Origin of the sequence: Microcoleus sp. S36a_B3 (assembly GCF_036700745.1) — a bacterium.
Classification (GTDB): Bacteria; Cyanobacteriota; Cyanobacteriia; order Cyanobacteriales; family Microcoleaceae; genus Microcoleus.
The window spans coordinates 1-57,671 of the sequence record NZ_JAUBPN010000009.1 but is presented as its reverse complement, the minus strand read 5'-3'; the positions used below and the strand labels follow the sequence as shown (position 1 = coordinate 57,671).

Genomic DNA, 57,671 nt, shown 5'->3' with positions numbered 1-57,671 from the left:
ATTCTAACATTTTAGAGCGAAGTGCCAGCTCCAAGATTTATCTGTGGAGTCAATCTAAAATCTAAAATTATTCAATTCTTCAATCGATTGACTGGAAGTAGCGGGCTTGCAGCCTGCAACCCATAGTTGAGAGCTGAGGGGAATCGAACCTTTCTGAGAAATGTGATCGGACTGGGTTATTGGCAAAAATTAAAAACCACCGATACCAGTATTTCCTCGCGCAGCTAAATGCGCGATCGTTTCCAGACTTCCGTACTAATTTATGAAGACACAGAATATTGCAAGATGCCAGAACTTTTAGCTCGCATTCTATTTCTATTCCTCCTCTTCTCACTGATCAAATCGTGGTGGGATCAATCAGGAGGCAAAGACAATCCGTTAATAGACAGGCTGCGCGTTTTGCTGCTGATCAGCCTTTTGTTCCTGGCTTTTTTCGCGCCAGACACGCCAGTCGGAGCAGCGATTTTCGGCCTCATAGCCTTCTTCTTTAAGCCGCTTGGTTTTTCGATCACCCTGCTGGTGATTGCATCGGCGCTGATTACTAACGGGGGCATCCGCAACCCGGCACCGAGAATGATCCTGGCAGCACTGCTAGTTTTGATCCTTTCGAGTATGCCAGTTGTCGCTTACTGGTTCGCCGATCAAGCTGAACGGGATGCGGCTGCTCGCACAGTTTGCTGCGACGAAACAGCAGCGGCGATCGTCCTCCTCGGTAAGGGAACGACTAACGGCCACACCGCCAACCAAGAAGCGATTCAAATGGCAGAGACAGGCAATCGCCTGCCCTACGCTGCCGTTTTGTACAAAAAACAATTAGCACCTTTGGTGATTGTTACCGCCGCGCCCAGAGCAGATTTACAGAATTCTACTGGCGAAGCTAAGGATATCAAGACTTTGCTGGCCACCAACATGGGCGTGCCGCGCACCAGTATCGTTCTTGACGATAACGGCCGCAACATACGCACCAGCGCCGAGGAAGTGAGAAAAATCCTCGATAGCCGCGGCGTTGGGCGTAAAGTAATCCTGGTAACATCTGCGATTCAGATGCGCCGTGCCAGCCTAGCTTTTGCAAATATGGGTATCCAGGTGATTCCCAGGGCTACCGACTTCTACACTTACCAGCCCGTGTCAGGAGGGAAATCGAGACTGCGCTTAGACGCGGCAGATTTTCTGCCTAATGCAGAAGCTTTGGTAACTACGACGCGAGTATTCGATGAATATTTCGGGTCTTTTTATTACTATATGCGCGGCTGGCAGGCTCCCAGAGCCTAAATTGGCAAGTTGCTGGTGTTTTTCTTAGGCAACAGCGACTGCTCCCCAGATTGGTTTAACATCTCGTGAGAATGAGGCCTTTGTGGGGAGCTGTAATTTCTGAGTCCTGCGGGGTCGCCGACGGCAAAGTTGGCAGTTAATAAGAACACCGCCCAAAATATAGGTGCCTCCCACTCGGATTTTTTTTGGGGGGGGGCTGGTGGGGTTGTGACAGACTCAACGTTGATTTTGATGTCTAGTTTGCCTTCGATTTCTTTACCTTTGAGAACTCCGTCCTTGCACACACCCTTAAAAATCATGGGAGCGGGTTTTGGTGCTTCTGCTTTCGCTTCATCTGGCATTGTTTTGTCCTGATTTTGGTAGATCCGGTTGGGTAGTCATTCTTAAAGGTTCGGGGGTTTTCCGGGCCGGATTCCACGAACTCTGAAAGAATTAAGTTGAATATGCACCCCGCCCCTGGCTGGGGATTAAACAGAAGAACCTGAAGGCCTTTCAAGTTACTGCTGGTTGGTTGTGGGTCACAGCGCTGTCAGCCAAGCTGCTTATTATATATCTGGGTGAAAGAGAGGTTTTTATGCAAAGACAGATTTTTTCTCAAAAATTGTCAATAAATTTATTATCTCCGCGCCGATGAAAATGTCAACACATTTAAAGCAGAGCTTGGTTGATGTCGTGTCAGAAACCCAGTTTCTTGCAATGTCTCAACTGGCGCAATTATTTTAAGAAGCAGATTTCGGACTCAGATAATTTTCATTTTTATATTTTCCAGTCCCGATGAGGAATGACTTACTGTATAAGGGTTTAACATTTGTCTGCTGTTGCATGGTTTTTTTGACAATGGTATGAAAAGCCCGTCGAGACTGCTCATTTCACTTTTCAAACGCTCTAAATGTAGATGAAGCTTGAAAATACATATAGCCTTTCGAGCTCTCATATGAGGTACGCGAGCGGCATAGGGCATAGGGCATTGGGCATGAGGCTATGGGCATTGGGCTATCCTCACCACGTTTGAGAACCGCTATATTTGCGCCTACGGACTTAATCGACAGTGAAAAAATCCACTAGCAAACTATCTTCCCTGCAACCAGAACAACTGGCAGCTTGGGCAAAAGAGGCAATTAATCGCAGTAAATCCGGTCAAGTCCCCGCATACGTACCTCTGCTTGCGGAAGCCGAAAAAGAATGGTTGGCCGTGCAAATTCGGGCAATTGACGGTAACATTTTGAGCTGGGGCAGCATTGCTCAAACATTCCCGCTGATGAGCGCAGTCAAGCCCTTGGTGCTGCTTTATTTGCTGTGCGAATTGGGCGAAAAAACGGTTTTTGACTGCGTGGGGTGCGATCCTTCGGCAATGCCTTTCAATTCGCTGACTCAACTGGAAATAGATGGAGGAAAGCCGAGAAATCCGATGATTAATAGCGGGGCGATCGCCCTAGCGTCTCTGATTCCCGGTAACAATGCTGTGGCGCGCTGTCAAAACTTGCAAACTTGGCTGAACCAACAAGCAAACAGTCAGTTATTTGTTGAGGAGTTAATGCTGGATTCAGTCAATCAAAAGCGGAATCAAAATAATCGGGATCTCGCCTTAGCAATGCTCAAATTTGGTTATCTGCAAAACGCCGAAATTGCCTTAGAAACCTACAATCGAGTTTGTTGTTTGTCGGGAAATGTGGAGGATTTGGCTAAGCTGGGAATGGTGCTGGTAAAGAGTGACGAAGCACTTTGGGAAAACTGCCGCACTGTCAAAGCACTGATGGCTACTTGCGGTTTGTATGAAGCATCCGGTCGTTTTGCGCTGCGGGTGGGACTGCCGGCCAAGTCGGGAGTTAGCGGGGCAATGCTTTCGGTAATTCCGGGCGAGGGTGCGATCGGCTGTTACAGTCCGCCCCTAGATCGAGAGGGAAATTCTGTCGGGGGCTTATTTCTATTGGAACACATAGCTAAAGCTTTGCGACTGAGCGTATTTGATTAAATAAAATTTCTGTTTAATTGCTCTTAATTTCCTTGAGTTATTGGGGGGAAATATTTGGCTATCTGGGATTTGGGATTTGCAAGGTCGATCGACCTTTTCATATCATATCCGATCGATTACCATCACAAAAACAGTTCGCAGTGCGGCGGGCAAATTACCCGCCCCACAACAAGATTGAGCTTAATATTGAGGAACAGACGAATCTACTTCTTGACTCCAAGCATTAATCCCGCCCTTAACATTAATCCCCTCAATTCCGGCTTCCTTCAAAATGCCCAAGGCCTTCGCAGAACGCCCGCCCATTTTGCAATGTGCAATCAAGCGATGCCCGTTCAACAATTCCTTGACTTTTGCAACACCTTCGCCGTGTTCGATATCCGGTAAAGGCACCAAAACTGACCCAGGAATTTGACCAATTTGATACTCGTTAGGATTGCGAACATCTAACAGTACAAAATCCTTCGCACCGCTATCGATTAACTTTTTAAGTTCGGTGACAGTCATCTCAGGAATTTGCTGTTGTTCTTGCGCTTCCTGGTCTTTAGCTTGAGGAATGCCGCAGAATTGTTCGTAATCGATTAACTTTTCAATTACGGGGCGCACTGGATTCGGCCGCAGTTTCAATTCGCGGAATGTCATTTCTAGGGCATTGTAAAGCAACAATCTGCCGCTCAAGGTTGTGCCTTGACCCAAGATAATTTTGATAGCTTCCGTTGCTTGGATAGAACCGATAATGCCGCACAAAACGCCTAAAACGCCACCTTCGGCACAGGAAGGAACCATCCCTGGAGGGGGGGGTTCAGGGTACAAATCGCGGTAATTCGGGCCACCTTGGTAGTTAAAAACTGTGGCTTGTCCTTCAAATCGGAAGATGGAACCGTAGATGTTGGGTTTGTTTAACAGGACTGCAACGTCGTTCATCAAATAGCGAGTCGGGAAGTTGTCCGTGCCGTCGATGATGATATCGTAGGGAGTGGCAATGCCGATCGCATTTTCGGAACTAACGTGAGTATTGTACAAATCAACTTGACAAAAAGGATTAATTTCTAAAATCCGATTTTTTGCCGAATCAATCTTCGGCTTCCCAACCCAAGAAGTGCCGTGGATTACTTGGCGCTGCAAGTTGGAATGGTCTACAACATCAAAGTCTACAATCCCAATGCGGCCAACACCGGCTGCTGCTAAATACAGCAACAGCGGCGAACCGAGTCCTCCCGTACCGATGCAGAGTATGCTGGCTGCTTTGAGGCGCTTCTGCCCTTCCAATCCAACTTCTGGGAGGATGAGGTGGCGAGAGTAGCGTTCGTATTCTTGTTTGTTGAGCTGGATCTCGTCCAGATTAGGATTTAGCATGATATTCTGTTATAGGCCGATTTTGAATTATATCCTATCTAAATTTTTCGCATTTTTGCGTGTTTGTTATTTTTACTAACTATTTCTTAATCTGAGTCGGTTCGACTGCGACAATTTCCTCTGCTTGAAAGTAGCCCTCGGAGTCGAGAACCCAACTGCGGAGGTCTTGTGAACTGCCTTGTCGGACGGACACTATGATGTATGAGTATTGGGCCCATGCCAATGTGCGATCGCACTCCGAGGGCACTGCCGGACAATCTGTGTGAGAATGGTATATGCCGATGATGTCTAAATTGCGATCGCGCGCGTGTTTCATAGCCCGCAACATATCTTCAGGTCTAATAGCATATCTGCGTTGTTCTGTCAATTCTTTTTGTTCTGGCCGATTCTCTTCAGCTTCGGCACTCCAAGCGTTGTCAGTCGGCACAACTTCTACTACAGTTTTCACACTTTCTGCGATCGTACCTAACAATAAACCGCAGCATTCTTCTGGATAAGCGCTTTTGCCGTGGGTGCGGATTGATAACAGGTGTGCGGGGGTAAGTGCGATTTTTTGCATTTTATTTTAGGCTTTTTTTAAATGAACCGCGAAGACGCTAAGGACGCGAAGGAAGAGAGGAGAAGGGAAGAGAAGAAGTTGATGTAAGTGTGTGTATAATTCGTGAATCTATGGTGGGCCGCGCACACCCTACTGGTTGATCTATGTGTACAATGTACGCATAATTTGTAACTGTAGGGTGTGCAATCCACGCCTTATATCAAATCCGGTAGCATCGGAATTATTCATATCTCTATTCTCTCTCTCTGTGTCCTCTGTGTTCTAGCGCCGGTTAAATCATTCCGATGCAACCGGAAACGACATTACGGGTGATTGGTATCAAGTTGGTGTTTGCTGCAATTCGGGCCGTTCGTCTGGGACGATCGCATTTTCGACTGGACAGACTTGCAGACAAATGCCGCAGTCTATGCAGGTATCAAAATCAATCCAATACCAATCGGTGCCTTTGACGTTTTTGCCAGGGCCTGGGTGAATGCAAGCCACCGGACAAGCGCCGACACAATCAGCAACTCCTTCGCAGATATTTGTAACGATAGTGTGCGCCATGTTTCTATTTTAGTTTTTAGTTTTTAGTTTTTAGATTTGACATTATATCATGTCTGTCTAATTACAACAATACAATTGGTTCGTTGTGATGACTTTGGTCAAGATGGTTTTTGGCTGACTAAAGTCCTCACTACGAACCAATTTTTTGCGGATTTAATTCCGCACTATGAACCTGTTTTTTGCGGACTTAATTCCGCCCTACGAACCGTCTTTGTTATAACTAATTGGGGGGACGTGATGTTAGGAGTTAGCTTGACAATCGAGCTTAATTTACTGTTTCAATTGTTGCAGCGCCTTCGGCATTTACCCAGGCAATTTGACCAATTCTACGATCGCGCGCATATTCCCGCGCCGCCTCTTCGTTTTCCCTATTCTCTAAATCTATCTCTACCCGGATTGGGGGACTGGACTCTCTGAGTTTGCGGGCATAATCAAAGGCTGCTGCGGCTGCTTCAGGAGTTTGAGGCACAACCAACCATTCGCTGGCTGCCGTCTCTGCGGGCAATTGACCTTCTGTCAACAAAACTTGGTGCAAATCTTCGATATTTAGACAAAACCCGATGCCGGGGGAGTTTTGGCCTTGGGGGTCGAACAGTCCCAACAGTCGATCGTACCGCCCGCCTTGTCCTAAAACTCGCTGTCCGCTTTTGCTGCTGCTGACAACTTCAAACACTATTCCAGTGTAGTAGTCAAAGGTTTGAATTAAACTCAAATCGAGGTGGATGTGAGATTTTAAATTGGGGATTTTTGCTTGACATTTTTCCAGCAGTTCGATCGCACTTTTGAGTTCATTTAATGCGGCTTGCTGTGGTACATCCAAATCCAGCTTCGCCACAATCTCTAATACATCTTCTGGGCGGCCGCGCAAGTCAAATAACAGCAGAGCTCTTTCTCGCAATTCGTCAGAAAGCGGCAAGGTTTCCAAGGCTATTCGATCGAGATTGGCGATCGCGTGGCGCACTTTTTGCCGCACGTTTGGCGCAAACGGTTCTAGCAATGTTGCTGTCAAGCCCGCTTCTCCCAGCACCAAATGCCAGTCATCAATTTCTAGGTTTTGCAAGCACTCAGACAGCAGCAGCAGCACTTCTGCATCCGCAACGCTTCCCCCCGCGCCGAGGAGTTCTACCCCGGCTTGATAGAACTCCTGTTGCCCGCCGGAACCCGTATCTGTTCCTTTGCGGAAGACGTTGGCGTTGTAGTAGAGGCGCTGGGGCTGCCAGCGCGTCCCGGACATCCGCATCGCAGCCGCCCTGGCGATGGATGCTGTCAATTCTGGCCGCAAGCCGAGTTCTCCATCTTCGGCATCTTGGAGTTGAATTAAGGTCGATCGGTCGATCGCGCCCCCAGCCATCAATGTCTCCAGCCTTTCTAGAGTAGAGGTAATAATCCGGTGATAGCCCCAGCGGTGAAACACCTGCTGCAAGCGCCGTTCGATCGAAATTTTTTGAGCAACGTCAAGGGGCAATAAATCTCTTGCACCCGATGGGGGTTGGTGAACCATATCAATTTTAGAGTTTAGACTTTAGATTTTAGATTGGGCTTAGAAGCTTAGCTTGAGGGACGGTGTTAAAGTCGAACGTGGCAAGCCTAACATTCGACTTTAACAAATTAAGGTGTCATATCGATTTTAGATTTTAGATTTTAGATTGGGCTTAGAAGCTTAGCTTGAGGGACGGTGTTAAAGTCGAAGCAGGCAAGCTTAACCTTCGACTTTAACAAATTAAGGCGTGATCGCGTTTTGGTTTGCATGGGAATAATCATTTTCCCCGTCAGTGCGATCGGATGTGATATCACCAACTCTTGATGCTTTTGAGCAAGATCGCTTCACTGCTGAGCAGTTTACCAATTTCTAAATATTCCTGACTCACAACTCACAACTTCTCACTTCTTCTTCCCGCTAAACAAACTTGCAAAAAATCCTGGTTTCTCTTCACCTTTTTTGGCTTTTGAGGCAGCTTGTTCGAGCTTTTTCTTAACCTCCAAAGCCGTCGGTTCTTCAGGATTTGATGCCAAAGCTTTGTTCATCTCAAGTTTCGCCATTGTCGCTTGATTTTGCTCAAAGTAACACATTGCTAACATAGCGTGAGCCTTGCTGTGTTTTGGAGCGCGCTTCAGGGCTTCCCTCAACTCCAAACTTGCTTTAGCGTAATTTTTGCTGTCCATAAATCCTTGAGCTCGGCGGCAATAGGGCTCGATATGCGTGTCTATTACTGGAGTTGGGGTTGGAGTTGGGGTTGGGGTTGGAGTTGGGGTTGGGGTTGGGGTTGGGGTTGGGGTTGGGGTTGGGGTTGTGACTTTTTCAGATGAACCGGTTCCAACCGCACCGCCCAAGCGCTCTTTTCGCAGCAAATAAACCATGTTTAGTTCGCTAATTTGAGCGATCGCATCTTGCGTTTCCTCAACAGATTCGTACTGCTTGAGAGCGAGTTTGCTAACTGCTGTTTTGTAAGCTTCTTCCAAATTTTTAGCGGTAGTTAACTCTTTAGCTGCTGCACTTTCGATGTGCATTTTTCCTTGTTCTTTAAGGACACGCTTACTAATGGCTGCTAACAGCAAGCTGTATTCTTTGCGATCGCTTTCTTTGGAGAATTTATTGTAGGCCGGATTGACCACTTTTGACAAAAATTGGTTGGCCCAATCTTTATCGGCTTGGCTTTCAAAAGAGCAAGTATCCGAATGCAAGCGTCGGGCAATTTTCATGTAGCGCTTGCGGATGTCGTTAAACTCGGCGTCTAAAGGAACTCCCAAAATTGCGTGCTGATCCGTAAAATCGTACTTGAACAACCCTTTTGTCATTTCAAAAGACATAACTTTTACTCTCGCTTTCCTGGCTTTTCACTATCCTTTAATGTAGCTTGACTTAAGGGGTTGTGACCCCCGTATTACCCCCGATCCCTTGCTGTCGAAACGCTACTTCCATGAAGATAAGGGAGGAACTGACAGCAGTGCACCGCTTAGTTCGGCGTGTATTTTGCCGTTGGTGGCCAAAACTCGACCAGAGTTCATCTCAAAGGCACCGCCATCATAGGCTGTAACTTGACCTCCGGCTTCGGAGACGATGAGTACGCCGGCTGCTACGTCCCAAGGGGAGAGTCCCCGTTCCCAGTATCCGTCCAATCGCCCGCAGGCTGTATGTGCTAGGTCTAGGGCTGCGGAACCGCTGCGCCGCACGCCTTGGGTGAGGTGGGTGAGGTGACAGAATTCGGCATAGTTATTATCTGCTGTGGAGCGCCGATCGTAGGCAAAGCCGGTCACTAGCAAGCTATTTCTCAATTCTGAGCTTTGCGAAACTGCGATCGCCGAACGGTTACAGGTTGCGCCCAATCCTTTAGCTGCGCGAAACAATTCGTTATGAGAAGGGTCGTAAATTACGCCAATTTGTGGTATACCGTCGATTAAAAGTCCGATCGACACGGCGTAAAAAGGATATTGGTGAGCATAATTGGTTGTACCGTCCAAAGGGTCGATCGCCCACAGGTATTTGCTAGCTGCATTCCCTAATGAACCCGATTCTTCCGCGAGGATGGCGTGTTCGGGTACGTGGCGGCCGAGAATTTCTAAGATGACGGCTTCTGAGGCTTTGTCGGCTTCTGTGACTAAATCGCCCGATCGACCTTTTTCTTGAATATTTTCTAATTTACCGCAGAAAGATTGCAGGACGGCACCGGCGGCCAGGGCTGCTTCGGTTGCTATTTCTAAGTAGTTTTGCAGTTGATTGTCTGTCATTGGGAAGAAGGAAGAAGGAAGAGGGAAGAAGGAAGAAGGAAGAGGAAAGAAGGAAGAGGGAAGAACGAACCGCGAAGACGCGAAGGACGCTAAGAAAGAGGGAAGAATAATCCTAATGCCAACTGTCAACTGTCAACTGTCAACTGTCAACTGTCAACTGTCAACTGACTATTTCTGCTGATTTTGTTGGCGAAATTCTGCGGGTGTTTGGCGCAAAGCTCGTTCTGGATTCCACAGGCCTTTACCCATGAGTCTCGCCCATTCTTGAGCGTTTAGGAGTCGCTGTTGATATTTCGTGTTGCGCGATCGCCCTGATGCCAAAACATAACCTTCTTTGACTAGCTGTTCGTTGAGCAAAATTCCATTTTGCCACAAATAAGCTAATTTGCGATCGAACTGGTCTTTTTCTGCGATGTCGGATTCTAACAATACTTGTTTCCCCCCAATTAGTTGTTCTAATCTTTGTTTGGCTGCTTCTCCCCAAGGTTGCTGTTGAAAATCTGGTGCATCAATACCAATCAGTCTGATTTGTTCTAATAAGGCGATTTTGTCGGCTGTGCTGATAACTTCGATTGTTTGCCCGCTGAGGATTCTTTCTACTTTGGCGATCGTACCTTGGGGCATTTCTGGTTTTTGGCAGCTAGCTAACAACACGCAAAGGGCGATCGCAAATAACCGATAAAGCAGCATTATTAATTGGGAATGGGGAATTGGCAATTGGCAATTGAGGGAAGCTATACTTTGGCAGGGAAAATAAAAGTTTTCTGTTTCGTAATAAATTTTCCCTTGTAGTGATGTCTCGCCCGCGATCGGCTCGCTCTGGTATAATTCCGCTACCGGATTTGAGATCATTCTTCATCCAAGGGCAAACCAACTCTAACCTTACCTTTACCGAAATAGCGACCAAATTGCAATTCATAAACTTCGTCTTCGTCTTGCGTCTCTACCTCAATGTTAGAACGGGGATAGCAGACGCACAGCAAAGCATAACCTTCTTTTTGCAGTTCCACAGAAAGCCCCATTGCTTCAGGCTGGTGCAGTTCCCCCGACTTGACGCGCACCGCACAGGCGGTACAAGCGCCGTTGCGACAGGAAAAAGGCAATTCTACTCCTTGGTTTTCCGCGCTTTGGAGGATGTAGCGGTCTTCGGGTACTCGCACTGTGTGGCGATCGCCTGTCTGTCTGTTATGAATTTTAATGGTGTAAGAACGAGTCATGGAATTTTAGATTTTAGATTTTAGATTTTAGATTCGGGTTTGGCAGGCAAAATCCTTGATATCAATGGGTTTGCGCTACGGCGAGGAGAATTCTATCCGCCCCGCGTGACACCCTACCCACATTAAACAACAAATTTATGCCCTTACCCCTTCCCAAATCTGATTTGTTCTGCTAATATAGTTTAGCTGTGGCTAAATGAATAAATTTAGTCCTGGAGAGGTGGCCGAGCGGTTGAAGGCGCACGCCTGGAAAGTGTGTTTAGGGCAACTTAACGAGGGTTCGAATCCCTCCCTCTCCGTTTATAGCCTTTGTCAAAAAGGTAAGTTACAAGTTGAAATTACAGATTGGGGGATTGATGGATTGAGCGATCGATCGGTCAATCCCTTATCTTTTGCCAGAAATGTTATAAACCCGCCCCTCGAAAAAGCTTAAAAGTTAAGCCAGAGACCTAAAATCCCTGGCTTAACTCAACCTGAAATATCAACCATTCTACTGCTTCATATCGGCCGGAAAAGCACCAGCTTTCACCGCCACAGTCACCGGTTGCCCGCCGCGACTCAACTCAAGCTGCATATCAGTGCCTACTTTACTTTTTTCGACAATTTGCTGTACGCTGCCAGCATCAGTTACTTCTGAACCGTTAATTTTCTTAATCACGTCGGCAACGCGAACTCCCGCTTGTGAGGCCGGAGAATCTTTCGCAACTCCCAGAACTAACACGCCTTTATCGTCAGTCAGCTTCAATTTAGGGTTGGGATTTTTATTGAATTCTGCCTTGATTTGGGGGGTAATGCTCAACATCCGAACGCCGAGATAAGGATGTTCGGCTTTTCCGGTGCTTACTAATTGGTCGGCAATTTGTTGCGCCCGATCGATCGGAATCGCAAAACCCAATCCTTGGGCACCTTGAATAATCGCCGTATTCATGCCAATAACTTGACCGCGCTGGTTCAGCAACGGGCCACCGGAGTTGCCGGGATTGATGGCGGCATCGGTTTGAATAAAGCTGACGCGCTTGTCGGGAACGCCGACATCGGCGCTAGAACGGCCTGTAGCGCTAATAATCCCCACAGTCACGGTATTGTCCAAACCGAGGGGATTGCCGATCGCGATCGCCCATTCTCCCGGCAGTAACTCTTCAGATTTGCCCAAACTCACCACAGGCAAATTGTTAGCTTCAATTTTCACAACAGCCACATCAGTAACTGTATCTACCCCTAAAACTTTGCCCACAAATTCGCGACCGTCCTTCAGTTTTACCGTCACCGTATCGGCACCGTCAACAACGTGAGCATTAGTCAAAATGCGACCGTCGGAACCAAAAACAAAACCCGAACCGGAGCCTCGTTCTACCCGATTTCCCTGCGGTACCTGAGAGTCCGGCCCGAAAAAGCGGCGGAAAAACGGATCGTTCAAAACATCAGGCTGTTGGGTTTTCACCGTGCGAGAAGAATCGATTCGCACCACTGCAGGCCCGACCTCCTGCACCACTTTACTCACAAAATTTGAGTCTTGAGAAGGCAGTATATTTGCCGGGAATCCTGAGATTGGCGATGCAGCATTTGCAGGTTCAGCTTTGATGGCGTTAGAAGAGCCGGGAAGTGAAGAAGTTAGGGCATTGCAGCCGACAGTTGCGGTGGAGCCGATCAAAATTAGAGATAAAAAAGCAAGTTTTTTGGGCATAGAAAACTTGCGAGAAAGCTGAGTTTGATTAGGCATATTTTTGCTTGACATAGTATTGATATGGTTGGAAAATGGGCGAGACTTATAATTATCGTTTTGCATTTTTAGCACTACCGTGTAACTAACTTACAACTCAATGCTCTATAATTTTAATTCAAGCATTTGTTAGATCTACTTGCCTGGTAGGGTTTACCCTACAGGGTGGGGTAGAAACCGGACTGTACCCGGCTAATGGCTGATTGCTGTTTGCAAGGGCGATCTTTTGTCAGCACTGGCCAATTGCCACCTAAATGCGATAATACATACTACGGTAGCCGACCCGCATATTCCGTATTTTCTCGGAAGAAATCTTCATCGAATCAGTTTTGTCAACTTAGCGGTCGCGACTGCAATTAAATTAGTTTGCAGTCAAAACCTGAGTCTTGACTGCAAAGGCGATCGGGGTTATTTTACGGGCTGCGAGATCGTTCCCAATTTTAAAATCTCAAATCTAAAATAGTATTATTGCTCCATAGGTTCAATAGCATTAACCTCATCAATTTCCATCGATTTGTGCCTAGAAATTTCCCAAGCATCAACAGCATTCTTAATAAAACCGGCCATCGGCACCGCAACTATCAAACCTGCTAATCCCGCAACTTTCACCCCTATTAGCAGCGACACTAAAATCCACACGGGATTCAAGCCGATAAAACCGCCTAATAACCGAGGAGCTACCCCGCTTTCAATGACTTGATCGATTATGGTAGCAACAGCTAAAACTGTGACACCAAGCCAAAAGTTGTTTAATGTAATCAGCAAACTGACAACGCAAATACTAAAAGGTGCCCCGAAGGGAATCATCGTCATTACACCCACACCCAAACCGAACAGCAAGCCGAAGGGAACTCGTAAAATTAAAAAAGCCACAGTCATCGATAGTCCCATCAAACCCGCCAAAGTTGCTTGGCCGACGAAGTAGTTGTGGAAACTTCGCGCCAGCAACAGTCGCAATTGCAAGCTCAGTTTGGAAGGTAGCCACTTAAATAATCCTTCCCACAGGCGATCGCCGTGCAAGAGCAAGTAAAATGTCAGGACTATTGTCAGGAGAAAATTCACGGCACTGTCTGCCGCACCCAAACCAAATTTGAGGATTTCGCCCGTGAGAAACTGCAATTGAGCTGAAAGTCGATCGTTCAATTGAGCAGTTAAACTGGTAATATCAATGCGGAGATTTCGATTTTCCACCCACTTGTTAAATGCTTCAATCTGTTGCGTCCCAGAAACTATCCAAGTTGGCAGCCTCGTGGCGAGTTCAGTGACTTGATTGAGCAAAATAGGAGCCAGAGTGATAGTTAAAACCACTAATATCAGTAAAGTCAAAAACAATACCGACAAAACTGCCCGATCGCGCTTCAAACCATATCTGCGGAGAAAGCGCACCGGATAATCTAGCAAAAAAGAGAACACTGTAGCGACTACCAAAACGGTAATCAGGGCCCGAAAATATTCAAAAACCAGCAGCGCTAACCAGCAGTTGAGTACCGTTAGCGGAAAGAACAATCCGTAAGTCCACCAATGCGACAGTTGAGTGAAACGTCTCATCTAAGTTAACCCAGTTAAAATTGGAGATGCCTGATGCGAGATTGACACTGCTATTCGCGGTTCTGGGTCAACCATTTTATGTTGAATTTATTTATACCAGCCTGCAGAAAATCATCAGTTGCTCGACCAGCCGCAGAAATTGAGCTGCTGGCAGGCATTGCCTGCCAGAACCATCTTATATCGTTTCCGCCAGTATAAATATATTACCTGCGGAATAACTTACTTTTTGCTGTTGCTACCAAAACAGGATAGCGACTCGCGATTCAACCTTTTTTCCCGTGCCGTTCGAGAGCTAATTGAATTAAACAATCTACTAATTCTGGAAAAGGAATGCCGTCCGCCGCCCACATTTGAGGATACATACTGGTAGCTGTAAAACCTGGGAAAGTATTAATTTCATTAATCAAAACTTCTCCCGTCGATTCAATGTAGAAAAAATCTACTCGCGCTAAACCGGCTGCGTCTACAGCCAAAAACGCTTGAACTGCCATTTCTTGAATTTGCGAGGCGATCGCATCGCTAACTTTTGCCGGGATTGAGCAATCGGATTGTCCCTCAGCATATTTAGTTTCATAGTCGTAGAAATCGCTTTTAAAAGTAATTTCTCCCACCGTAGAAGCTTTTGGGTTGTCATTGCCCAAAACCGCACATTCTAACTCTCTAGCCACCACACCCGCTTCCACAATTATCCGCCTGTCGTAGCTGGCAGCGCTGTCGAGGGCCGCTTCTAATTCAGCGCGCGATCGAGCCTTAGAAATTCCCACAGACGAACCCAAATTCGCGGGTTTTACAAAGCAAGGATAACCCAAACTTTCCTCAATTTTGTCGCACAGTTTGGGGAAAACGCAAGGATTAGACCAAATATCGGAACGGTTGACAGCGACATATTTTACCTGCGGCAAACCAACTTGAGCAAAAGCCATTTTCATCGCAATTTTATCCATTCCCAGCGCCGATCCCAAAACCCCGGAACCGACAAAAGGAATTTGCAATAATTTAAGCAACCCTTGCACCGTACCGTCTTCGCCGTTGGGCCCGTGCAAAACCGGGAACCAAACATCTACGGAATTAAAATTAGGAAATTGCGGCAGTGGAGAAGACAAAGTAGAGTTTTCGGGTTCTCCTTGTGCTGTTTGCGACTCTATTTCCAGAAATTTTCCTGTTTCTAAAACTTGTTGGGGTGTCGCGCCCGACAGCCAGCGGCCGTCTTTTTGGATGTAAAAGGGCAGAACTTCGTATTTAGAGGCATTTGCATCAGCAGCGAGGGCACGGGCGATCGCCCGCGCCGAACTAATCGAGACTTCATGTTCGCCCGATCGCCCGCCGAAGAGTAACCCGATCCGCATCTTCGTCATTTTTCAATACTCCCGGTACTTTTTGACAAATATACACGCACTTAGCGCAGCTAGGCCAGGAAGTATGAGACAGCAAGTGAGAATCGAGGGTAAGGAAACTTGGGCTACTATCAGCTATAGCTACTCCGGCTGTATAGGTTTCACAAAACTGCTGCGAGCCCGAACAAAACAATTACTCGGCCCGCCGACGCCCTCACTTTTTGCCACAAAAAACCAAGGTTTATGTCGATCGTCATACAAAACCCCCAATCCGCTAGGGCCGAGATAGATTTCAAAATTCTGCCCTTGTTTCAAAGTACCAACAACAGGCCAACTGCCAATATTTAAATCTATCTTGCTCCCCGGATCTTCGATTTCCCGAATCGAATGAGAACCCATGCGGCAGTTGAGGCCGTTCGGGTCAGAATCTACCACTTCCCAATATTGGTGCGAAGTTCTTGTATATTCTCCGTCTTCGTTTGGCTGCGGCAAATCTGCTTGTGAAGCAGACTGTTGTTCGTCAAATTCTGAACTTTGTGTCATGAACTTAAACCCTCTTTTCTTAATATAAATTAACTCAATTTAACCCTCCGCCACCAAACAAGGTTCGTAGTGAGGACTTTAGTCTGCATCCATAACAAGGACTCGCATTCCGAGCGATCGAACTAATCTTTCTGTAAGGTGCTTGCGGGCGCACCCTACAACATAATAGAGGTTTTTGGGAAGTTTTGTCAAAGCCCTTATAACATTTCCCCAGTCAAACTAAAAGCGCGAATATCTGTAATTTTAACCCCCACAATTTTACCAGCCAACTGTGCAATATCGCCTTTAAAAAAAGTGAGGCGATTGCCGCGAGTGCGTCCCATCACCTGACTTGAATCCTTAAGATTCTGAACTTCCACCAAAACCTCCTCAGTGCGTCCGAAATAGCGCTGCGATCGTTCCATCGCCGTTGTTGTGACTACATGATTGATCCGTTGCAGGCGATCGGCCTTCACCTCCTCACTCAACTGATTTTCCCACAAAGCAGCAGGCGTTCCCGGGCGAGGCGAATAAGCCGCCGTATTCACCAAATCAAAACCAACATCTTCGATCAACTTCAGAGTCTTCTCAAACTGCGCCTCCGTCTCCCCCGGAAAACCCACAATCGCATCAGCAGTAATCGAAGCATCCGGCATATAACCGCGAATCATATCAACAATCCGGCGGTACTTCTCCTGAGTATAACCCCGCGACATCGCCTTCAAAATATCATTATCTCCCGACTGAAAAGGCACATGAAAATGTTCGCAAACCTGCGGCAACTCCGCACAAGCCTTAATCAATCTTTCATTAAAATAGCGCGGGTGGCTAGTAGCAAATCTGAGGCGATCGACCCCAGGAACATCCTGCACAAAATAAAGCAAATCCGTCAAAGTATGCTGGTTGCTACCGTCCGGTTTCGTCCCCGGCAAATCGCGTCCGTAAGCATCAATATTTTGCCCCAACAAAGTTACTTCCTTGTAACCTTGACGGCCCAACTCCTCCATTTCTGCCCGAATAGCCTCCGGCATTCGCGACTGTTCAACCCCGCGAACATTCGGCACAACACAATAAGTGCAGCGTTCGTTGCAGCCATAAATTACATTCACCCAAGCAGTCACCTTACTGTCGCGGCGAGGCTTAGTAATATCCTCCATAATCTCAACAGCTTCAGTCGCCACAACTTGATTTCCCTGAAAAACTTCTTCCAGCAAATCTTCGAGTCGGTTAGCGTGTTGCGGCCCCATTACTAAATCCAATTCCGGCACTCTGCGAAGCAGCGCTTCACCTTCCTGCTGCGCCACGCATCCAGCCACAACTAAAGTCAAACCAGGTTCTTTGCGCTTGCGATGAGCTTGCCTTCCCAGGTTAGAATAAACTCTTTGTTCAGCATTATCGCGAATCGTGCAAGTATTGTAGAGAATCAAGCTAGCGTCGTTCGGGTCTTCCGAGAACTCAAAGCCCATATTTTCCAGAATGCCGGCCATCCGTTCCGAGTCGGCTTTATTCATCTGGCATCCGAAAGTAGTGATGTGATAGCGGCGGGGTTTAACAGTCATGGCGAATTGCAGGCAAATAAAAAATCTAGGTTTTCAAGCTCAACAAACTATTATAACACTTTTGTGGATAATATCATCTCCAGTTAATTTACCGTTTGTAGGGAAAACTTTAGTCCTCTCTTTTTCTGAGGACTAAAGTTTTCACTACAAACCGAATTAGCGAGGATCATTTTGATAAGCGACTATCTATTTATTTGGAATATAAAAAATGTAAAATTGTTTTAGCAATTCCTTGGGAAGCTAAGTAAGGAACTCCATTCCCCACCGTTTTAAACATATTAGTTAAGGTCATATTTTCTGGTAGCGCAAACTCTTTTGGCAGCGACTGAATAGCCAGTGTTTCAGCAACCGAAAGCCTGCGTATTTTGTATGGGTGCAAGTGAACTTCGTTATTGCCGTAACAAGCAGTAGGCGAATAACGCCACCGGTGCAAACGCTTGTAAGATTTTTTAGAATCATCTCCCTCATCGACAGCAGCAAATCTTTTAATTCCCGCTCTTGGTTGAAAATAGTGTTGGGCATTAGGATGGTTGGCAACATCATTTTTTTGCAACCAAAACTGTACTGTTAAATCTTTGGGAATCCCATCAGGGCAAGGCAAAAAACTATCACCGACAAAGGCATTTATTTCAGGCCAAGGACAAGCAAAAACTTCAGATTTTGGATATAATATCTGATTCGACCAAGGAAATAAATTTTCAGGCAACATCGGGCTATTTTTATCTAAATAAATACCCATATTTTTAACAATATCTTTTTGGAAACCGATTAAAATAATTCTGTCTCTATCTTGCGGGACACCGTATTCGATCGCATTTATTAACCTTTCCACAAAAACATATCCAGAATCAGCCAACTTAAGCTTGAGTTCGTCGTAAAAAGCCTTATGTTTTTTAGTTCTCCACAAACCTTTGACATTTTCAAACAAAAAGAAATCCGGCTGCTGCTGACAAATTAATTCAATGTACGAAGCTGAAAGTTGACCTTTATCTCCTTCCCCACCTCGGTTTTTGCCACCAATAGAAAAATCAGGACAAGGTGGCCCAGCAATAAATCCAATAATATCGTGATGCTTGCGGGCATCCTGCATCAATTCTCGCAAGTGAAGTGCTGGTTTTCCCTCTATAAGTCGAGTCACATCTGCTTCCTCTGCTTCGCAGTATCCGTATTCTGGTAGCGGCAAATTCAGACACTGGCGAGAGTAGCGGTATGCTTGCATAAAAGGTGGGAAAATTTCATTGACATACACTACATTAAAGCCGCTCAAGTCAAAACCGAGGTCAAGGAATCCCGAACCGGAAAAAAACGAAAATATACAAGGAAGAGAGTGCATTAAATCATCCCATTTATTTAATAAAAAGCTTACTATAAATCCGGCTTTGTTATCCCTTTTATCGCTGGGCGGTTGAAACCGCTACTATACACACAAAGTCGGCCTGCGCCGACTCAAAAATCAACAGTGTCTCAAACCCTGATTTCGTATTACTATAAATTCAGTTGAGCGTGTACCTTCGGCTGACCCAAAATAGACTTTTCCTTGCCGGTATGCGCTACCAAATTCTGCCTGATATGGAAAAGCATCTGCGTTTATCTGTGTTTATCTGTGTTTATCTGCCTGATATCTGCGGTTTTACTTCAAATTACAAAAATACGCAACTAAAATCTATGCTTAAAACCACTGGCCGCCTCGAAAACGCCAGTAGGGAAAAAAAATCCGCATTAGTGTTTGGGATGCCAGATAAATAGCCAGCCACACTAAACTATAATGCAGTGCAAAAGCTCCCAAGTCAAAATCTTGGGCAGGTATTCCCGGCAAACCAATAATCTTGATTAAAAATAACACAAAAAGCGCTTCCCAAATCCCGGCAAGCAATTGAAATACGCCGGGCCAATCTCGATCCCAGCGAAACTGCTGGATATAGATATATAAGGCATCCCAGCCGAGACCAAAAATTGCTAGATAGCCTAAAATCAAGAAAAAGATTGAGCCGGATTTGGTTGTCATTAAACCCATAAAAAAGGGCAGTGTTACTAAAACGCCTACGGTTGCAAATAGTAGTAACCGGGTTTGCCAGCGGCCGAATAAGGTGGGGGTCATTCGATTTTAGATTTTGGGTTTTAGATTTTAGATTGAAGGCGAAGATTATTCGATGCTGGATTTTGAATTTTGAATCCCACATTCCGCACGTCAACTTGTAGTATACCAAGTAATACGAAAATTCTGAGTTATTTGACGTTTTATTTGTTTTGTTTGCGTATAAATATTTAGCTTTTTCTGTTTTGGTGTTTGCCAAACTACCAAACAGGTGTAATAATTACATATTACATTTTGAAGTGCGGAATGTGGGTTGAATTATAGATTGAAGACGAAGCTTTTTTAAATCCGTTAAATCCGTTAAAAAATCCGTGGCCGAACTTCTTTTTCAAATTATCCTGGAGATTTATTTAAAATCCACTTTAACCATTGTAGGAACGATCGCCAAACGCTCAATTTGCCGACACCCGGAACTCTGTCAACCGCGAGACTTTCAACGGAACGCAGGGCGGCGTATTGCAAGCCCAAAAAGCTGTCTACCGGCGCGTAAGGCCCCCCCAAAGTAATCGCGCCGGCTGTGTACACCCGGCCTTCTGGGTTGCTAGCAGAAGTGTTTCGCAATTCGGGCACTTCAAAATCGTTGTTAACGCTCAGTCGCCCTAAATTGTTGAGGGGAAGATTGTATTGAGCTACCAAATCGTTTAACAGGGGACTGGTTTTTACCTTAGCGTCCAAACCCGTAGCGTCAATAATAAAATCAGCTTCTAACTTAATTTGCCCCTTGAGTTCTTTTTCCTGAATGTACGTCACTGTGCGGTTTTGACTGTCGCGCTCGACTCGCTCGACTTCGCCGAAGGTAATTTGATACCATCCTTGACTTAAACCCTCTTTGACTATCCGCCGCCAGTCGCTGCGGTTGGCTGTAGTGGTGCCGCCCCAGTCTGCGAGCAACTGCGGGCGCAATTCTGGTTGAGCTTTTTCTAACATTACTCGCAATTCCCCGCCCCAGGAGGCTTTGGGCCAGTTGAAAGGTTGAAATTCGTAGTGATTTTCGACTTGTCGCACGGCGAGGTTAAATTTGTTGCCTTGGGGTTTGGCCGATCGCATCAAATGCAATACTTGAATGTTGTGGTTGCGCTGCCGCGCTTCGTAAATTCGCTGCACCACCCGCGAAGCTACAATTCCCCGCCCTCGAATTAACACGCTGCCGCCCCTCGCCTCCAATTTTTCGTAAACGCCGTCGTGACTTTCGTAAGCGTTGACAACCGACTCAAAATCCTGGGTTTTTTCGCGGTATTCCTGCAAGTCTGGCAAAAATTGAATCGCGGGATAGCCGGTGGCTAAGTGTACGTATTTCGCGATCAAAAAAGCACGATCTCGTTGGTTGGCATTCGATCGAGAATAAGCGATCGCGTACCTGCCGTCATCTGTTTTGCGAATGGCCCGCACTCTCCCGTAGCGAAACATCTGACTCCACCCAATTCGCAGAGTTTCCCTGTCAATCGCATCAAACACATTTCCGGCGCGAGGCGTATAAGTTTCGGCAAAAGTCGGTTCGGCAAACACCCGCCACATCAACTTCAGCGATACAATCAACCGCCCTTTGAGCAATTCCTGCCAAGCTTCCCGCAAAGCATAGGGAGGCCAGCCCCAAATGTTGTCTGGGCAAGCGTCAGAATTCGATCGCAGCCTTTCCTGCAGCGGAATTTGAGAATTTAGGCATAACCGGCGGTAGCGAGCGTAAGGCTGCTCTTCCATGCCCAAAACCGCAATTCGATCGACTTTCACGCCGCAAATTCTCAGCAAATCCACCCAAATAAAGCTGCCCAAGCCGCCCCCAACGGCGGCCCAATCAACTTCGACTAGAGGGAGTCCCATCGATTGGAGCGATCGCACGGTTATTTGATTCGCCTGCAAAAATGCGATCGGCGGAAATTCTCCGCTAGTAGCTGTTTGAGGATGTGGCGAAACCATTGGCGGCGCGATCGACGGGTCTGGCCGATTGGTCTGCGGGTTAAAGAAAATGTGAGAATTGACAGAGTGGATTTCTGCGGAATTCACAGCAAAGGAAATGCCGATCGCGTAGGGCCCGATTTGCAGCATATCGCCGTTGGCCAGCACGCACCGGTTTTGGCGGGTACCGTTGACAAAAGTACCGTTGCGGCTGCCGATGTCAGTAATTACGATACTGTCGCCTTCGGTGGCAATGACTCCGTGAAAGCGAGAAATTTGACTGCTGCTGAGGGCAATTCGAGAAACTCGTTTCCCGTTGATTGTGGCGGGCATAGCTTCAAAAATTCGTCCCAAGGCGATCGGCAAGTCGAGTATCGGAGAGTGACAATCCCCGGTAGTTGTGTCTTTCCAAGTCAGTCGCAGGCGCAAGGGTTGAGGATTCATTATGATGATTTTTTAAACATTAGCCGTCGGCTTTGAGCTTTCTTTGACCAAATATTTTTGAATTTGAGGGTTATGGTTTGATATCAAATCCTCTCTTCATCGGAATAGTAAATTCACTCTTGACTGTTGACTGTTGACTGTTAACCGTTAACAGTTAACATCATGTATGAGTGCAACCGGAATTGATTTGAGATGAGAGCTGATATCACAAACTTTAGTATTTTTAGGCGCACGGGGAGTTAGAAACTACGCAGTTCGGTAGACTTATGCAGGAATTACGCATTAAAACCAAAGAAACCTGGTTTTTTGCCCTTACTCGGGGTGAAAACGCGCTTTTTGGTAAAAAAAAAACCGGTTTATGACCCCCCGTCCGTCTAGAAATATTCTGGTTGCTGGGCCCGACATTTCCCTAGAAACCGGGTTTATACCATTTATAAAAAATGTTGCAACAATAAAATTGTTGGACGCAGTGAAACGGAGGGTTGTTTAGTTCACCCAATGTATTAAGGTGCGTCGCTATTAGATTGTCACTTTTTTTTAGAGATTGTCGATGTATCCACATCCTACATATACTGTTGCATTAATTTGGAAAATTGGTATGAGTCAGGTAAATGCGCGGATATATTTAAGTGTGGGCGGCTTCGGTTCACTTTACCCGCGAGATTTTGAAGGGAAAATGAGCTGGGGGAAACGCTAGGATTTTAGCGAGAGCATCTGGGACATGGCAAAAAGGATGTTTTTTTGAGAGCGATCGCACCTCAAATGCAAAGCACAGATGTACCAGATCCTAGCATCGGCGATCGCCCTAGCCTCTGTCTCAAATCAAAAATTAAAAATCTAGCTACAATCAAAAATCAAAAATCATCAAGGAGAAAGCACCACACTCATCGCCGCAGCCAGAGAAGTACCGCACCACGGACACCCCGCACTCAACTGCGCGTAAGGCGAAACGCGGCTGCACTTGGGACACTGCAAACCATATTTTGAAGGCCCTGTCGGCGGGGAAGAACTTGGAACCGCCGGGCCGAGTAAAACTGTCTGCGGCGCGGCTACTTGTACCGCAGGCGCAGATACCACATCGATTTGCACTTGGCCTAAATGGATCCGGCTGTCGGATCTCAATGTTGCTTCGCCGGAGGCGAGAATTTTTCCGTCTACCAGCGGGGGATTGGTGGGGCGCAAATTCCGCACTGCATATTCTTGCAATTCTCGATCAAAAAATATTTCGATGTGGAGTCCCGATACGCTGCGATCGTCCAATACTAGATCGCATTTTGCCCGATCGCGCCCCAGTCTTACGGTTCCCGGATTTTTGCTCGGCTGTCCGTGTTGAATCGTGTGAGTTTGACGCACCCCAGCCTCTATCCATGTTAAAGTTAGCTGGTTTATCATAATTTTATTGTTCCCTGAACATATAAAATATTTTACCTATTTATATCAAGACTTCGGCTTGTTTTTGGGCTTGCGCGATCGGGCATAAAAGCCAGGTTTCTACGACGAGTTTTGGGTTTTGTAATCAGAATGTCTGCAAAGAAACCGGGTTTCTGACGTCACAAGGGTGATCGCCCAAGCTATACCTCTGATATCATTTTCGGCAGATTAACCGCAATTAGTAAGGTTCGTAGTACGGTTTTTGTTATGGTAATAGATCGGACTTGATGTGAAAAAATATTTTGTTAACTTCAACAAAAAAGCCCCTACTTTGGGGCTTTTCGTATTCCTATCGGCTTTGTTTGAGAAATCGAATCGCGCAGTTTGCAAGCTTTTTTTTCCTGAAAAATTCTGCACCCGACTTGCGCTTTGTTATTGATTTGCCGGCGATTGCTTGCTAATCACTAATGGCTGCGGGGTTTTTGCAGTTGTCAAGCGGGGCGCTGTTTGCGATTTTTTGATGTGGCGATCAAACTCGCTGATTGCGGGAATTCGATCGCCCTACTTCCTCAAACGCGAGCGTTTGCTCGTTTCGTTGCAGCCAAAGGTTTAAGAGAATTAACTTTCGCTCTTGCGGCTTTTCTTACCACCTTCTCGACCAATTTGAGCCATGTGTTCCCGATTTCTACTGACAGCTTCACCACCTTTTTGACCAGCTTGTCTGGCTTCTTCCGAAGTAAATTCGTGGGCTGTTCCTTTCGCGTGTGCAGCTTTTCCACCTTTGCTAGCAATTGCGCGCTGTTTTTCGGCATCCATAGAAGCGAATCCGCGTTTGCTTTTCTCAGCCATGACTGTCTCCTTGTGTTTTTTCTGATTTTTTAGCTCGATCGCGCCTTCGCCTCCCACTGTAATTGGTATTTCCAGTCAGTGGTGAGATATCAGACGGTAAATTATCAAACACCATCGCGCGAATTTAAACTGTTGGTTTAAGTCGCAGAATGACTGTTTTGTAATTTACAAATGTGAACTAAAAATAGTTCACGCCCGGGCACTGTAATTAGAGCCGCCCATGTTTAAGCAGTTTACCGTCTTTCAATCATTCTATAAATTCCTCAACTTTTATACCTCTTTCTCAGGTATAGTCATTCTTTAGTTCGCTAGAAGGATGGAACCGAAAGCCTATTGGCGGTAAACTCAGAGGATTTTTCGACAAGGGGGCGACACTTCAAAAATTTCAAGTCTAAAGACGGATACTTTTTTGGTCTTTTTACTTTTCTTTTTTTGTGTTCCCACCCAAAAATCGATACTTGCTTTCCGACTTCACCCCGGTCGAGATCGAAATTTTAGACAAGAGTTCAATCTCCGGTGATTCACGGCGCTGCAAGTCAAATCCCCAATCGAAAATGCTAGAAATGCGAAAATTCACCTAGTCCTTCCGGGCTTGTCAGTTATTCCGCTGTTAGTCGATCGGCCGATCGAGTTGTTTCAGGCAAGCGATATCTTGGGGTGCAGCGCAGGACGTACTCGATCGCACTTATCAAGTTTATTCTGTGACCGATCGATACATAAATCGGTTTTACCCCTGTTTGCGTCCTCAGCGCTGCCCCTACGATCGATCCATCCTCCAGCAAGGGCTGCCAACTGCCCCGTTCGAGTCCTACTTCTGAATGTTCTCCAATAAATCGAGTTTTGGCAACTCCGATCGTCGCAATTCCCGTCAAAACTCCCAAATGGCAGGCAAGACCGAACCTGCGGGGGTGAGCGAGTCCTTGACCATCGCACAATATCAAATCTGGTTTCAAACTGATATTTTCTAAAGCGTCCAGGACTGCAGGCACTTCTCGAAAAGACAGGAAACCGGGAATGTAAGGAAAAGCTGTAGGACTGCGAACCACAGACTGCTGCTGCAATTGCAAGTCGGGAAAGCTCAGAACTGTGACAGCGGCTAGCGATACGCTGTCTGCACTGTTGTAGCCGACATCTACGCCTGCGACATACCGAACTGTCTCAAGTTGATTTTCGGTAATTACCAATGGCCGGAGGTGTTCTTGAATGGCGATCGCCTCTTCAATTGTTTCGGGCCAAGGGTGTCGCTGCCACATTAGATATCTTGATTCAACCGTTCTCATCTAAGTTTAACTTATTTTCTGCCATTTTTCATCTCGGATTTTGATCCTTGGTCGCTATAAATTCACTACTGATATACGGAGTCTTTTTTATACCCGCAAGGCTTGAGTAAGGCGGGCCCAGACCCATTCTACAAATAGAGTCCGATCTTCACAAAAATTACCTGTTCGAGCCGGATTTTTGAGCTTTCTCAAAAGCTTTTGAGCTTCCAGCGCCCTTTGATAGCTTGCTAAAGGGCGATCGAGCTATCTATTCAATTCTGGATCTAAAATCATCACCATTGTCAAGATATTGAAACATTTATTTATCAATAAATTCAACCTGGCACAAGTCCCATAATTAATATCACAACATTAAGCTAACGGAAATATTATGCTTTTGCATTTTAGAGGCTCTCCGATCGGAAAATTCCTAGGACTTTTATGAATCAAATAAATGAATTTATGAGTTGTTGCATCATTAATATAAAGTTATCATCTTAGATAGCGAAGAGAAAACTAACATCCAGTAAAACAACCTAGCTGAATTAACCTATGAAAACCGTGCAAAGTGTTAAGTACAACCTAGCTCTCTACATCGTCGGTGGCATCGTCTTCATCATCGCCGCCTTAATTTTAAAACCTTTTACCATCGTCGGCCCAGGGGAACGGGGCGTAATGATGCGCTTCGGCAAAGTTCAAGACGCGATTTTAGATGAAGGCATCCACCCGATTTTACCGATATTCACCTCTGTAAAAACTCTCAGCGTACGGGTACAAAAAACTGATTTGAAAGCAGATGCAGCCTCCAAAGATTTGCAAAGCATTACTACAGATTTGGCAGTTAACTGGAATGTTGACCCTGCCAAAGTTAATCAAGTTTTCCAACAAGTGGGAGACGAAGAACAAATTGTTACCAGCATTCTGAGCCCGGCAATTTCGGAAGTTCTCAAAGCAGCAACTTCTAAAAAAACAGCCGAAGAAATTATCACTAAACGGACGGAACTAAAAACAGAAATCGACAACAGCCTCAAAAAGCGTTTGGAACCTTACGGTGTCATCGTCAGAGATGTTTCGTTAATAAATTTTGGCTTTTCGCCAGAATTTAGCAAGGCCATCGAAGCCAAACAGATAGCAGAACAAGAAGCCAAACAAGCAGAATTTACAGTTAAAAAAGCAACCCAAGATGCTCAAGCCCAAATTAACCGCGCTAAGGGGCAAGCCGAAGCTCAACGCTTGCAGCGGCAAACTTTAACTTCAGAAATTTTGCAGCAGCAAGCGATTGAAAAGTGGAACGGCCAGTTTCCGACAGTAATGGGAGGAGGCGGAACTTTGCCGTTAATTAATATTGCGCCGCCGAGTTCTCAAGCTGCAACTAATGTTAAATAAACTGCTGCGGATTGTGATAGCCGGAGCGCGGGGAGAAGGAGAGAAGAGAAAAGGGGGAGAAGGAGTGAGGGTCTGAGGGCATGAGGGGGGAGGAATTCAGGGTTATTTGCTGCGTTCGCGAAAATGTGCTTTTTTTTAAAGGCGCAACACCAATAGTAGAAAATACAGCGAACAACGCTGGGTGAAATCCTGCGTATTTTAACGCCAAGATACAATTTACGTGGCGGACACCCAGAAAAACGCTAAAGTAAGAAACAACTCGGAAATTGTAAAGGTTTGCTTGAAAGTTCGGCTGATGGGAGATCGGGAGAACCAGTCAATTTCTAATTTAGATGAAGTCGGGGATGTCGGCGATCGCCATACGGCCTCAGATCCTCTGTGGCTGCGCGATCGAGCTTTGGCAGTTACTAGCAACGCTATTATCATTGCTGATGCCATTGCACCAGACTGTCCCATACTTTATTGCAATCCTGCCTTTGAGCGGATCACGGGTTACTGCGCCGATGAAGTGTTGGGGCGCAACTGCCGATTTTTGCAAGGTTCCGATACGGATCGCACTACGGTAGCTAAGATCCGCGAAGCCTTGCGCCAAGGTCGAGAAATCCAGACAACAATCAAAAATTATCGCAAAGACGGCACTCCTTTTTGGAGCAAATTGTCTCTATATCCCCTGCGAGACGACAGCGGTAAATTGACTCACTTCGTAGGCGTTCAGTCGGACTTGTCGGAACGCATAGAAGTACAGGAAGCTTTGCAGCAAGCTAACGACCAACTGCAAACGATTTTGGAAGCAGTTCCGGGAACAGTGTCTTGGATTAGCTCGGATTTTCGCTATTTGGGGGTTAACCAGCACTTAGCCAAACTGCACGGTTTGCCGCCGTCGGCTTTTGTCGGTCAAGATATCGGTTTTCTGGGCGCGAGCGAGGATTTTCATTCTTTTGTGGTGGAGTTTTTTGCCGGCGACGCTACGGAAGCGATTAAAGAACTCAGTGCTAAGGTGAAAAATGAGGGCGGACAGTCGGCGGGACATTATTTGATTGTGGCTCAAAAGTACGATCGGGGGAACGCCGCTTGTCTGGTAGGGATTGACATTACCGAACGCAAGCGGGCAGAAGAAGCTTTGGTGCTGACTCGCAAGGCGGTGGAAAGTTCGAGCGACGCGATCGGCATGAGTGATGCCAACGGCACTCACATTTATCAAAATCAAGCGTTTTCTCAGCTATTTGAATGGGACACCGCAGAGGAATTGAAACTCGCTGGAGGTATACCGACAGTTTTTGCAGACTCCGCCGTCGCTACGGAGGTACTGGACACGATCGCCCTAGGCTATTCTTGGTCTGGTGAAGTTACCAACCGCACAAAAAGTGGCGAAATTGTGCAAGTGCTGCTGCGGGCCGATGCTATTAAAGACCCCACCGGGAAAATTGTCGGTCTGATTTACATGAATACCGACATTACCGATCGCAAGCGCACGGAACAAGAACTGCGACAAAGCGAGAAGCGTTTTCGATCGCTGATTGAAAATGCTAGAGACATTATTGTAATTCTGGATGAGAAAGGCTTTTGCCGCTATGTCTCTCCTTCCGCCGAGCGGATTTTGGGCTACCCGACGGCGGAAGTGCTCGGCCGCTCTGTATTTGATTTGATTCACCCTGACGAATTGCCGATGGTGGCTCAAGTTTTCCAAGGTGTCATGGAAATGCCGAAAGTTGGCATAGGATTGGCGGAATACCGAGTGCGGCACAAGGACGGTTTCTGGTGCGTTTTGGAAGCGGTGGCGACGAATTTGCTCGCGGAACCTTCGGTGCGGGGAATTGTCGTCAACTGTCACGACGTGACTGAGCGCAAGGTGGCTGAAGACCAATTGTTGCACGATGCTTTTCACGACGCGCTGACAGAGTTGCCGAACCGCGCTTTGTTGACTGACAGGTTGGGGCAAGCTTTTGCCCGCGTCAAACGGCATCCGAGCTATCAGTTTGCGGTGCTGTTTCTGGATTTGGACAGGTTTAAGGTGATTAATGACAGCCAGGGGCACGGGACTGGCGATCGGCTGTTGGTGGCTGTGGCCCGCCGTCTCTTGACTTGTTTGCGGCCTGGGGATACGGCGGCTCGTCTGGGGGGAGATGAGTTTGTGATTTTGCTGGAAGAAATTCAAGGTGTTGATGAAGCCATCACCCAAGCAAAGGGAATTCTTAAGGCGATCGAACGACCGCTCTATTTGGAAGGTCATAAAGTTTTAATTACTGCTAGTATCGGCATTGCTTTGAGTACCGACAAATATCAGTTACCTGGAGATATTTTGCGCGATGCTGATATTGCGATGTACCGGGCAAAAGCTCTCGGTAAAGCTCGCTACGAAGTGTTTACCAGTGCGATGCACGCTCAGGCTGTGGCTTTGATGCACTTGGAACACGATTTGCGGGAGTCGGTTGAAGAACTGAATTTGACATATTCAATTGTGAATTTCGGAGGTGGGCTGGTGGGGGAAAACTCTCCTTTATCCGAAATAGATCGCCTGCGGGAGCGTCTGAAATCACAATTGGCTACTCCTCTTAAATTGGAATGTCCTTTTACTGTTTATTATCAGCCGATCGTTTGTTTAAAAAGCGGTTCAGTTATTGGATTTGAGGCGCTGGTGCGCTGGCTGCACCCGGAAAGGGGTTTGGTTTCCCCGATGGAATTTATTGCGATGGCTGAGGAAACAGGCTTAATTATGCCTTTGGGTTTGTGGGTTTTGAATGAAAGCTGCCACCAAATTATTCAGTGGCAAAGTTTGAATTTACCTGTGGGAAATTCGCGTCTGACAGTAGCAGTAAATCTTTCCGGGAGACAGTTTTCGGCAACTGATTCGATCGAGCAAATTAAGCAAGTTTTGCTGAAAACGGGTGTTGATGCTCGCTGTTTGAAGTTGGAGATTACTGAGAGTGTGGTGATGGAAGATGGGGAAGCGGCGGCGGCGATGCTTTCGCAGTTGAGAGACTTGGGGATCGGGCTGTGTATTGATGATTTCGGTACTGGTTATTCATCTCTGAGTTATTTGCACAAGTTCCCGATTAATATTTTGAAGGTCGATCGCTCTTTTGTCAGTCGCATCGGGGAAATGGGCGAAAATTTGGAAATCGTGCGGGCGATCGTCATGCTGGCGCGCAGTTTGGGGATGGAGGTAGTGGCAGAAGGTGTCGAAACCGCCGTCCAATTGGCTCAAATGCGGGCGATCGGCTGCGAGTACGGTCAAGGGTACTTTTTCTCTAAACCTCTCGATAGTGAGGCAGCTACAGCCTTGTTGAGGCGATCGCCCAAATGGTGAACTGAACTAAATATTTAACCGGATCAAATTGCTTGATTGTCAATAAGGGCGATCGAGCTTTTCGTACTCAATGCCTTGAGTGTTCAAATCAAAATTGAGTATAATAGAAAACTATCGAGATAGGTAAAAATATATGTCTCAATCTATTGTGCCAGTAGCAGAAGAAAAACAGCTCGATACTTCGCCGACCTTAACTTTTGAAGAATACCGATTTTATCAAGGAGAATCTGATGTAAAATATGAACTGTACAAAGGCAAATTAATCCCGATGCCAACAGCAACAGTTTTACACATCAAAATTTGCGAATATTTAGTTTACCAATTGCAGCGTTACCTAGCTGAACACAATCTCGACTTAGTAGTAAAAACTGGTTTGGGAGTGAGAACAGATGAAGATAAATCTCGGATTCCCGATGTAGTTGTCTGCACTCAAAGTCTTTTGGAACAAGCTGCTGCTAGACCCGGTGCAGGTATCCTCGAATTTGATGAAAAGCCGCTGTTAGTGGTAGAAGTAGTCAGCGAAAATCGCCGCGAAGATTACGTAATCAAACGCGGAGAGTACGAATTAGCGAATGTGCCAGAATATTGCATTGTTGACCCTAAAACTGGCAAGCAAAAAATCCGGCTTTTTGCATTGATTGAAGGTGAAGATGGTTACACGTATACAGATTTCTTGCCGGGTGATGAAATGGAATCTGTAGTATTTCCCAATCTGAGATTATCAGTCAATGAAATTTTAGATCCGCCATTGGTGGAAGGGTTAATTAAGGCAGAACAAGCTCAATTGCAGAAAGCTGAAAGGTTGGCGGCGAGGTTGCGGGAGTTGGGGGTAGATCCTGATGCTGTGTAGGAAATTGGATGAAGTACGTGAAGCGAATTTATCCCGCAGGGAATCGCCCTTGAGGTATCTCAATCATCTAGCGGCAAGTCGCGCAGGAAATAAAAGCGATCGCTTTGCCAATTTTCTCCTTTAATTCGCCCCACATAATTTGTCAAAGGAGAGGAAAGCTCAACTAGAATTTCGTGCAAGTCTTTGGGTGATAACGGTCTAAGTGCATTAGACATTGAATAAGCACCACTAACAGCCTCGACACTTGCTCGTTCAAAACCACTCTTTTCCTGATACTTTTTCAAACTATGCAGAACATCTGATCGCACTTTAATTTCTTGTTCAACTTGCTCAATATATTTAGCAACTTCATCATCAGATTGTCCCGGTTTTAAGTATTCTTTCAGTTTAAATAAATCCACCGAGTTAGGATAGTTGCTTTGAAGTTTAACCAGTTTTTCCAGCGTTTCAGGGTTCATAATTGCCATACCGTGTTTTTTTGCTGCATCCATAAGTTGAGTAGTTGGAACGCCAGGGCCAATAATCAACTTAGTTGCTTTTGCGAGGGTTTCTTTATCTGGGAGGCGTAGCGTTCCTAAATTCAGCAATTGAACTGCTGTATCGTTAGGGATTTTTTTACCGGCTTTGCACTCGCCAACTAAGGGGTAAGGTTTTGAGCATAATAAATCTAAGCCACCAGCACCACCTTTGTGAGCATAATCTATGGTAAATCCCAAAAACTCAAGGCTATCGCGCACTACAATTTCAAAGTCTGTTCCTGCTTGATAGTTGCTTTTGTTTGTATCTAGTTCTTTGGTGCGATTTCCCAAAGCTGCTATGGTATTTATCCAAGCTAAATCCGGTTTGATTGGTTTTACAGGCTTATCGCTACTCCAACCTAGAAACATTTTGATTTCTGCCTCTAGTTGTTTGGCTTTTGGGTTGGTGGTGGATAAATGCACTAATGCACTTTGCAAATCTTCCCATTCTGGATGTTCAGGAGGCTCTAATTTTTCCAGCTTTTGACGGCGTTTGGCAAAGATAGACTCACTCAACACTGGCGTTGCATCAGTAACGTTTAGAGACTTTGGCAAAGATACAAAATTGCCGCTGGGATGCACTGGCATTTCCAGCGGCTGAGGTAGCAGATAAACGCGAAGATGAGTTAGAAAAATATTACGTCGTTGCAGGAGAGTTTGCTGTAATGCCTCTGTTGTCCAGACTGTTAACTGCGACAAAGCCTCTAATGATTCGGAATCGTTTAGTATTTGACACCATTCGCATTTAGCCCAAGCTTTTATCAAAATCGTCTCAGAAGTTAACTGAGAAAATGAGGTTTTAGCAACTGGTAAAAAACTCGATCGGTAGTATTGCTCATGGGGGAGCAAATTAATCGAGATATTGGCTGGATATAGGGCAAATGACCTACCAGGCTCGATGAAAATTCGAGGCATGGCTGCAATCACTCGCCCTTCGATTAAAGCTTCCACATCTGGCGCAGGTAACTGCAAAGCCGTATCAAGAAAAACAGAATAACTCATCCACTTATTGACCTAATAATTTATCAAGTGCTTCGTCGAGGTTGTTAATTTCCGTTGTATCAGGTATGAAGGTACTTTCAACTATCTCATTTTCATCAACCAACCCATCAGGAATTTGACCTGACGGATCGCTAAGAATTTCACAAATTAGATAATTTTCAGTTGCGAGCTTTTTCTGAACAATAAACTGCTGTATTTGGTCTTCGGTTAGCTCGTAATCTGTGTGAGCCTTGTTGACCAAATAAATGGCTAATAGAGGCTTGATATCTTCACTTGCAAGCTTGACAAATTCTCCACCTAGTTCTTGAGAAAGAAGTTTGTCTAAACACTGTTTCCCTACAGTATTCGGTTTAACATCTTTAGAACGAACTAAACAACCGCGAGTCATATCAAACTTTTGATAATCAATTAATCGCTTTAATGCGGCACTTACAAATCTTGCCCCAGATTCTTGAACAACTGCTACTACTATCTTAACAGATTTTCCATTTTCTTTGCCTCGAATTCTAAAGTGGAGATAACCTCTGTCTGCTGCTTTAGTTTGTACCTTTTCAATCTCCTCAACTTGCACTTTTTCCACACTCTTGCCTTTTAGTGCCAGCAAGCCAAAATATAGAGCTTCCGCTAAAATACTGCTATCCTCAAAATATTTCTCGATTGTTTCCTCAAGTGCATTCAGTTCATTGTTAAAAGCAAGTTCAACTTGATGGAGTGGATCTGGTGCGGTTTGCGGTGGAGGATCACCAGGCACTTTCCAATTCTTAGCACACTCCTCTAAAACCTTTCTGACAATTAACTTTTCTTTTCCCAGTTCTCTCAGTTCACCTTCATCAAAAGGATAAACAGGATCAGGTGGAATTAAATCTTTACTGTCATAAAATTGTTCGAGCCATTGAGAAACTAGAGTCACTACATCATCAGCATTGAGATACTTTAAATCAAAAATCTTTTCACCCATTCTAGCTGTGACTGACTCTGCCTGCGGTAATGATCTAATGTTAAACCAAGTTTCATCAAACATAGCTGTCATTAAGACACCTCGTTTAATTTTACTGTACAAGTCTTTTACTAAGAGTGCGACGACCTGCGCCCTGTTGAAACCAGCTTCATTCCGATCTACACTCTCTAACTCATCAAAGCCAATTACTAGAGTTCTATAATCACCGATTAAGTCTAAAATTTGGCAAACAGTCTGCAATGCTTCGCCTTCTTTATCCTCTTCTGTAGAATTTGGCAAACCCATTGCATCAGCTTGTGCCTGTGCCAAGGCTCTTCCAGATAGCCAGTTGGTTGCAAAACTCACTTTATCTAAAGAAAGTGTCCACAGAATAGCCTGGATCAAATATGGATTTTCGATGTTTGGCTTAAGTCGAAGCACTTTGGCAGTTAAGGCATCAACTAATTTAGGCTTTTCAGCTAATTCCCCAGAAAATTGCTTGACTAGCTGCTGAGGTATGTAAGTTTCCCCTAATGCCTCATTGATCAAAGCAGTTGCTAATTCTTGCCACTGCATTACGCCTTCGTTACCCATCTGTTTCAGGCTTGAGGACAAAGTATTTAGAAAGTTAGCGTTGACTCGGTTTAAGTTTCCATAGTCTACGTCGCTCATATAAACAAAGAAAGAGCCACCTTCATCTAGAAGCCGGCCGCGAATCCGACTGATTAGGTGGCTTTTTCCTAGACCTTTTTCAGCTCTGATCGTGATGCCACTAACTGTGCGATACCCGGCACGAATTTGCTCAATTGCCTGAAAAATACCATCAGAGGCGTGAGCATTGATAGAGGGAACGTCAGGAAAACTTGGCTTCCAAATATCATTGCTCCTGACTATTAACGATCTGTCAAAAGGGTTTTGACTTGCAATAGCTTTACTGAGATATGCGATTGAGGAGTGAAAGTCATTCATCGTTTTGTGTGCGTGTGAAGATAAAGGAGCGAATGCACTACGAACTCAAGTTAATTAGGTTAAACGCTTGACATAGCAGCGCAAACCGTTCACTTTTGTGGTGATAGAATCTTCGATTTTGTCGGGGGCGCTGTCTTCTACACTGCCACCTATTAGCTGCAAAATATCTTGAGCCTGCATTTCCAACAGCCACTGATTGAACTCCGATCGCCCTACCCTTTCTCCGATCGCCCGACGCATCCGATAAATCGGCACTAAATCGTCTAAGTTATAATCCCGGTTCAAGCTGTCATACACATCCAGCGCCACAGCCTTAAAATCCTCATAGGATGCGATCGCCCCTGCATCCCCTTTCCCCGCCTCAACCCCAACACCCGCCGCACCATCCTGATGCCGAATCCACTTCAACAAAGCATTTCCCAGCCGAGTACCAATTTGAGAACCATCAAACTCAAACAGAGAATCAGCACTTTTCAAGCCATCCGCCAAAACTTCTTTCCCCTTGGCGCTCAACTCCACCAGCGTCACCCGATTTACCAGCGAATACTCGATCGCCCCAGTCGCCTGCAACTCGCCGAGCACTTCCACATATCTCTGACTCGTCTCATTAGTCCGCACAATCCGCTTAGTCAACTCCCCCTTTTTCACCTTCATCTTCCCGCCGCTCAAATCCCACAAATTCAGCAGTACCCGAACTTTCGCCTTCGCATCCCACACCGCTTGCTCTTCGGGTGTCAAAGTTTTAGACACTGCAATTTCACTGTTTTCAGACATATCCATACCTTTAAATACCTATTGTTAGTATCAAATCTTACCAGAAATTTTGCAGAAAAACCTCTCAATTTTTCAGCAAAATAGCGCACCATACCGCCCACAGCATCCAGCAATTTTCATTTTAAAATAATTAGGATTGACCAAAGTGTCATCATTTGATACAATGCTCAACCGAACGAGCGATCGCACTTCAAAACATCCGCTGCAAACAATACCAATTTTCAAAATTCATACCAGAGAATTCCCAGGCTGCAGATACCGCAATAAATCCCCACAGTCGATCGACTTTTCGAGTACATCCGCACCTCAACAACAAAGTAAAAAAAAACAAAATTTCTTTTTTGGCATTGTTTTAAACAACTGGTATAAAATCGCACTTTTCAATCAAAACAATCCGCAGCCGGGGCATGAACAGGTTAACAAACTCAACAAATAGAGCGTTCCCAACAGCAGTCAACCACCAGCAATTCAACTCAACTGCGACTTTAGTTAAATACCCGATTATGCCTTTAGAAAGACGCATTCAACTTACACATCTCGTTACATTGCTATCAAAGCATTCAATACAAATGTAGCCATGAAAACTATTCCCGACCAAATTTCCGACATCAAAGAAAAACTTCCCGACATTACTCCCACCCCTCCCGCTTTAAGATCCCAAGTATCCAGCCATGACCTCAAAGCCCGTTTAGATTGGGGCGAACCAGGACTTACAATCATCGACGTGCGCGATTTTGAAAGCTTCAACAAAAGTCGCATTACCGGCGCAGTACCGATGCCAATGGACGAATTAGTAGAGCGCGCAAAATCTAGTTTAGAAACCGTTCGCGACATCTACATCTACGGCGAAAGCGACGCACAAACAGCAGAAGCCGCCAATCTTCTCCGCGCAGCAGGCTTTAGAAAAGTAGCCGAACTAAAAGGCGGAATTCCAGCTTGGAAAGCCATCGACGGCCCCATCGACGGCGCAGTCGAACACGGCAATCCAGGCCCCGATGCCTACAACGTTTTCGCTCGCCTAGAACATCACGCCAAAATCCAGAAAACCCACAAATAATCTCACATAATACCTAGATACCCGACTTCTTCAAGAAGTCGGGTATCTAACAGAACAATTTGTTTGCAGTCAGGACTTCAGTCCTTAGCGAATTAAAGTTTTAATAGAGAACTAAAGTCCTGACTGTAAACTTAATTATGATTAGATAAGCGGATTTGATATTAACTATTTTTTTTATCGTCCAAAAATGCTTTAACTTCCCTCAAAATCTGCCGATTCCCATCAAAAGTAATCAGCTTAACTGCATCCTCAAAGGAACTCCAGGCCGAATTTTGAACTTCCTCCACTTGCAACTGAACTTCCATTGAATTTACAAAAGCCAAAAAGTAAGTAACAGTCTTTTCAATTGATTCTCCTTCCTTCGCAGAGGAATAATGTTGCACAGAACTAGGCTTCCCTTCCTTAACAAAGGAATAACGTTCCACAAAACTAGGCTCCTCAAGCACTTCACAATCGCGGATGCCAGTTTCCTCCTCAAACTCCCGCTTCGCCGTTTCTAGCGCTGATTCCCCCAGATTTGCGTGACCTTTAGGAAAAGCCCAATGTCCGGCTTGATGTTGAATCAACAAAAACAAACTATCAGTTTCTGTCGCAAAAACTGGCACAATGCCAAAAGCTTCATCTTTCATATTTCTTCTCTTTGCTATTAATAACTAATCGGAATCTTCTCTTAGTCCACGCAGGTAGACTTCGTTTGTGTAGACGCGATTTCCAATCGCCGGGAATTTGTGGTTTAAACTACAATTCCCACCCCAACCGAGTTGGCTGCTGATAAACCCGCTTCAAAGTATTAACATCCCTCGCAGAAATAGGGGGAGGATTGCGTACCTGAGAAAAATAAAGCACATCAGTCTCCATCGAACTGTGGCCCCAAATTCCCAAGGCGTGGCCTAACTCGTGCCGCGCCGTCGCCGCAACATACTTACCCACTTGATTGGGATTCAAATAAACCGAAAACCGATGAGATAAAACAGTTTTATCGTCATCTCGACGGGCGTACAATTTATAGGTAGATTCCCCAGAGCGCGATCGCAAAACCCCTTGACGCAAAGGCGGAGCCCGACGTAAAATTCTAATATCAGCCACCTCCGAACTATTCACCACTTCCAAAGGCAAATAAACCCCCCATTCCCGCACAACATCCAACACAGCCGCCATCCATTCTTCAGACTTATTAGCATCAGCGGGACGCTCAACATAAACCTGAATCGGGAACTTCGACCACAGCAAATGACCAACATTCGGTGGCTTAACCCGATCGAAATAATCACCGCTATTTGTTGAATCCTGCCAATTTTCCAGCATTGGCGGCAAAGGGTGAACCTGTGGAGGCGGCCAACTATTCTCCAGAAGAGAAACACTAGCAGCAGGAGTATTAACCTGACTAAAAAATATCAGGATAAAACAACATAAAGCCAATCCCAAACCAGCCAGCAATCGATTTTTGATCCTAACTTTCCACAACCGCATTGTTCCGCCCGCAAGTCAACACAAATAAACGCAGATTAATGCAAACTATCTCAAATTTATATCTGCGTCAATCTGCGTTTATTTGCGGTTAAAAATCCTCATCTTACGACGCAGGAGTCAACCAACCAGCACTCAAAATTACAGTCAAACCCATAAAAACAATACACAAACCCCAAGTAATGCGATTCAGAGTCGTTTCCGCACTCTTAGCGCTAGTAAACAATTGAGCTTGTCCGCCAATCCCTCCAATACCATCGCCTTTAGGGCTGTGCAGCAACACCAAAACCACAAGTCCTAGAGCCGACAAAGACCAGATCATTTGTAACAGAGAAACAATATTCATAATCGGGGGGTAATTGGTAATTAGTAATCAGTAATTTATTATGATATCAAATTCGGTCGATCGCGCACAACCTCGGTTAGACACGGCACTGCCTTTCATCGTGCCAATTTAACCCTGAAAACCTTGAGAAATCTCGCTTTTACCCGAAGCCCGATCTCCCCTTAGCTTGCCCCCTACTCCCCCTTAATAAGGGGGGGACAGGATTCTTCTCAAAGTCCCCCGACCTGAGGATTTAGGGGGATCTCCGAGGATTTTGGTTCTACACAGAGATGTGTGTACACCGTAGCTTAAGAAGGGGGGGGACAGGATTCTTCTCAAAGTCCCCCGACTATCCGGGGGATTTAGGGGGATCGGGCTTCGGGTAAAAGCGAGACTTATCAAGGGTTTTCAGCCTTAACCTGACACTTGCTACAGTCGCACCCGCACCGGAGTGCGATTGGCGCGAACTTCAAAATCAGCCGGTTCAATCATAGAACGTCCCGTCATTTCCGGCGGCTGAGGCAACCTCAACAGATCCAGAATAGTCGGCGCAATATCAGCCAAACAACCGTCCTCCCTCAGAGGAACATCAGTGCCGTGAGCCGGAATTTGCACACCTTCGCCTTCTACCAGAATAAACGGCACCGGGTTAGTAGTGTGAGCCGTCCAAGGATTGCCATTCTCATCGAACATCAACTCAGCATTGCCGTGGTCAGCAATAATAATTGCCGTACCCCCAGCCTTATTAATGCCAGTCAACAGCCGCCCCAAACATTTATCCACAGTTTCGATCGCAATTATCGTCGCATCCATCATCCCCGTATGACCAACCATATCCGGGTTAGCATAGTTAAGCACCACAAACGAATAAATCCGCTTAGCCAAAGCAGCCAGCGCCACATCAGTCACCAGGGCCGCCGACATCTCCGGTGCCGTATCGTAAGTCGCCACCATCGGGCTCTGCACCAACTCGCGGTCTTCCCCCGGAAAAGGGTCTTCCAGACCCCCATTAAAAAAATAAGTTACGTGAGCGTACTTTTCAGTTTCCGCCGTCCGCAACTGCCGCAAACCGTGTCGAGAAATCACCTCGCCCAGAATATTGTCCAAATTCTGCGGTTCAAAAGCCACCAACACCGACAACTTCGGGTCGTACTGAGTAAAAGTTGCAAAACTGAGCGGCTCAATTAAATGCCGTTCAAACCCCTTAAAATCCGGCGCTACAAAGGCCTGAGTCAATTCTCTAGCCCTGTCCGGGCGAAAATTGAAAAAAATCATCCCATCGCCGGATGCCACCGCGCCCGGAGCAATCCGAGTCGGAAGTGCAAACTCGTCGGTGACTCCTTCAGCATAGGATGCTTGCAACACATCAACTGCCGATCGACCATCAGGCGCGCCCTCAATCGTCATCACCTCATAGGCACGCTGCACCCGATCCCAGCGTTTGTCCCTGTCCATCGCGTAATAGCGGCCGCTGATGGTAGCAATCCGACCAATTCCCACCTGTTCGATATAACCTTGAATCTTGCGGAGAGCTGCCACGCCCTCTTTTGGAGTAGTATCGCGGCCGTCAGTAATGGCGTGAATGCAAACTTCAGAAATTCCCTGGGCCTTTGCTAGCTTTAGTAAACCCAAAATGTGACTCAGGTGCGAGTGAACCCCGCCCTCGGAACAAAGACCAGTCAGGTGCAATTTGCCGCCCCGACTGCGGACTTCGGAGCAGAGTTGAAGTAGGGCGCGGTTGTCTAGCAAAGAATTATCTTCGACAGCATCCGAGATCCGCACCAACTCTTGAGGAACCACGCGGCCCGCGCCCAGATTCAAGTGACCGACTTCGGAGTTGCCCATTTGCCCGTCAGGAAGCCCTACTGCGCGGCCCGATGTTCTAATCAGAGTTCTGGGATAAGCGGCCCAGAGACTGTCCATTACGGGCGTGTTCGCGGAGGCGATCGCATTTCCGTCTTTTTGTTCGCGATAACCCCAGCCATCTAGAATAATCAGCACTACAGGAGATACAGACGTTTGTGCCATGCGAATACCTTATTTACAATAACTAATTTCTCGATCGTCATGAGTTCCGAGTTTGGGGAACATCTTCCGCAAATCAGTTTACATACTTTCTACGCTTTGGCCCAACAAAGCCAACCTAAATTCCCTCAGATGCAGCATTTTGGGAACTGATTTCGACCTGATTGGCGAATTGTCTAATTGATTGCCTTGCCTTCAACAATTTTGAATCCAAAGTCTGAGACTGTTACGGATCTCACCAACAGCCGCCGTCCTTTTGCGGCCGGATTTTCAGAAATAGTTCAACGGTCTACGGCTCTGCAAACAGTCAATAAAGTACCACACTTGGCGGCGTTTGACTACTACCTCAAGAAATAAATAGAGCTTTTATAGGGTTCTAGCGATGAGGTACTATCGGGCATCGGCCAAACAGGGCAAACAGGCCAAACAGGGCATCGGGAATTGGGCAATCCTCACCACGCGATCGAACCGCTATATCAACAAAATGAGAAGCCCGTCTATTTTAGATTTTAGATTGATGGATTGGGGAATTGATCGATCGATACCTCAATCTAATTGCTATAAAACAGCTTTGAGGGGGCTGCGAATAATTTTACAGGAGTCGATCGACTATCGGTTTCCGCATCGGCTCGCTCTCAGCGGACATAAAATTCTACAACATCTTTTTTAATTTTCACATCGTAATTGCCAAAGAAATCGTGACCGAGTAGACCAATTGGCATTTGTTTGGCGATCGCCACTTCGACATTTTGGATCGCAGCACCTCCAACCCGAATCGATCGCACTAAGCCGATCGGAAACTCGACAACGCTACCGTCAGCGATCCCCGCCCTCACGGTGCGTACCGGCCTCACTCCCAGTACAGCAGCCATCCGCTGAGTAATCAAGGTGCCGCTCGCCCCCGTATCGACAATCATCTCAAAAGTCTTGTCACCGTTAAATACCACGTCAATCACCGGCGTTCCACCAGCGCGGCGCTTGATTTTAGCTTGAAATACCTTTGAATTGCCAGATGGAGAGGCCGGCGGTTGGACGCGATTTGACGGGCCTCGGCGAAACTGAGTGTACACATTGCCAGTTGTGGCGATCGAGCTTGCTGTGAAACCAATGCGATCGATCTGCTGGAAACTCCGATCCGACACCAATGCGATCGCATTGGTTTCACGCTGCGGGAGCGCCCGATATTCTAGGTTTTTCATCAATAAACCCGGTTTCTCAAGTTTTGTTGAAAATGCCGCCCGATGTGAAGGAGAATGTAGTTCGCCACCTCCTACTAAGCCAACTGTGGCCAAAACAGCAGCAGAAACAATGCCCGATCGCCAAATCCCCTTGGAAAAAACTTTTGCCACCATAAAATGCCTTTAGTAATTTCAGTATGTCGAAAGAAGACCGCCATTGATATCCTAACCCGCTCCCGAAAACCTAGCGCCCGCTGCAACATCAGATCGTCGGGAAAACTTGGCAATTTAAAAGCGATCGCATACCATCAAACACAGGTAAACTTAAAACCGCAAATGGCAGCAACTTCGCTAGTCATTTGGATCACTTAAAAGTCAGGCGTTTAGGGCGATCGGCAATGCGTAAACTTTTATATTTTGCAACTATAGGAATGTTGGCTTTCTGGACTGCAGGATGCGGCGGCGACGGCGGTGGCAACACTCCCAGTCCAACTCCCACTCCCGGTGCAGCATCTCCGTCACCGGCCACCAACGCTCCCGGAACTCCCGGCGCCTCCGCCAGTCCCAGTCCTGGAGCTCAGACATTTCCTTCTCCCGTAGTCGCGGCCCAGCCCCCCGGCTTGATCCGATCTACAAACCCCGACGAACGGGCCAGACAAGCTCAAGCAGACATCAAAGGCAAAAAGACAGCATCTGGAGCTATTGTAAACGGGACGGGAATTCCACAGACCACAATCCCCGGCTTAGGAAACGACCCCTTCTCAGTCCTTCCCCCTCAACCGCTCAAAATAGACGGTGGCGTGGGCGGCAACGAACTTCCAACCCTGCCAGCCAGACAAGTGCCAAGTCTGCCCAAGCTGCCAGACGAGAGAAATCCGCCTCAGTGGACACCAGCACAGCGCAATAGCACACCGGGCGGCGGTGAAATTGCCCAACTTCCCCAATCTCAAACCCCCGTACAGGTGTCGAGTGTTCCCAACCTGCCGTTAACCTCCTTACCCCAATGGAGACCGCCAATTTCAGCGCGTCCCCAAGCAGCCCCCGCACGCCCCGGAGCCAGACCGGGACGCCCTGGAGCCAGACCGGCAGGCTCCCCAGGCATAGCAGGAGATCCGGCATCTATACCCGGACTGCCATCTATACCGGGCTTCCCAACAGGTAGCACCGGACGGCAGCCAGCGGGCCCCGGACGCCCCGGAACTAGACCGGCAGGCTCCCCAGACATAGCAGGAGTTCCCGCCTCATCTATACCCGGACTGCCATCTATACCGGGCTTCCCAACAGGCACTACCGGACGACCGGGAACCTCACCTGGACGACCGGGAGCCTCACCGGGACGACCGGGAACCTCACCTGGACGACCGGGAACATCACCGGGACGATCGCCAGCGATCGCGGCTCGCCCGCCCAGCCCTCCCACAATTCCTAACATCGCTACCAGAGAACTGCCCGGTCTGCCCCAGTTGCCAGGATTAACGCCGCCGCCCTCTTGGCAAGACCCAAACCCACCACCGCCCCCACCGACTCCAGCACCCCCACCGCCTCCGCCTTCGACAGACAATGCCAGAGGAGTTGAAGTTAGTGGCGTAGTCAGAGTTGGTAATGACATACTGGTAATTGTGAAAGCACCTAACGAGCCAACCAGTCGATATATCAAAGTAGGACAGCGGATTGCCAGCGGGCAGGTGCTGATCAAACGAGTTGATTTCAAATCTGGAATCGAGCCTGTTGTGGTTTTAGAAGAAAACGGTGTAGAGGTGTCCAAAATTGTGGGAGAAAAATCTCCCCAAGTTGCCCAGAACTCTGTGAAATGAAAAATTTACCTCAATCCTTGGAACGAAAATTGAGAACATTGATGCTTCGCTCAATTCAAAAACTTGGAATCCTGATGTTGGTTAGTTCGGGGGTAGGATACCTCTCGTTTGTAGCCAGCACTCAGCCCTCATTGGCGGAGCCAGCATCAGACCAAACCCGCCCTCCCGTTTGCGAAGGCTCTCCCCCGAACGGTCAAGTCAAGTGCAACTACTCGAATGGTGATAATTATCAAGGAAATTTCGTCAGCGGCAGACCCCAGGGACAAGGAATATACGTCTACTCGAATGGCGATCGCTATGAAGGACAGTTTCGTAACGGCGTGCCCAACGGTCAAGGCGTGTTTCTGTTCGCCAGCGATGCCCGCATGGTGGGAGAGTTCCGCAACGGTCTAATCGTTAGGGGAGAAGCTATTTTTGCCAATGGCGATCGCTACCGGGGAACATTTCAAATTGTCGAACAAATTGGCGGGGGGACTGCTAGCAGTCAGCCACACGGCCAAGGGCAATTTATCTTTGCTAACGGCGATCGCTACGCCGGACAGTTTTTCGCAGGAAACCCGTTTGGTCGGGGAGTCTTCACCCGCACTGACGGCACCCGCTGCGACGGTCAGTTTTTTAACGAACAGCTAGACGGCAAAGGTAGTTGCAGTTTCCCAAACGGCATTCGCTACCAAGGCGAACTGCGTAAGGGACTCCCTCACGGTAGAGGAGTAATTACAGATGCTAAAGGCAGACGGTTTTCAGGAGAGTTTCGCGCAGGCAAGCGCGTTCAACCCTAAAATTGAATCTCTGATATTAGTGGAGCTGTTTTGAAATGACGACAAATACTGCTTCTGCTTCCGATCGCGCTAACGAGTTTCCTTTCGACTTTGCCCCGCAGCCGACTCAAGATGCTGACTTGTTGCGGCAACTCGATTTCGTGCCCGGTTTGAAGCAAATCTTGACTGTGCGTCAGGTTCATGCTTTAGAACACGCTACCGTTTGGGTACTCAGTCAATCTGGCCCTGCAGCGACAGCAAAAGCCGACAATCAGTTATTGGGCGGGATGTCCACAGACGAAGGATTTTATCTTTACGGTCACGTTGACATCGCACAGTTGCGCCGCGCAGTGGACGAAGCTTTGCACCGAATTGCTGGCGGAGAGTGGGATTTAGCCGTACATCCCCGCTGTGGCACAAATTTGTCCGTGGCAATGCTACTGACTGCTGGACTTGCTGTCAGCATCAATTTAGCCCTGCCGAAAGGGCCCATCCTGCAACTTTTAGGTTTGGGTGCTGCAGCTGCGGCTGCGGCTCAGTTAGCTCCTGACGCGGGTTCTCTGGCTCAGCGCTACGTGACAACTGCTATTCCGTTTAATTTGAGTGTAGTTGATATTTCTGTAAGTCAGGACTTCTGGGGACGCGAAGCTCATTTTGTGCGAGTGCATTGGGTAGAATAGCTGCACAGTATTAAGCCCGATCGATCGCAGTCACGGACACAAAAAAGTGTCAACAATCACGGACTGTGCAACCGGAATATATCTAACTCATCTGCGTTAATCTGTGTTAATCTGCCTGTATCTGCGGTCAAAAAAAATAATTTCTTCACCCCAGATGACAAACGATTGACGCGGATTCACGCAGATGAATAGAATAGATATCTGAATAATTCTGTCCAGCGCGGATTTGATATAACTAATAACAATTAACTCATGATTTAGGGGTCATCGAAGCTCCTAAATGCGATCGGGATCTACTCCTAATTCTCGCAACTTCGCCGCCAATCTTTCAGCCCGTTGGCGCTCAACCGCAGCTTGCTGCTCAAGTTCCTGGAACCGAGCTTGTTCTGCTTTAATCAACCCTTCAACCAAAGGCGGAGACAGTATTTCATTCACTGATAATGTCAGATTGGGAAATACTACAGATACCATTTGTTGCTCCGCCCTAAAATCAGTCTGGGTATAGATGTCTTCCCCTTCAGGAAAGGCTAAGACTCGCACCAATTCTTTGTTAGGTGTAGGGTCAACAATGATATATTCGGGCACGTTAGCTAGTTCGTACTCAGCTCGTTTAATCACGTAATCGGCGCGCCGATTTTGACTCACTACCTCTATCACTAACAGGGGCTTTTCCTCAAAACCGAGGATACCAGAACCTGGTCTAGCAGCAGCTTGTTCCAAAAGACTTTGAGTGCAAACAACTACATCAGGAATCCGAGAAGTATCTTCTTCTGTTCTTACTCCTAAACCTGTTTTTGCTACTAAATCAAGATTGTGTTCAGCTAGGTAACGCTGCAATTTGTAAACTAAATATTCGCAAATTTTGATATGTAAAACTGTTGCGGTTGGCATCTGAATTAATTTGCCTTTGTACAGTTCATATTGTAGATCGGAATCAGTTTGATAAAATCGGTATTCTTCAAAGGTAAAGGTGGGTGAAGTATCAATTTGCTTTGATTCAACAACTGGCACTACAGATTGAGACATATCTTTTCACCGATGTCGATATAATTCTATTATATTCAATCTGCCTCGATCTGCGTGCATTTACGGTTAAAAATTCCCAATTATCGATCGCACTCGCCACCAGAATTGTCAGAGAATAGTTGAATAGTGTAAAATCAATTTTGCGATCGCCCCGATAACTCGATTTCACGCTTCAGTACACCATCCGAGTTCTTATGTCAATCAAAAAAATTCTTTCCATAGCCCTGTTAGTTTTCATCCCCATTTCCATCGCCGCTGAGTATTTACACTGGGGTTCCCTCACAGTTTTCATCACATCCGCTTTAGGTATTATACCTTTGGCGATTTGGTTGAGCACAGCAACAGAAGAAGTGGCGATCGTCACAGGGCCATCCATAGGCGGCTTATTAAATGCAGTTTTCGGCAATGCTACGGAATTAATTATTGCCATAGTTGCCCTCAAAGCAGGCTTGATTGACATTGTAAAAGCCAGCATCACCGGCACAATTATCAGCAACTTGCTATTAGTTATGGGATTGTCCATGCTGCTAGGAGGACTCAAGTACAAAGAACAAGAATTTAAGCCAGTCATCGCGCGGGTGAACGGTTCCACAATGACTCTAGCGGTGATTGCAATTCTGCTGCCGGCGATGGTGATTTACACCTCAAACGGAGTGGAACCAGCAGCCATTCAGAATCTTTCGTTAATAACGGCGATCGTCCTAATTGCAGTTTACGGTCTAACTCTGCTATTTTCCTTAAAAACTCACAGCTATCTTTACGATGTTGGGTTAGTCGAACTAGAGTCAGAAAATCCTCAAAATACCGATGAAACTACAGCGCACAAACCGAATTTGTGGCTGTGGGTAGGGGTGTTAGTTGCCTCAACTGTTGCCGTTGCTTTTGAATCAGAAATTTTCGTGGGCGTTGTCGAAGAAACTACCAAAGGATTGGGATTAACACCGCTGTTTACAGGAGTTATCCTGTTGCCGATTGTGGGCGGCGCGGCCGAATATGTAACTGCGGTGGGAGTTGCGATGAAAAACAATATGGATTTGTCAGTTTCTGTCGCGATGGGTTCGAGTTTGCTAGTGGCTTTGCTGGTGGCGCCGATATTGGTGATTATTGGATTAGTGATTCATCAGCCGATGGATTTAAACTTTAGTCCGTTTGAAGTAGTCGCAGTTGCGATCGCGGTGACAATAGCTAATCTAATCAGTCTCGACGGGCGCTCTAATTGGCTGGAAGGAGTGCTGCTTTTAGCAACGTATATTGTGTTAGCATCGGCATTTTACTTTCACCCCATTACTTGAATCAATCATTGTCGGTAGATCTTGAAGATGCGACTAAATCGTTTTAAAATGTGACTAAATCGCGCCATTTGTCTGCAGTCTTTCTTCCGACTCCTTGCAACCTTTCGACATCCTCCCAAGACTGAAAAGGCTGCCTTTCTCGCGCTGCAATAATTTTTTCCGCTAACTTCGGGCCTACTCCCGGTAAGGTTTCTAATTCTTGCTTAGTGGCTGCATTCAAATTAACTAATTTTTTCCCTGCAATTTGAGGTTTAGCATTCGCAGATTTTGAGGCTGCTTGTAGTGAATCGCATTCTTGTTTCTTAGCGTCGATTTTCTTTTTGATGCGGTGGGGAATTCCCAAGATTGCACCTTTGTAAAGCCGATCGAACTCCCGCTCAAAATGGGCCGCAACTGTCAGACTCTCGATCGCCAGCAACGTCTCATCATTCCCGTGATTTGCAGCCTCACTCCAGTTGTGAGAACCTGTAAGTACCGTATTTCCGTCGATAACGCCGAACTTGTGGTGCAGGCGATCGCCCATTGGTAACAGCGGCACCCCCACCGTAGTCAGCGGCTTTCTCCACGGGCGATTGTCAGCTTCCCAGCGGCAATCTTGCATCAAAGTCGCCCCCATCATGTCTAAACCTTCGCTGTAAGGGCGATAAATGAAATTTGAGTCAATCAAACCTCGCACCGCAACACCCCGCCTAGCGGTAATTTCCAGAGTATTTGACAACCGTTGAGCCGAAAATACAAACAGTGCCAAATCCACTGACTTTTTCGCACTGCCCAAGTTTTTGTTAATCAAACTGTTGACGCTATTTTCCCAAGGCAAAGTCGTAGTTGTCGGCGAGAATTGTACCGCAACAGTGGCATTCCCTACTATTACTTTTTGGACAGAGCGAAACGGTTTTTTGATGCCAAATTTGCTGTCCGGTTTACCTCCCGGCCCGTCGCCCCACATGATGTTAAATTCTTGAGTAAATATTTTTGCTAATTCAGGGCTGGCAATTTTTAATAAATTGTTGGCATTGCCGCGACTTGCTGCTGTTTTGAAATCGCCGTGGATATCGCTGGTTGTAAAATTAGCAGAAGTTACGATTACTGTTTTGTTATCAATGACTACAAATTTGTGGTGCATCAAACCGCTGCCTTTACTGCCGTCAGCAGTATCGTCAATGACAGGAATTCCCGCATTTTTGACAATTACTAAAGCATCGTTTTGTTTGATTTCTTCGGGGCTTAATTTGCCGTCTTTATTGGTATCGGCAAGTTGGACGAATTCGTTGTAACGATCGCGATCTCGTTCGGGTAATTTCGCTAATTCTAGGGTTGTATAATCGCTCCAAGGGCGTGTATACAGATGTTCGACTATTAATCTGACTTTAATGCCCGATCGCGCGCGATCGGCCATTTGTCGCGCAACACCGGGCAATCGAAACTCTTGAACCGCTACATCTACCGTCGATCCAGCACTAGCTACTGCCTCGGCGACCAACTTTTCTAAATCATCCCCAGGTCTAGTTTGCGCGCGATAAGGCTCTGTATAATTAGAAGTGAGGGACTGATTGAAGTATACTTGCAACAAGGCGTCTTGAGGCAGCGGAGGCAGACTCGGAGGCAAATTCTGCACCTCTTGCTTTGGTTGTCCGCAACCCGCCAGAGCGATCGCCAGCAGTCCAGCACAACACAAACCGAGCAAATTATCATAAAATACAGTCACAAAATTTAAAATTTTATTGAGGTTATAGGCTTACCCACAATTCAAACATATTCGATAAAGTCAACTTAGAACCTATAAATTTTATGAAAGGGAATAGATTTTACGTCTTGTAGAACTGCCTCGATGCCGGAAGCATCACTGGTAGGGTAGCAGCATTCAGGGGCGTGGGTCAAACCCGATACTGCTGCTTTATGGCTAAAAGAAAAACAATTTTTGATTGCGGTCACAAAGGATATGGTAAAGCGTGCCATCGCTGCACGCAAGAGTTGGCAGCGCAGCAGCAATATGTTGAAATGCTGGCAGAAAAACAAACCAAAAAACAAGAGAGGGAAGCATCATTTGCTAAAGATGCGATCGATCTCAGAGGTCTACCCGACCATGTAGTTACTAAAGCTCGCGCAATTATAGCAGCTTTGGGGGAAAATAAGAATTACAGAGATTTCGGCGGCAAACGCCTGCGTCACAACCGATGGATTGTGAGCATTCCTGTAACACGCAACTACAGAATGCTTTGTGAAGATTGCGGGACTTTCTTAATCCCCCAAAAAGTTTTGTCCCACGAAGACTACAACGTCTGCAAACCAGGAAGTTAGTTAGTTGTTAGTTGTTGTTATTGGTTATTGGTTATTGGTTATTGGTTAATTCTTATTGGTTGGTTGTTAGTTGTTATTAGTTAGTTATTAGTTATGCTTTTTTTTGGTAGATGTTATAATTGTTCAATGTTCAACTTGTAAATATATGGCTAGGTTTCAAGAGTTGCAGGTTTATCAATTAGCAGAGCAAATTTCTCATAAAGTTTGGCTGATTGTTCAATCCTGGGATTTATTTGCTAAAAATACAGTGGGGCAACAATTGGTTAGGTCAGTCGATAGTATTGGTGCTAATATTGCCGAGGGGAATGGGCGGTATAACTACAATGATAATCAACGTTTTATCAAAATAGCCAGGGGTCACTGCATGAAACAAGGCACTGGTTAAGATTAGCTTGGGCCCGACACCTGTTAACCACCGAGCAAATAGAGCGCATAAAACCTTTAATAGACGAACTATCTCCCAAACTCAACGCTTACCTAAACTCAATTCAAAGCAAAGCAAATACTCAAGCGTTGAAAATCAAAAAAATACCCAAAAGCAAACTACCCACAGACTGTTGACAAATAACAAGTAACAAATAACAAGTAACAACTAACAACCAACAACCAACAACTAACAACCAACAACTAACTCCTTAAAACCATGCAAATTTACCTTGACTATAGCGCCACAACCCCGACACGCCCAGAAGCAATTGAAGCCATGCAAAAAGCTCTCACTCAGCAGTGGGGAAATCCTTCCAGCTTGCACGAATGGGGACAAAGAGCGGCCACTACTTTAGAATTAGCTAGAATGCAGGTTGCTAGCTTAATTAACGCACTACCAGAATCGATAATTTTTACCAGCGGGGGAACTGAAGCGGACAATTTGGCAATTATGGGAATTGCCCGTCTTTATACAAAGCCGCAGCATATCATTATTTCCAGCGTAGAACATTCCGCAGTCGCAGAACCGGCGCGACAACTCGAACAGTGGGGATGGGAAGTAACGCGATTACCGGTGGATAAATTGGGGCGAATTTACCCCTTGGATTTGCAAGAAGCATTGCGATCGAATACAGTGTTAATTTCGATTGTTTACGGGCAAAGTGAAGTTGGCACGCTGCAACCAATTGAAGCATTATCACAAATTGCCCGATCGCGCAATATCATATTTCATACCGATGCAGTTCAAGTAGCCGGGAAACTGCCAATAGACGTGCAGAAATTCCCCGTAGACTTGCTTTCGCTTTCGAGTCACAAACTTTACGGGCCGCAAGGTGCAGGCGCGCTTTACGTGCGTCCGGGACTGGAATTAGCGCCAATGTTGGGGGGGGGCGGACAAGAGTTGAAACTGCGTTCAGGGACGCAAGCGCTGCCCGCAATCGTGGGTTTTGGAGTGGCGGCGGAGTTGGCTTTGCAGGAAATAGATACAGAAACAGCGAGATTGATTGAATTGCGCGATCGCCTTTTTGAGAAATTAGCCCACATACCCAGTTTAGTACCAACGGGCGATCGATATAACCGACTGCCGCACCACACCAGTTTTTGCATTGTCTCCCCCCAATGTAGCCCTTACCAAGGAATAGATACAGGGCGACTCACAGGAAAAACTCTCGTGAGACAGCTAAACTTAGCAGGAATTGGCATAAGTTCCGGTTCCGCTTGCAACAGCGGTAAACTAACAGCAAGCCCAGTTTTGTTAGCAATGGGATATAGCGAAAATGATGCTGTTTGTGGAATTCGCTTGACACTGGGACACCAAACAACCGAAGCTGATATTGATTGGACAGTAATTGCGATCGGGCAAATATTAGATAGATTAATGCCCAAAGTAGCATTGTGCAGGCATTAGAAACAATCTCAGAAACTGGGTTTTTTCCAATATCTTCGCCACTAATCAAATATCTTCGCAAAAACCCGGTTTCTCGCTACGACGCACAATCTCAGAAACTGGGTTTTTTCCAATATCTTCGCATCAAATCGAAATCCCAGAAATCATTTTCGGCTCCCCTCTCGTATTTTTGCCCGTATCATACCCTGATTCAGCAACGCCACAGAGCCAATCTCCGAAGGCTGGTGCTACGAAGCAGAAACCCGATCAGTGATGATTGGGAATCGCCACTCCTTCAGGACGAGGTGGATGTCAAGGCTGCTGTTGCGGGCGAAGCGGAGGCGATAGATCTATTTCTACTGTAGCCTGGGATGGGGTTGTGGGGGCGATCCAACTTTGGGCGATGGAAATTTTTTAGAAATATGTTGAAATAATCAGGATTTGGTGTATTATCGTATAACGTCAATTTTCAGACGTAACGGCGGCATAGCCAAGTGGTAAGGCAGAGGTCTGCAAAACCTCCACCCCCAGTTCAAATCTGGGTGCCGCCTTTATTTTTATGGGTTTTTGAAGGGTTAAAACAACCGATTTCCAAGGTTTCCGGGATTGTAACAAAGTGTGTATCGCGTTTAATGGTACATAATTGACTGTAAAAAGTAATGCGGATTTAATGCTGTGCAAATTTCAGCAAAATTGAATCAAGCTAACGGTTGGTTAAAGGCGATCAAGATTGGTATCACCATTTTACAGCGAGGCGATCGCCTATATCTTCAAGCCGTGCTGCCCCCGCGACCAGGCTCCAGCAACTCATCTCCTTGTCAGGAGCAGATTGCGTTGAGAATTCGGGGTAGTAATAAATATGTAGTGATTAGATATTTATTGGCTCAAATGATATAAAAGTTCATAATCGCTCTGTTTGGATTGATAGCTGACACCAAATTCTCCCTCTAAATAAGTAGCTAGCTCATCGAAATCCCAATATTTTTTATTCTTTAGCCATCCGATTACTTCAGTTCTTTGTAGAGATGTTAAATATCCTTTTGACCCTTTATGCCCTAGTTTGATCCCTGCGATGCCTTTGGTTTTAAATTATTTTTTCCAACAAGACTCATATATTTTGTTCACTTCAAGCTTTTGTTAGATTAGAGTTTATGCGCTCTGAAAAAACAATTAGTAACTGGTATAAAGTCCAAATGAATCTATTCACTTCAGTTATACGTGAGCATATTTTGGCAAACCGATTCAGTGATGGCATTGTCTAAAATATATAGATGATATTTTTGGTCAATGCGTAAGTCCGATTTTTGTAAAGCCGTTCTAAAAGGACGGGGTTTATACCCATTTTTTTTTGATGACAACAGTTTCTCCTATCCGAGTCGCCCAAATCACCGACACTCACTTGTTTGCAGAGCTCGATCGACAATGGAAAGGGATTTCAACAGCCCGCACCCTCGAAACAGTTCTCGATCGCCTGCAACAGATAAAGCCGCCGCCAGACTTACTTTTGCTGACAGGAGATTTATCCCAAGACGAAACAGCCGAATCTTACGAACTCCTGGCCTCCTTGATTTCCCCCCTCAACATCCCCGCTTACTGGATACCTGGGAATCACGACAACATCCCAGTTATGCAGCAAATATTAGATAAGCCGCCCATTTCGCCAGAAAAATCATTTCACTTGGGAAACTGGCAGTTTCTGCTGCTTTCGAGTGTCGAAGCCGGATGCGACGGCGGGCGGCTTTCCCCGGAGAGTTTGGATTGGCTGGACTCTCAACTGCAACAAACGGGCGATCGATTTGTTACGATTGCTTTACACCATCATCCGCTGGCGATCGACTCTGAAATAATGGATGGAATGATGCTGCACAATGCCGATGAATTTTTGGCAATTGTCGATCGATACCCTCAAATCAAAATAGTCCTTTGCGGCCATATTCACCAAGAATTTCACCAACAGCGAGGCGGAGTTTCCTACTTGGGCACACCGAGTACCTGCATCCAACTGTTACCCAAAACCTCTCCGATTGTCCTCGACACCATCGGGCCCGGATTTAGATTGCTCGAATTGGCGATCGGCGGTACTTGGGATACTAAGATTGAGCGAGTAGCCGGAGAACCTGCAAAATCTTGATATTTGACAGTTTAGAGGTCGTTGTGCGATCGACCCCATCGAAGAATCATCTTATTTCCAGTAAAATAACCGTTACCAAGTTCGATCGTTCGGACTTGTGTGCGCCTCAAAACTCAGAACACAGAAGTCCTCACTACCAACGATGGATCCTCACTGCAAACCGATTTAATAGTCTGCGTTCAAGCTGACATCATATCTAGCAGGTTTGCGATCGTACAATCACAAGTCCTAGAACATATTTTTTGCGCTGTTACATATGCTAAAAAATATTTCTATACAACATACAAAATTGTCAATCTGTCAAAAGATATATTTTATTATTCATTCATATATTTTATCATTTGTATTGACCCTAGATTGCAGAAATAGCGAGAGCGATCGGCAACTAACAACAATAGATCGGGCAACTTTTAAAAACAGGAAAAACTTAATATGTCTGAAGTCAATGGCGTCATGATGCAGTATTTCCACTGGTACAGCCCCGACGACGGCAGCCTGTGGAATCAGCTAGCGAAATCTGCAAAAGATTTAGCGAAAATCGGCGTTACATCTCTGTGGTTGCCACCCGCCTATAAAGGAACCGGCGGCGGTATGGATGTAGGTTACGGTGTCTACGACTTATTCGATTTAGGCGAGTTCGACCAAAAAGGGTCAGTACGGACGAAATACGGGACAAAAGATGAGTATTTGGCCGCGATAAAAGCTGCCCAAGATGCAGGAATTCGGATTTATGCCGATGTTGTCTTCAACCACAAATTAGGTGCCGACGCAGAAGAAGAAGCCGAAGCCACACCCTTCAATCCCGACAACCGCAATGCCACAGTAGGCGAATATCAAAACATCAAAGCTTGGACGCATTTTACTTTTCCCGGTCGCGATAAAAAATATTCCAGCATGGAGTGGCATTGGTGGCATTTTGACGCCATTGATTACAACGTTTACAACACAGAAACCCATGCTGTTTACCTGCTAAAAGGTAAAGAATTTGATCAAGGAGTAGACTTAGAAAAAGGTAATTATGACTACCTGATGGGTTGCGATTTAGATATGGACAACCCAGAAGTCAGCGGGGAATTAAAATACTGGGGTGAGTGGTATGTCGATACAACAAACGTTGACGGCTTTCGCTTCGATGCCGTCAAACACGTTAAAGCAGAATTTTTCCAAGAATGGTTGGAACACGTCCGCCACTATGCCCAACGCGACCTATTTGCCGTCGGCGAATATTGGTCTTACGAAGTGGAAGCTTTGCACTACTTCCTAGAAGCAACCAACGGTAAAGTAGCCTTATTTGACGCACCCCTCCACTACAACTTCCACGCTGCTAGCAAAGCCGGTAATAGCTACGATTTGCGAACAATTTTTGATAACACTCTCGTCCAACAGCAACCCGCCCTCGCCGTTACCTTGGTTGACAACCACGATTCTCAACCATTACAATCCCTAGAATCTGTTGTCGAGGCTTGGTTTAAACCTCTTGCCTACGCTTTAATCCTGCTGCGAAGCGAAGGATATCCGTGTATTTTTTACCCGGATTATTACGGCGCTAACTATAAGGATACAGCAAACGATGGTAACGAATACGAGATTTGGTTAGACAAACATCAGTTTATTCTCGATCAATTCTTGTTAGCGCGTCAAACTTATTCCTACGGCAATCAGTACGATTACTTCGACCACGCCAATACCATTGGCTGGACGCGACTCGGAGATGAAGAACATCCGGGCGGCATGGCTGTGGTACTCAGCAACGGAGGCGATGGCACTAAGTTTATGGAAGTCGGACAGCCGAATCGAACTTATATTGACATCACCGAACACATCCAAGAAGCGATCACAACTAATGACGAGGGTTGGGCTGATTTTAGGTGTAACGCCGGTTCAGTTTCTGTCTGGGTCCCGCAGCCGTAAGGACTGTGTTAAAAGTAAAAAGTAAAAAGCAAGATATCTTTTTACTTTTTGCTTTCATATTTTTGATAACTAACATCTATCTATAGTTAGGACTAAAGCTCTCTCTCTAGTCCTATTTTTAGGCTATGCGATCGCGTATAATATTTAATATTATTTTATCTTACATAAAAACTTATGAAACTTTCACAAAAAGTTGCAGTTATTACCGGCGGTGGGTCGGGAATTGGTCGTTCAGCAGCAATTTTAATGGCTAAGGAAGGAGCAAAAGTTGCTATTATCGATCACATTTTAGAAACGGGGCAAGAAACCGTCCGCCAGTTGGTCAATGAAGGAGGTTGCGGGCTGGCTATTGCCGCAGATGTGGGAGATTCTCAGCAAATGAAAAAAGCGTTTCAAACAATTTTTGATGAATATCAAAGAATTGATATTTTGTTTGCAAATGCGGGTATTAACGGTGTATGGTCGCCGATAGAGGAGATAGAACCCGATGAGTGGGATCGGACAATTAACACCAACCTCAGAGGAACCTTTTTGGCTGTTAAGTATGCTGTTCCTCATCTGAAAAAACAAGGAGGTTCAATTGTAATTACATCATCGATTAATGGCACCAGAAGTTTCAGGAAAGTTGGTGCCACGGCCTACGCTTGTTCAAAAGCTGCCCAGGTAGCCTTTGCAAAAATGCTGGCGCTAGAACTCGCAGCCTGCCAAATCAGAGTCAATGTGATATGTCCGGGCGGGGTGCTAACTGCAATTGAAGAAAGCACCGTTAAGCGCCATCTCGATCGCATTCCAGTCGCGCCTGATTCCATTGAAGACATGATTCCTTTGACGGATAATACGGCAGGTTCTAGCGAAGAAGTCGCCGAATTAGTGTTATTTCTGGTATCACATTCCTCCAGCTTCATTACAGGTACTGAAGTCTGGATTGATGGCGGCGGTTCTTTGATTTAAAATCTGAATAGTTTATTTTTATCACTCGGCGGTTTCAACCGCTTCTACAAAAACGAAGTCGCAGCCGAGGGGCACTAAGTAATAAGAATTTCTAATGACTAACTCTCCTTTGTTTAACAGCAGTTTGCAATGTCTGGGGCAGCCACTTATCGTACTGAGGATAAACAGGCAAACGCTTTACGAGTTGCCATCCCGATGTTGCTAAAATTTCTGTTAAAGTTTGGTGTTGCAAGTGAGGATAATCGGGATTAACTTCATCCCGCGGCCCAATCCCTCCTAAATCTCTAGCACCTGCTTCTAAACAAGCCAGCAAGATGTCTGGTTGTGCAACTAAATTGGGCGGAATTTGTAGGGCAATTTCATCAGGTAAAATGCTGCGGGCGATCGCAATTACTTGCGGCATTTTTGTAGCATCAAAAACTTCACCGTCCCAACTTTGCTGATTTCCGGGGCTGTGGGGCTGGAGGATAACTTCTTGAATGTGATGGTAACGCGAATGAATCCGGGCGATCGCCTCCAGCGTCTCAATCCAATCGGCCTCACTTTCCCCAATTCCCAACAGCAAACCAGTGGTAAACGGAATCTTTAATTCCCCAGCCCATTCTAACTGTTGCAGTCGCAGCGCCGGCACTTTACTCGGTGCGTGTCGGTGAACAGTTTGTAACAAATCTGGGGCAAGCTGTTCTAGCATCAGCCCCATTGAAACATTCACCTGTTTTAACTGCGCCATCTCCTCAAAGCTGAGCGGCCCCACATTAGTATGCGGCAAAAACCCCAGAGCAAGCGCCAGTTCGCACAAATCGTAAATCCGCTGCAACCAAGCTTTTCGCCGTTGACTCTCGGGATGTACTTCGCCGCTGAGGATCAGAATTTCAATTACACCTTGAGGAAGCAGCAACTCAAGCTGTGTTTCGGCTTCTGGGAGTGTCAGCCAAGGACTTTGCAGCGGTTGGGCCCGAAAATTGCAATAGGTGCAGCGGTTGAAACACTCGTAGGTGGGAACCAGAGTATAAGCGGGGCTGTAGGTGACGGTGCGGGACATTCCTTGGGATTTTGAGCGATCGGACTCGATCGACAGCTATATATATAAGTGCGAGTTTTGCGGTTGGCGATCGCAATACTTCATCTATCTTAACACTCACGCCAGTCCCGAATCACCTTGCCAGCTAGATTATGAAGATTATTTTTTTCGTGCGATCACCTGTAAACTCCGAACTCTGCTTTATAGAATCCCCACACAGCAAGCATTAGAAAACAAAATAAGATTTACTTATATTAAACATAAGAAAAACTGTAGTTAAAAACCCTTTACAAACTGAAATAAAAGGTTTATGTTATATACATGGCGGAACAAAAAGCCGTCACGAACATTGAAAATCAAATAACGCAATCATAAAAACATGACAGCCACATTACAGCAGCGCGAAAGCGCTAACCTGTGGGATCAGTTTTGCAACTGGGTCACCAGCACCGACAACCGCATCTATGTAGGTTGGTTCGGCGTCCTGATGATTCCTACCTTGCTAACTGCCACAATCTGCTACATCACTGCCTTCATCGCAGCCCCTCCCGTAGACATCGACGGCATCCGCGAACCAGTAGCAGGTTCCTTGATGTTCGGTAACAACATCATCACAGGTGCAGTTGTTCCTTCGTCTAACGCGATCGGCTTGCACTTCTACCCAATCTGGGAAGCAGCTTCTCTTGATGAGTGGTTGTACAACGGCGGCCCCTACCAATTGGTAGTATTTCACTTCCTGATCGGCATTTTCTGCTACATGGGACGTGAATGGGAACTGTCCTACCGCTTAGGTATGCGTCCTTGGATCTGCGTAGCTTACTCTGCACCAGTTGCAGCAGCCACCGCAGTATTCTTGATCTACCCGATCGGACAAGGCTCCTTCTCAGACGGTATGCCCTTGGGTATCTCCGGTACATTCAACTTCATGCTAGTGTTCCAAGC

The 57,671-nt window shown here is 46.1% G+C and carries 48 protein-coding genes, 2 tRNA genes and 2 pseudogenes; 21 read left to right on the top strand and 31 right to left on the bottom strand.

Annotated features, from left to right (window positions below):
• The first annotated feature begins 228 nt into the window (after positions 1 to 228).
• Complete coding sequence (locus tag QUA01_RS12445) at positions 229 to 1,272, top strand: YdcF family protein (RefSeq protein WP_228049704.1); 1,044 nt, start codon at positions 229 to 231, stop codon at positions 1,270 to 1,272.
• Here the strand turns inward: QUA01_RS12445 and QUA01_RS12440 are convergent.
• Positions 1,269 to 1,613, bottom strand: a complete 345-nt coding sequence (locus tag QUA01_RS12440) for a hypothetical protein (protein ID WP_333086865.1) — start codon at positions 1,611 to 1,613, stop codon at positions 1,269 to 1,271. The genes QUA01_RS12445 and QUA01_RS12440 overlap by 4 nt on opposite strands.
• Positions 1,614 to 2,320: 707 nt before the next feature.
• On the opposite strand from QUA01_RS12440, the gene glsA reads away from it, so the two are divergent.
• Positions 2,321 to 3,244 (top strand): glutaminase A, encoded by a 924-nt coding sequence (gene glsA, locus QUA01_RS12435; RefSeq protein ID WP_333086864.1) that lies wholly within the window; start codon positions 2,321 to 2,323, stop codon positions 3,242 to 3,244.
• Between the two features lie 180 nt (positions 3,245 to 3,424).
• On the opposite strand, the gene moeB is transcribed toward glsA, so the two are convergent.
• From moeB to QUA01_RS12405, 6 genes are all read right to left on the bottom strand, one after another.
• Positions 3,425 to 4,597, bottom strand: coding sequence for a molybdopterin-synthase adenylyltransferase MoeB (moeB, locus tag QUA01_RS12430; RefSeq protein ID WP_333086863.1), 1,173 nt, complete (start codon positions 4,595 to 4,597; stop codon positions 3,425 to 3,427).
• Positions 4,598 to 4,676: 79 nt separating this feature from the next.
• Positions 4,677 to 5,156, bottom strand: coding sequence for a M67 family metallopeptidase (locus QUA01_RS12425; protein WP_333086862.1), 480 nt, complete (start codon positions 5,154 to 5,156; stop codon positions 4,677 to 4,679).
• A 318-nt stretch (positions 5,157 to 5,474) separates the two neighbouring features.
• Positions 5,475 to 5,702, bottom strand: coding sequence for an indolepyruvate ferredoxin oxidoreductase subunit alpha (locus QUA01_RS12420; RefSeq protein ID WP_194010874.1), 228 nt, complete (start codon positions 5,700 to 5,702; stop codon positions 5,475 to 5,477).
• Positions 5,703 to 5,967: 265 nt separating this feature from the next.
• Positions 5,968 to 7,203 carry an ATP phosphoribosyltransferase regulatory subunit gene (locus tag QUA01_RS12415; protein WP_333086861.1) on the bottom strand — a complete coding sequence of 412 codons (1,236 nt, stop codon included), beginning with the start codon at positions 7,201 to 7,203 and terminating at the stop codon, positions 5,968 to 5,970.
• A 380-nt stretch (positions 7,204 to 7,583) separates the two neighbouring features.
• Positions 7,584 to 8,510, bottom strand: coding sequence for a J domain-containing protein (locus tag QUA01_RS12410; protein WP_333086858.1), 927 nt, complete (start codon positions 8,508 to 8,510; stop codon positions 7,584 to 7,586).
• 102 nt (positions 8,511 to 8,612) lie between these two features.
• Complete coding sequence (locus tag QUA01_RS12405; RefSeq protein ID WP_333086857.1) at positions 8,613 to 9,428, bottom strand: inositol monophosphatase family protein; 816 nt, start codon at positions 9,426 to 9,428, stop codon at positions 8,613 to 8,615.
• Here QUA01_RS12405 and QUA01_RS12400 point away from each other — a divergent pair.
• Positions 9,418 to 9,609, top strand: coding sequence for a hypothetical protein (locus tag QUA01_RS12400; protein ID WP_333086856.1), 192 nt, complete (start codon positions 9,418 to 9,420; stop codon positions 9,607 to 9,609). The two genes, QUA01_RS12405 and QUA01_RS12400, sit on opposite strands and share 11 nt — an antisense overlap.
• On the opposite strand, the gene QUA01_RS12395 is transcribed toward QUA01_RS12400, so the two are convergent.
• Together QUA01_RS12395 and QUA01_RS12390 are read right to left on the bottom strand one after the other, a co-directional pair.
• Positions 9,597 to 10,280 (bottom strand): thermonuclease family protein, encoded by a 684-nt coding sequence (locus tag QUA01_RS12395; RefSeq protein ID WP_333086855.1) that lies wholly within the window; start codon positions 10,278 to 10,280, stop codon positions 9,597 to 9,599. The genes QUA01_RS12400 and QUA01_RS12395 overlap by 13 nt on opposite strands.
• The gene (locus QUA01_RS12390) at positions 10,277 to 10,645 is read right to left on the bottom strand and encodes a 2Fe-2S iron-sulfur cluster-binding protein (RefSeq protein ID WP_194012927.1); all 369 of its coding nucleotides are present in this window, start codon (positions 10,643 to 10,645) and stop codon (positions 10,277 to 10,279) included. The genes QUA01_RS12395 and QUA01_RS12390 overlap by 4 nt, the downstream gene beginning before the upstream one ends.
• Positions 10,646 to 10,859: 214 nt before the next feature.
• Between QUA01_RS12390 and QUA01_RS12385 the strand changes: the two genes are divergently transcribed.
• Positions 10,860 to 10,944 (top strand) — tRNA-Ser (locus QUA01_RS12385).
• Positions 10,945 to 11,135: 191 nt separating this feature from the next.
• Here QUA01_RS12385 and QUA01_RS12380 read toward each other — a convergent pair.
• The 11 genes from QUA01_RS12380 to nfi all read right to left on the bottom strand — a co-directional run bounded on the left by QUA01_RS12380 (position 11,136) and on the right by nfi (position 25,233).
• Positions 11,136 to 12,365, bottom strand: coding sequence for an HhoA/HhoB/HtrA family serine endopeptidase (locus QUA01_RS12380; RefSeq protein WP_333086853.1), 1,230 nt, complete (start codon positions 12,363 to 12,365; stop codon positions 11,136 to 11,138).
• Positions 12,366 to 12,830: 465 nt separating this feature from the next.
• Positions 12,831 to 13,913 (bottom strand): AI-2E family transporter, encoded by a 1,083-nt coding sequence (locus QUA01_RS12375; protein WP_194065742.1) that lies wholly within the window; start codon positions 13,911 to 13,913, stop codon positions 12,831 to 12,833.
• 263 nt (positions 13,914 to 14,176) lie between these two features.
• Positions 14,177 to 15,268: a D-alanine--D-alanine ligase family protein gene (locus QUA01_RS12370; RefSeq protein ID WP_333086852.1), complete on the bottom strand. Its 1,092-nt coding sequence runs from the start codon at positions 15,266 to 15,268 to the stop codon at positions 14,177 to 14,179.
• A 120-nt stretch (positions 15,269 to 15,388) separates the two neighbouring features.
• Entirely contained in the window at positions 15,389 to 15,790 is a 402-nt protein-coding gene (locus tag QUA01_RS12365; RefSeq protein WP_333086851.1) for a hypothetical protein, read from the bottom strand.
• 197 nt (positions 15,791 to 15,987) lie between these two features.
• A complete protein-coding gene (miaB, locus tag QUA01_RS12360; RefSeq protein ID WP_333086850.1) occupies positions 15,988 to 17,328 on the bottom strand; it encodes a tRNA (N6-isopentenyl adenosine(37)-C2)-methylthiotransferase MiaB in 1,341 nt (446 codons plus the stop codon).
• A gap of 190 nt (positions 17,329 to 17,518) precedes the next feature.
• Positions 17,519 to 18,661 carry a DNA cytosine methyltransferase gene (locus QUA01_RS12355; protein ID WP_333086849.1) on the bottom strand — a complete coding sequence of 381 codons (1,143 nt, stop codon included), beginning with the start codon at positions 18,659 to 18,661 and terminating at the stop codon, positions 17,519 to 17,521.
• A 336-nt stretch (positions 18,662 to 18,997) separates the two neighbouring features.
• A complete protein-coding gene (locus tag QUA01_RS12350) occupies positions 18,998 to 19,426 on the bottom strand; it encodes a hypothetical protein (protein ID WP_194013005.1) in 429 nt (142 codons plus the stop codon).
• Positions 19,427 to 19,756: 330 nt separating this feature from the next.
• Positions 19,757 to 21,760 carry an FHA domain-containing protein gene (locus tag QUA01_RS12345; RefSeq protein ID WP_333086848.1) on the bottom strand — a complete coding sequence of 668 codons (2,004 nt, stop codon included), beginning with the start codon at positions 21,758 to 21,760 and terminating at the stop codon, positions 19,757 to 19,759.
• 864 nt (positions 21,761 to 22,624) lie between these two features.
• Positions 22,625 to 23,152, bottom strand: coding sequence for an FHA domain-containing protein (locus QUA01_RS12340; protein ID WP_333086847.1), 528 nt, complete (start codon positions 23,150 to 23,152; stop codon positions 22,625 to 22,627).
• A gap of 597 nt (positions 23,153 to 23,749) precedes the next feature.
• On the bottom strand, positions 23,750 to 24,037 hold the full coding sequence (locus tag QUA01_RS12335) for a KGG domain-containing protein (RefSeq protein ID WP_333086846.1): 288 nt from the start codon (positions 24,035 to 24,037) through the stop codon (positions 23,750 to 23,752).
• Positions 24,038 to 24,579: 542 nt separating this feature from the next.
• Positions 24,580 to 25,233, bottom strand: a complete 654-nt coding sequence (gene nfi / locus QUA01_RS12330; RefSeq protein ID WP_333086845.1) for a deoxyribonuclease V — start codon at positions 25,231 to 25,233, stop codon at positions 24,580 to 24,582.
• A 558-nt stretch (positions 25,234 to 25,791) separates the two neighbouring features.
• On the opposite strand from nfi, the gene QUA01_RS12325 reads away from it, so the two are divergent.
• From QUA01_RS12325 to QUA01_RS12315, 3 genes are all read left to right on the top strand, one after another.
• Positions 25,792 to 26,625, top strand: coding sequence for a prohibitin family protein (locus tag QUA01_RS12325; RefSeq protein ID WP_333086844.1), 834 nt, complete (start codon positions 25,792 to 25,794; stop codon positions 26,623 to 26,625).
• Between the two features lie 295 nt (positions 26,626 to 26,920).
• Positions 26,921 to 29,932, top strand: coding sequence for an EAL domain-containing protein (locus QUA01_RS12320; protein ID WP_333086843.1), 3,012 nt, complete (start codon positions 26,921 to 26,923; stop codon positions 29,930 to 29,932).
• A 133-nt stretch (positions 29,933 to 30,065) separates the two neighbouring features.
• Positions 30,066 to 30,782: a Uma2 family endonuclease gene (locus QUA01_RS12315; RefSeq protein ID WP_333086842.1), complete on the top strand. Its 717-nt coding sequence runs from the start codon at positions 30,066 to 30,068 to the stop codon at positions 30,780 to 30,782.
• Between the two features lie 59 nt (positions 30,783 to 30,841).
• Here QUA01_RS12315 and QUA01_RS12310 read toward each other — a convergent pair whose 3' ends face one another.
• From QUA01_RS12310 to QUA01_RS12300, 3 genes are read right to left on the bottom strand one after another with little or no spacing between them, the layout of a single operon-like run.
• On the bottom strand, positions 30,842 to 32,302 hold the full coding sequence (locus tag QUA01_RS12310; RefSeq protein ID WP_333086840.1) for a DUF1802 family protein: 1,461 nt from the start codon (positions 32,300 to 32,302) through the stop codon (positions 30,842 to 30,844).
• Positions 32,303 to 32,306: 4 nt separating this feature from the next.
• Positions 32,307 to 34,208, bottom strand: a complete 1,902-nt coding sequence (locus tag QUA01_RS12305) for a hypothetical protein (protein ID WP_333086839.1) — start codon at positions 34,206 to 34,208, stop codon at positions 32,307 to 32,309.
• Positions 34,209 to 34,262: 54 nt separating this feature from the next.
• Complete coding sequence (locus tag QUA01_RS12300; RefSeq protein WP_333086838.1) at positions 34,263 to 34,982, bottom strand: hypothetical protein; 720 nt, start codon at positions 34,980 to 34,982, stop codon at positions 34,263 to 34,265.
• 577 nt (positions 34,983 to 35,559) lie between these two features.
• Between QUA01_RS12300 and QUA01_RS12295 the strand changes: the two genes are divergently transcribed.
• Entirely contained in the window at positions 35,560 to 36,039 is a 480-nt protein-coding gene (locus QUA01_RS12295) for a rhodanese-like domain-containing protein (RefSeq protein WP_333086837.1), read from the top strand.
• A gap of 161 nt (positions 36,040 to 36,200) precedes the next feature.
• On the opposite strand, the gene QUA01_RS12290 is transcribed toward QUA01_RS12295, so the two are convergent.
• The 4 genes from QUA01_RS12290 to gpmI form a co-directional block, all read right to left on the bottom strand.
• Positions 36,201 to 36,668, bottom strand: a complete 468-nt coding sequence (locus QUA01_RS12290; RefSeq protein WP_333086835.1) for a bis(5'-nucleosyl)-tetraphosphatase — start codon at positions 36,666 to 36,668, stop codon at positions 36,201 to 36,203.
• Between the two features lie 109 nt (positions 36,669 to 36,777).
• Positions 36,778 to 37,509, bottom strand: a complete 732-nt coding sequence (locus QUA01_RS12285) for a peptidase (RefSeq protein ID WP_333086834.1) — start codon at positions 37,507 to 37,509, stop codon at positions 36,778 to 36,780.
• A gap of 103 nt (positions 37,510 to 37,612) precedes the next feature.
• Positions 37,613 to 37,852, bottom strand: coding sequence for a preprotein translocase subunit SecG (secG, locus tag QUA01_RS12280; RefSeq protein WP_194065723.1), 240 nt, complete (start codon positions 37,850 to 37,852; stop codon positions 37,613 to 37,615).
• A 408-nt stretch (positions 37,853 to 38,260) separates the two neighbouring features.
• Complete coding sequence (gene gpmI, locus QUA01_RS12275; protein WP_333086832.1) at positions 38,261 to 39,859, bottom strand: 2,3-bisphosphoglycerate-independent phosphoglycerate mutase; 1,599 nt, start codon at positions 39,857 to 39,859, stop codon at positions 38,261 to 38,263.
• A gap of 379 nt (positions 39,860 to 40,238) precedes the next feature.
• Between gpmI and QUA01_RS12270 the strand changes: the two genes are divergently transcribed.
• Positions 40,239 to 40,526 (top strand): hypothetical protein, encoded by a 288-nt coding sequence (locus QUA01_RS12270; protein ID WP_333086829.1) that lies wholly within the window; start codon positions 40,239 to 40,241, stop codon positions 40,524 to 40,526.
• On the opposite strand, the gene QUA01_RS12265 is transcribed toward QUA01_RS12270, so the two are convergent.
• Positions 40,492 to 41,208 carry a retropepsin-like aspartic protease family protein gene (locus QUA01_RS12265; RefSeq protein WP_333086828.1) on the bottom strand — a complete coding sequence of 239 codons (717 nt, stop codon included), beginning with the start codon at positions 41,206 to 41,208 and terminating at the stop codon, positions 40,492 to 40,494. The two genes, QUA01_RS12270 and QUA01_RS12265, sit on opposite strands and share 35 nt — an antisense overlap.
• Before the next feature lie 224 nt (positions 41,209 to 41,432).
• Between QUA01_RS12265 and QUA01_RS12260 the strand changes: the two genes are divergently transcribed.
• The 3 genes from QUA01_RS12260 to QUA01_RS12250 are packed head-to-tail and all read left to right on the top strand — an operon-like array spanning position 41,433 to position 44,286.
• Entirely contained in the window at positions 41,433 to 42,848 is a 1,416-nt protein-coding gene (locus tag QUA01_RS12260; RefSeq protein WP_333086826.1) for a hypothetical protein, read from the top strand.
• A complete protein-coding gene (locus QUA01_RS12255; protein ID WP_442921581.1) occupies positions 42,845 to 43,627 on the top strand; it encodes an MORN repeat-containing protein in 783 nt (260 codons plus the stop codon). Before QUA01_RS12260 ends, QUA01_RS12255 begins: the two co-directional genes overlap by 4 nt.
• Before the next feature lie 35 nt (positions 43,628 to 43,662).
• Positions 43,663 to 44,286 carry a DUF6391 domain-containing protein gene (locus QUA01_RS12250; RefSeq protein WP_333086825.1) on the top strand — a complete coding sequence of 208 codons (624 nt, stop codon included), beginning with the start codon at positions 43,663 to 43,665 and terminating at the stop codon, positions 44,284 to 44,286.
• A 276-nt stretch (positions 44,287 to 44,562) separates the two neighbouring features.
• Here QUA01_RS12250 and QUA01_RS12245 read toward each other — a convergent pair whose 3' ends face one another.
• The gene (locus QUA01_RS12245; protein WP_333086824.1) at positions 44,563 to 45,312 is read right to left on the bottom strand and encodes a Uma2 family endonuclease; all 750 of its coding nucleotides are present in this window, start codon (positions 45,310 to 45,312) and stop codon (positions 44,563 to 44,565) included.
• Between the two features lie 194 nt (positions 45,313 to 45,506).
• Here QUA01_RS12245 and cax point away from each other — a divergent pair, with 194 nt between their 5' ends.
• Positions 45,507 to 46,604, top strand: a complete 1,098-nt coding sequence (gene cax / locus QUA01_RS12240) for a calcium/proton exchanger (protein WP_333086823.1) — start codon at positions 45,507 to 45,509, stop codon at positions 46,602 to 46,604.
• A 43-nt stretch (positions 46,605 to 46,647) separates the two neighbouring features.
• On the opposite strand, the gene QUA01_RS12235 is transcribed toward cax, so the two are convergent.
• A complete protein-coding gene (locus QUA01_RS12235) occupies positions 46,648 to 48,309 on the bottom strand; it encodes a DUF655 domain-containing protein (RefSeq protein ID WP_333086821.1) in 1,662 nt (553 codons plus the stop codon).
• Positions 48,310 to 48,500: 191 nt separating this feature from the next.
• Here QUA01_RS12235 and QUA01_RS12230 point away from each other — a divergent pair, with 191 nt between their 5' ends.
• The 7 genes and pseudogenes from QUA01_RS12230 (at position 48,501) to QUA01_RS12195 (ending at position 55,708) form a co-directional block, all read left to right on the top strand.
• Positions 48,501 to 48,902, top strand: coding sequence for a DUF7682 family zinc-binding protein (locus tag QUA01_RS12230; RefSeq protein ID WP_194069079.1), 402 nt, complete (start codon positions 48,501 to 48,503; stop codon positions 48,900 to 48,902).
• Between the two features lie 145 nt (positions 48,903 to 49,047).
• A pseudogene (locus QUA01_RS27410) lies at positions 49,048 to 49,463 on the top strand (four helix bundle protein).
• 82 nt (positions 49,464 to 49,545) lie between these two features.
• The gene (locus tag QUA01_RS12215; RefSeq protein WP_333086818.1) at positions 49,546 to 50,736 is read left to right on the top strand and encodes a cysteine desulfurase family protein; all 1,191 of its coding nucleotides are present in this window, start codon (positions 49,546 to 49,548) and stop codon (positions 50,734 to 50,736) included.
• A 459-nt stretch (positions 50,737 to 51,195) separates the two neighbouring features.
• Positions 51,196 to 51,266: transfer RNA gene (locus QUA01_RS12210), tRNA-Cys, on the top strand.
• 800 nt (positions 51,267 to 52,066) lie between these two features.
• Positions 52,067 to 52,846 (top strand): 3',5'-cyclic-AMP phosphodiesterase, encoded by a 780-nt coding sequence (gene cpdA / locus QUA01_RS12205; RefSeq protein WP_333086817.1) that lies wholly within the window; start codon positions 52,067 to 52,069, stop codon positions 52,844 to 52,846.
• A 432-nt stretch (positions 52,847 to 53,278) separates the two neighbouring features.
• Positions 53,279 to 54,757 carry an alpha-amylase gene (locus tag QUA01_RS12200; RefSeq protein WP_333086815.1) on the top strand — a complete coding sequence of 493 codons (1,479 nt, stop codon included), beginning with the start codon at positions 53,279 to 53,281 and terminating at the stop codon, positions 54,755 to 54,757.
• Positions 54,758 to 54,931: 174 nt separating this feature from the next.
• The gene (locus tag QUA01_RS12195) at positions 54,932 to 55,708 is read left to right on the top strand and encodes an SDR family oxidoreductase (RefSeq protein ID WP_333086813.1); all 777 of its coding nucleotides are present in this window, start codon (positions 54,932 to 54,934) and stop codon (positions 55,706 to 55,708) included.
• A 91-nt stretch (positions 55,709 to 55,799) separates the two neighbouring features.
• Here the strand turns inward: QUA01_RS12195 and cofG are convergent, their stop codons facing one another.
• A complete protein-coding gene (gene cofG / locus QUA01_RS12190; RefSeq protein WP_333086810.1) occupies positions 55,800 to 56,750 on the bottom strand; it encodes a 7,8-didemethyl-8-hydroxy-5-deazariboflavin synthase subunit CofG in 951 nt (316 codons plus the stop codon).
• A gap of 358 nt (positions 56,751 to 57,108) precedes the next feature.
• Between cofG and QUA01_RS12185 the strand changes: the two are divergent.
• A pseudogene (locus QUA01_RS12185) lies at positions 57,109 to 57,671 on the top strand (photosystem II q(b) protein); the annotation flags it as partial.

What these genes read in the sequence shown, in the direction of transcription:
- cofG (WP_333086810.1), bottom strand. Translation starts at nt 56,750, where the DNA reads ATGTCCCGCACCGTCACCTACAGCCCCGCTTATACTCTGGTTCCCACC.
- QUA01_RS12305 (WP_333086839.1), bottom strand. Translation starts at nt 34,208, where the DNA reads ATGAATGACTTTCACTCCTCAATCGCATATCTCAGTAAAGCTATTGCA.
- QUA01_RS12255 (WP_442921581.1), top strand. Translation starts at nt 42,845, where the DNA reads ATGAAAAATTTACCTCAATCCTTGGAACGAAAATTGAGAACATTGATG.
- QUA01_RS12265 (WP_333086828.1), bottom strand. Translation starts at nt 41,208, where the DNA reads ATGGTGGCAAAAGTTTTTTCCAAGGGGATTTGGCGATCGGGCATTGTT.
- QUA01_RS12425 (WP_333086862.1), bottom strand. Translation starts at nt 5,156, where the DNA reads ATGCAAAAAATCGCACTTACCCCCGCACACCTGTTATCAATCCGCACC.
- QUA01_RS12350 (WP_194013005.1), bottom strand. Translation starts at nt 19,426, where the DNA reads ATGACCCCCACCTTATTCGGCCGCTGGCAAACCCGGTTACTACTATTT.
- secG (WP_194065723.1), bottom strand. Translation starts at nt 37,852, where the DNA reads ATGAATATTGTTTCTCTGTTACAAATGATCTGGTCTTTGTCGGCTCTA.
- QUA01_RS12195 (WP_333086813.1), top strand. Translation starts at nt 54,932, where the DNA reads ATGAAACTTTCACAAAAAGTTGCAGTTATTACCGGCGGTGGGTCGGGA.
- QUA01_RS12390 (WP_194012927.1), bottom strand. Translation starts at nt 10,645, where the DNA reads ATGACTCGTTCTTACACCATTAAAATTCATAACAGACAGACAGGCGAT.
- cax (WP_333086823.1), top strand. Translation starts at nt 45,507, where the DNA reads ATGTCAATCAAAAAAATTCTTTCCATAGCCCTGTTAGTTTTCATCCCC.
- cpdA (WP_333086817.1), top strand. Translation starts at nt 52,067, where the DNA reads ATGACAACAGTTTCTCCTATCCGAGTCGCCCAAATCACCGACACTCAC.
- QUA01_RS12380 (WP_333086853.1), bottom strand. Translation starts at nt 12,365, where the DNA reads ATGCCTAATCAAACTCAGCTTTCTCGCAAGTTTTCTATGCCCAAAAAA.
- QUA01_RS12345 (WP_333086848.1), bottom strand. Translation starts at nt 21,760, where the DNA reads ATGAATCCTCAACCCTTGCGCCTGCGACTGACTTGGAAAGACACAACT.
- QUA01_RS12415 (WP_333086861.1), bottom strand. Translation starts at nt 7,203, where the DNA reads ATGGTTCACCAACCCCCATCGGGTGCAAGAGATTTATTGCCCCTTGAC.
- QUA01_RS12375 (WP_194065742.1), bottom strand. Translation starts at nt 13,913, where the DNA reads ATGAGACGTTTCACTCAACTGTCGCATTGGTGGACTTACGGATTGTTC.
- QUA01_RS12200 (WP_333086815.1), top strand. Translation starts at nt 53,279, where the DNA reads ATGTCTGAAGTCAATGGCGTCATGATGCAGTATTTCCACTGGTACAGC.
- QUA01_RS12315 (WP_333086842.1), top strand. Translation starts at nt 30,066, where the DNA reads ATGTCTCAATCTATTGTGCCAGTAGCAGAAGAAAAACAGCTCGATACT.
- QUA01_RS12395 (WP_333086855.1), bottom strand. Translation starts at nt 10,280, where the DNA reads ATGATCTCAAATCCGGTAGCGGAATTATACCAGAGCGAGCCGATCGCG.
- QUA01_RS12445 (WP_228049704.1), top strand. Translation starts at nt 229, where the DNA reads ATGCGCGATCGTTTCCAGACTTCCGTACTAATTTATGAAGACACAGAA.
- QUA01_RS12370 (WP_333086852.1), bottom strand. Translation starts at nt 15,268, where the DNA reads ATGACGAAGATGCGGATCGGGTTACTCTTCGGCGGGCGATCGGGCGAA.
- QUA01_RS12310 (WP_333086840.1), bottom strand. Translation starts at nt 32,302, where the DNA reads ATGAGTTATTCTGTTTTTCTTGATACGGCTTTGCAGTTACCTGCGCCA.
- QUA01_RS12410 (WP_333086858.1), bottom strand. Translation starts at nt 8,510, where the DNA reads ATGTCTTTTGAAATGACAAAAGGGTTGTTCAAGTACGATTTTACGGAT.
- QUA01_RS12290 (WP_333086835.1), bottom strand. Translation starts at nt 36,668, where the DNA reads ATGAAAGATGAAGCTTTTGGCATTGTGCCAGTTTTTGCGACAGAAACT.
- QUA01_RS12405 (WP_333086857.1), bottom strand. Translation starts at nt 9,428, where the DNA reads ATGACAGACAATCAACTGCAAAACTACTTAGAAATAGCAACCGAAGCA.
- QUA01_RS12295 (WP_333086837.1), top strand. Translation starts at nt 35,560, where the DNA reads ATGAAAACTATTCCCGACCAAATTTCCGACATCAAAGAAAAACTTCCC.
- QUA01_RS12230 (WP_194069079.1), top strand. Translation starts at nt 48,501, where the DNA reads ATGGCTAAAAGAAAAACAATTTTTGATTGCGGTCACAAAGGATATGGT.
- QUA01_RS12320 (WP_333086843.1), top strand. Translation starts at nt 26,921, where the DNA reads ATGGGAGATCGGGAGAACCAGTCAATTTCTAATTTAGATGAAGTCGGG.
- QUA01_RS12245 (WP_333086824.1), bottom strand. Translation starts at nt 45,312, where the DNA reads ATGTCTCAATCTGTAGTGCCAGTTGTTGAATCAAAGCAAATTGATACT.
- QUA01_RS12365 (WP_333086851.1), bottom strand. Translation starts at nt 15,790, where the DNA reads ATGACACAAAGTTCAGAATTTGACGAACAACAGTCTGCTTCACAAGCA.
- QUA01_RS12420 (WP_194010874.1), bottom strand. Translation starts at nt 5,702, where the DNA reads ATGGCGCACACTATCGTTACAAATATCTGCGAAGGAGTTGCTGATTGT.
- QUA01_RS12300 (WP_333086838.1), bottom strand. Translation starts at nt 34,982, where the DNA reads ATGTCTGAAAACAGTGAAATTGCAGTGTCTAAAACTTTGACACCCGAA.
- miaB (WP_333086850.1), bottom strand. Translation starts at nt 17,328, where the DNA reads ATGACTGTTAAACCCCGCCGCTATCACATCACTACTTTCGGATGCCAG.
- QUA01_RS12325 (WP_333086844.1), top strand. Translation starts at nt 25,792, where the DNA reads ATGAAAACCGTGCAAAGTGTTAAGTACAACCTAGCTCTCTACATCGTC.
- QUA01_RS12285 (WP_333086834.1), bottom strand. Translation starts at nt 37,509, where the DNA reads ATGCGGTTGTGGAAAGTTAGGATCAAAAATCGATTGCTGGCTGGTTTG.
- QUA01_RS12215 (WP_333086818.1), top strand. Translation starts at nt 49,546, where the DNA reads ATGCAAATTTACCTTGACTATAGCGCCACAACCCCGACACGCCCAGAA.
- nfi (WP_333086845.1), bottom strand. Translation starts at nt 25,233, where the DNA reads ATGTGGCAGCGACACCCTTGGCCCGAAACAATTGAAGAGGCGATCGCC.
- QUA01_RS12250 (WP_333086825.1), top strand. Translation starts at nt 43,663, where the DNA reads ATGACGACAAATACTGCTTCTGCTTCCGATCGCGCTAACGAGTTTCCT.
- gpmI (WP_333086832.1), bottom strand. Translation starts at nt 39,859, where the DNA reads ATGGCACAAACGTCTGTATCTCCTGTAGTGCTGATTATTCTAGATGGC.
- QUA01_RS12440 (WP_333086865.1), bottom strand. Translation starts at nt 1,613, where the DNA reads ATGCCAGATGAAGCGAAAGCAGAAGCACCAAAACCCGCTCCCATGATT.
- QUA01_RS12355 (WP_333086849.1), bottom strand. Translation starts at nt 18,661, where the DNA reads ATGCACTCTCTTCCTTGTATATTTTCGTTTTTTTCCGGTTCGGGATTC.
- moeB (WP_333086863.1), bottom strand. Translation starts at nt 4,597, where the DNA reads ATGCTAAATCCTAATCTGGACGAGATCCAGCTCAACAAACAAGAATAC.
- QUA01_RS12260 (WP_333086826.1), top strand. Translation starts at nt 41,433, where the DNA reads ATGCGTAAACTTTTATATTTTGCAACTATAGGAATGTTGGCTTTCTGG.
- QUA01_RS12270 (WP_333086829.1), top strand. Translation starts at nt 40,239, where the DNA reads ATGAGGTACTATCGGGCATCGGCCAAACAGGGCAAACAGGCCAAACAG.
- QUA01_RS12340 (WP_333086847.1), bottom strand. Translation starts at nt 23,152, where the DNA reads ATGATAAACCAGCTAACTTTAACATGGATAGAGGCTGGGGTGCGTCAA.